The organism is Veillonella sp. DNF00869, assembly GCF_001553345.1.
In the GTDB taxonomy this organism is placed as follows: Bacteria; Bacillota; Negativicutes; order Veillonellales; family Veillonellaceae; genus F0422.
In genome coordinates this window covers 1-57,671 of record NZ_KQ960749.1, presented here as the reverse complement: position 1 = coordinate 57,671, position 57,671 = coordinate 1, and the positions used below count along the sequence as shown (strand labels likewise).

At 40.1% G+C, this 57,671-nt stretch carries 47 protein-coding genes, 1 other RNA gene, 3 pseudogenes and 1 riboswitch (1 of these 52 running past the window's edge); of the genes and pseudogenes, 44 read left to right on the top strand and 7 right to left on the bottom strand.

Annotation, left to right across the window (positions count from 1 at the left end; all coding sequences use genetic code 11):
* Both HMPREF3032_RS00405 and HMPREF3032_RS00400 read left to right on the top strand, forming a co-directional pair.
* On the top strand, positions 1–906 hold the 3' portion of the coding sequence (locus HMPREF3032_RS00405; protein ID WP_062401007.1) for a 2-methylaconitate cis-trans isomerase PrpF family protein. It extends 261 nt beyond the left edge of the window; only the last 906 of its 1,167 coding nucleotides appear in the window; its start codon lies beyond the left edge, outside the window; it ends in the stop codon at positions 904–906.
* Positions 907–1,120: 214 nt separating this feature from the next.
* Positions 1,121–1,837 (top strand): gamma-glutamyl-gamma-aminobutyrate hydrolase family protein, encoded by a 717-nt coding sequence (locus HMPREF3032_RS00400; protein WP_062401004.1) that lies wholly within the window; start codon positions 1,121–1,123, stop codon positions 1,835–1,837.
* A 298-nt stretch (positions 1,838–2,135) separates the two neighbouring features.
* Here HMPREF3032_RS00400 and HMPREF3032_RS00395 read toward each other — a convergent pair whose 3' ends face one another.
* Positions 2,136–3,032: a LysR family transcriptional regulator gene (locus tag HMPREF3032_RS00395; protein WP_009352925.1), complete on the bottom strand. Its 897-nt coding sequence runs from the start codon at positions 3,030–3,032 to the stop codon at positions 2,136–2,138.
* A gap of 331 nt (positions 3,033–3,363) precedes the next feature.
* Between HMPREF3032_RS00395 and HMPREF3032_RS00390 the strand changes: the two genes are divergently transcribed.
* Positions 3,364–4,752: a cation:dicarboxylate symporter family transporter gene (locus tag HMPREF3032_RS00390; protein ID WP_062401002.1), complete on the top strand. Its 1,389-nt coding sequence runs from the start codon at positions 3,364–3,366 to the stop codon at positions 4,750–4,752.
* A gap of 297 nt (positions 4,753–5,049) precedes the next feature.
* On the opposite strand, the gene HMPREF3032_RS00385 is transcribed toward HMPREF3032_RS00390, so the two are convergent.
* Together HMPREF3032_RS00385 and rbr are read right to left on the bottom strand one after the other, a co-directional pair.
* Positions 5,050–5,541 carry a hypothetical protein gene (locus tag HMPREF3032_RS00385; protein WP_062401000.1) on the bottom strand — a complete coding sequence of 164 codons (492 nt, stop codon included), beginning with the start codon at positions 5,539–5,541 and terminating at the stop codon, positions 5,050–5,052.
* Positions 5,542–6,017: 476 nt separating this feature from the next.
* Positions 6,018–6,566: a rubrerythrin gene (gene rbr, locus HMPREF3032_RS00380; protein WP_009352954.1), complete on the bottom strand. Its 549-nt coding sequence runs from the start codon at positions 6,564–6,566 to the stop codon at positions 6,018–6,020.
* 519 nt (positions 6,567–7,085) lie between these two features.
* Here rbr and HMPREF3032_RS00375 point away from each other — a divergent pair.
* From HMPREF3032_RS00375 to HMPREF3032_RS00360, 5 genes and pseudogenes are all read left to right on the top strand, one after another.
* Positions 7,086–7,292 carry a DUF951 domain-containing protein gene (locus HMPREF3032_RS00375; RefSeq protein WP_009352829.1) on the top strand — a complete coding sequence of 69 codons (207 nt, stop codon included), beginning with the start codon at positions 7,086–7,088 and terminating at the stop codon, positions 7,290–7,292.
* A gap of 45 nt (positions 7,293–7,337) precedes the next feature.
* Positions 7,338–8,366 (top strand): selenide, water dikinase SelD, encoded by a 1,029-nt coding sequence (gene selD / locus HMPREF3032_RS00370; protein WP_062400998.1) that lies wholly within the window; start codon positions 7,338–7,340, stop codon positions 8,364–8,366.
* Positions 8,356–8,511 (top strand): annotated as a pseudogene (locus HMPREF3032_RS07735) (sulfurtransferase TusA family protein); the annotation flags it as partial. The gene selD and the pseudogene HMPREF3032_RS07735, both read left to right, overlap by 11 nt.
* 381 nt (positions 8,512–8,892) lie before the next feature.
* Positions 8,893–9,228, top strand: a pseudogene (gene yedF / locus HMPREF3032_RS07730) (sulfurtransferase-like selenium metabolism protein YedF); the annotation flags it as partial.
* Positions 9,229–9,286: 58 nt separating this feature from the next.
* Entirely contained in the window at positions 9,287–9,601 is a 315-nt protein-coding gene (locus HMPREF3032_RS00360; RefSeq protein WP_062400994.1) for a putative Se/S carrier protein, read from the top strand.
* A gap of 70 nt (positions 9,602–9,671) precedes the next feature.
* Here the strand turns inward: HMPREF3032_RS00360 and ychF are convergent, their stop codons facing one another.
* The 4 genes from ychF to HMPREF3032_RS00340 form a co-directional block, all read right to left on the bottom strand.
* Entirely contained in the window at positions 9,672–10,778 is a 1,107-nt protein-coding gene (gene ychF, locus HMPREF3032_RS00355; protein ID WP_062400993.1) for a redox-regulated ATPase YchF, read from the bottom strand.
* Between the two features lie 324 nt (positions 10,779–11,102).
* Positions 11,103–12,077, bottom strand: coding sequence for a diaminopimelate dehydrogenase (locus tag HMPREF3032_RS00350; protein ID WP_009352856.1), 975 nt, complete (start codon positions 12,075–12,077; stop codon positions 11,103–11,105).
* A 164-nt stretch (positions 12,078–12,241) separates the two neighbouring features.
* Positions 12,242–13,471 carry an LL-diaminopimelate aminotransferase gene (locus tag HMPREF3032_RS00345; protein WP_062400991.1) on the bottom strand — a complete coding sequence of 410 codons (1,230 nt, stop codon included), beginning with the start codon at positions 13,469–13,471 and terminating at the stop codon, positions 12,242–12,244.
* Positions 13,472–13,610: 139 nt separating this feature from the next.
* Positions 13,611–14,948, bottom strand: coding sequence for an MATE family efflux transporter (locus tag HMPREF3032_RS00340; RefSeq protein WP_062400989.1), 1,338 nt, complete (start codon positions 14,946–14,948; stop codon positions 13,611–13,613).
* A 258-nt stretch (positions 14,949–15,206) separates the two neighbouring features.
* Here HMPREF3032_RS00340 and HMPREF3032_RS00335 point away from each other — a divergent pair, with 258 nt between their 5' ends.
* From HMPREF3032_RS00335 to HMPREF3032_RS00165, 36 genes and pseudogenes are all read left to right on the top strand, one after another.
* The gene (locus HMPREF3032_RS00335; protein ID WP_062400987.1) at positions 15,207–16,013 is read left to right on the top strand and encodes an ADP-ribosylglycohydrolase family protein; all 807 of its coding nucleotides are present in this window, start codon (positions 15,207–15,209) and stop codon (positions 16,011–16,013) included.
* Positions 16,014–16,437: 424 nt separating this feature from the next.
* A riboswitch (cobalamin riboswitch) is annotated at positions 16,438–16,607 on the bottom strand.
* A 211-nt stretch (positions 16,608–16,818) separates the two neighbouring features.
* On the top strand, positions 16,819–18,318 hold the full coding sequence (gene thrC / locus HMPREF3032_RS00330; protein ID WP_062400986.1) for a threonine synthase: 1,500 nt from the start codon (positions 16,819–16,821) through the stop codon (positions 18,316–18,318).
* Between the two features lie 7 nt (positions 18,319–18,325).
* Positions 18,326–19,183 (top strand): DMT family transporter, encoded by an 858-nt coding sequence (locus HMPREF3032_RS00325; protein WP_009352991.1) that lies wholly within the window; start codon positions 18,326–18,328, stop codon positions 19,181–19,183.
* Positions 19,184–19,206: 23 nt separating this feature from the next.
* Complete coding sequence (gnd, locus tag HMPREF3032_RS00320) at positions 19,207–20,622, top strand: decarboxylating NADP(+)-dependent phosphogluconate dehydrogenase (RefSeq protein ID WP_062400984.1); 1,416 nt, start codon at positions 19,207–19,209, stop codon at positions 20,620–20,622.
* Positions 20,623–20,797: 175 nt separating this feature from the next.
* Entirely contained in the window at positions 20,798–21,472 is a 675-nt protein-coding gene (locus HMPREF3032_RS00315) for a metal-dependent hydrolase (RefSeq protein ID WP_062400982.1), read from the top strand.
* A gap of 218 nt (positions 21,473–21,690) precedes the next feature.
* Positions 21,691–22,161: a cyclic pyranopterin monophosphate synthase MoaC gene (moaC, locus tag HMPREF3032_RS00310; protein WP_062400980.1), complete on the top strand. Its 471-nt coding sequence runs from the start codon at positions 21,691–21,693 to the stop codon at positions 22,159–22,161.
* Positions 22,162–22,176: 15 nt separating this feature from the next.
* Positions 22,177–22,665 (top strand): tRNA (uridine(34)/cytosine(34)/5-carboxymethylaminomethyluridine(34)-2'-O)-methyltransferase TrmL, encoded by a 489-nt coding sequence (trmL, locus tag HMPREF3032_RS00305; protein WP_062400978.1) that lies wholly within the window; start codon positions 22,177–22,179, stop codon positions 22,663–22,665.
* A gap of 192 nt (positions 22,666–22,857) precedes the next feature.
* Positions 22,858–23,208, top strand: a complete 351-nt coding sequence (locus HMPREF3032_RS00300; RefSeq protein ID WP_009352993.1) for a YlbF/YmcA family competence regulator — start codon at positions 22,858–22,860, stop codon at positions 23,206–23,208.
* 1 nt (position 23,209) lies between these two features.
* Positions 23,210–24,112: pseudogene (gene murB / locus HMPREF3032_RS07665) on the top strand (UDP-N-acetylmuramate dehydrogenase); the annotation flags it as partial.
* Between the two features lie 12 nt (positions 24,113–24,124).
* A complete protein-coding gene (locus HMPREF3032_RS07660; protein ID WP_231723389.1) occupies positions 24,125–24,652 on the top strand; it encodes a GNAT family N-acetyltransferase in 528 nt (175 codons plus the stop codon).
* A gap of 125 nt (positions 24,653–24,777) precedes the next feature.
* A complete protein-coding gene (rplM, locus tag HMPREF3032_RS00290; protein WP_009352918.1) occupies positions 24,778–25,218 on the top strand; it encodes a 50S ribosomal protein L13 in 441 nt (146 codons plus the stop codon).
* Positions 25,219–25,239: 21 nt separating this feature from the next.
* Positions 25,240–25,632: a 30S ribosomal protein S9 gene (gene rpsI, locus HMPREF3032_RS00285; RefSeq protein WP_062400976.1), complete on the top strand. Its 393-nt coding sequence runs from the start codon at positions 25,240–25,242 to the stop codon at positions 25,630–25,632.
* A gap of 91 nt (positions 25,633–25,723) precedes the next feature.
* Positions 25,724–27,124: a DASS family sodium-coupled anion symporter gene (locus HMPREF3032_RS00280; RefSeq protein WP_062400973.1), complete on the top strand. Its 1,401-nt coding sequence runs from the start codon at positions 25,724–25,726 to the stop codon at positions 27,122–27,124.
* 439 nt (positions 27,125–27,563) lie between these two features.
* The gene (gene recJ / locus HMPREF3032_RS00275; RefSeq protein ID WP_062400971.1) at positions 27,564–29,570 is read left to right on the top strand and encodes a single-stranded-DNA-specific exonuclease RecJ; all 2,007 of its coding nucleotides are present in this window, start codon (positions 27,564–27,566) and stop codon (positions 29,568–29,570) included.
* Positions 29,571–29,635: 65 nt separating this feature from the next.
* The gene (locus HMPREF3032_RS00270; RefSeq protein WP_369813337.1) at positions 29,636–31,795 is read left to right on the top strand and encodes a RelA/SpoT family protein; all 2,160 of its coding nucleotides are present in this window, start codon (positions 29,636–29,638) and stop codon (positions 31,793–31,795) included.
* Complete coding sequence (gene dtd, locus HMPREF3032_RS00265) at positions 31,792–32,241, top strand: D-aminoacyl-tRNA deacylase (protein ID WP_009352832.1); 450 nt, start codon at positions 31,792–31,794, stop codon at positions 32,239–32,241. The genes HMPREF3032_RS00270 and dtd overlap by 4 nt, the downstream gene beginning before the upstream one ends.
* 12 nt (positions 32,242–32,253) lie before the next feature.
* Positions 32,254–32,877, top strand: a complete 624-nt coding sequence (locus tag HMPREF3032_RS00260) for an MBL fold metallo-hydrolase (protein ID WP_009353002.1) — start codon at positions 32,254–32,256, stop codon at positions 32,875–32,877.
* A gap of 8 nt (positions 32,878–32,885) precedes the next feature.
* Entirely contained in the window at positions 32,886–33,956 is a 1,071-nt protein-coding gene (locus HMPREF3032_RS00255; RefSeq protein ID WP_062400967.1) for an AI-2E family transporter, read from the top strand.
* Positions 33,949–34,440 carry a Fur family transcriptional regulator gene (locus tag HMPREF3032_RS00250; RefSeq protein WP_009352981.1) on the top strand — a complete coding sequence of 164 codons (492 nt, stop codon included), beginning with the start codon at positions 33,949–33,951 and terminating at the stop codon, positions 34,438–34,440. Before HMPREF3032_RS00255 ends, HMPREF3032_RS00250 begins: the two co-directional genes overlap by 8 nt.
* A 22-nt stretch (positions 34,441–34,462) precedes the next feature.
* A complete protein-coding gene (hemZ, locus tag HMPREF3032_RS00245) occupies positions 34,463–36,055 on the top strand; it encodes a coproporphyrinogen dehydrogenase HemZ (RefSeq protein ID WP_062401172.1) in 1,593 nt (530 codons plus the stop codon).
* Positions 36,055–37,329, top strand: coding sequence for a histidine--tRNA ligase (hisS, locus tag HMPREF3032_RS00240; RefSeq protein ID WP_009352959.1), 1,275 nt, complete (start codon positions 36,055–36,057; stop codon positions 37,327–37,329). Before hemZ ends, hisS begins: the two co-directional genes overlap by 1 nt.
* 1 nt (position 37,330) lies before the next feature.
* Positions 37,331–39,127, top strand: a complete 1,797-nt coding sequence (aspS, locus tag HMPREF3032_RS00235; RefSeq protein ID WP_062400964.1) for an aspartate--tRNA ligase — start codon at positions 37,331–37,333, stop codon at positions 39,125–39,127.
* Positions 39,128–39,225: 98 nt separating this feature from the next.
* Positions 39,226–39,398, top strand: a non-coding RNA gene (gene ssrS, locus HMPREF3032_RS00230) — 6S RNA.
* Between the two features lie 279 nt (positions 39,399–39,677).
* Positions 39,678–40,976: a replication-associated recombination protein A gene (locus HMPREF3032_RS00225; protein ID WP_062400962.1), complete on the top strand. Its 1,299-nt coding sequence runs from the start codon at positions 39,678–39,680 to the stop codon at positions 40,974–40,976.
* 115 nt (positions 40,977–41,091) lie between these two features.
* The gene (locus HMPREF3032_RS00220; RefSeq protein ID WP_062400960.1) at positions 41,092–43,818 is read left to right on the top strand and encodes a DNA translocase FtsK; all 2,727 of its coding nucleotides are present in this window, start codon (positions 41,092–41,094) and stop codon (positions 43,816–43,818) included.
* Between the two features lie 53 nt (positions 43,819–43,871).
* Entirely contained in the window at positions 43,872–44,318 is a 447-nt protein-coding gene (locus HMPREF3032_RS00215) for a helix-turn-helix domain-containing protein (RefSeq protein WP_062400958.1), read from the top strand.
* An 18-nt stretch (positions 44,319–44,336) separates the two neighbouring features.
* Positions 44,337–46,298 carry a YgiQ family radical SAM protein gene (locus HMPREF3032_RS00210; protein ID WP_062400956.1) on the top strand — a complete coding sequence of 654 codons (1,962 nt, stop codon included), beginning with the start codon at positions 44,337–44,339 and terminating at the stop codon, positions 46,296–46,298.
* Positions 46,299–46,328: 30 nt separating this feature from the next.
* The gene (locus HMPREF3032_RS00205) at positions 46,329–47,372 is read left to right on the top strand and encodes an ABC transporter substrate-binding protein (protein WP_062400954.1); all 1,044 of its coding nucleotides are present in this window, start codon (positions 46,329–46,331) and stop codon (positions 47,370–47,372) included.
* Positions 47,369–48,709 carry a 30S ribosomal protein S12 methylthiotransferase RimO gene (rimO, locus tag HMPREF3032_RS00200; RefSeq protein WP_009352872.1) on the top strand — a complete coding sequence of 447 codons (1,341 nt, stop codon included), beginning with the start codon at positions 47,369–47,371 and terminating at the stop codon, positions 48,707–48,709. The genes HMPREF3032_RS00205 and rimO overlap by 4 nt, the downstream gene beginning before the upstream one ends.
* A 12-nt stretch (positions 48,710–48,721) precedes the next feature.
* Entirely contained in the window at positions 48,722–49,957 is a 1,236-nt protein-coding gene (locus tag HMPREF3032_RS00195) for a competence/damage-inducible protein A (protein ID WP_062400952.1), read from the top strand.
* Between the two features lie 4 nt (positions 49,958–49,961).
* Positions 49,962–51,071: a recombinase RecA gene (gene recA, locus HMPREF3032_RS00190; RefSeq protein WP_369813334.1), complete on the top strand. Its 1,110-nt coding sequence runs from the start codon at positions 49,962–49,964 to the stop codon at positions 51,069–51,071.
* Entirely contained in the window at positions 51,071–51,574 is a 504-nt protein-coding gene (locus tag HMPREF3032_RS00185; protein WP_062400949.1) for a regulatory protein RecX, read from the top strand. Before recA ends, HMPREF3032_RS00185 begins: the two co-directional genes overlap by 1 nt.
* A 106-nt stretch (positions 51,575–51,680) precedes the next feature.
* Positions 51,681–53,264 carry a ribonuclease Y gene (gene rny / locus HMPREF3032_RS00180; protein ID WP_369813333.1) on the top strand — a complete coding sequence of 528 codons (1,584 nt, stop codon included), beginning with the start codon at positions 51,681–51,683 and terminating at the stop codon, positions 53,262–53,264.
* 205 nt (positions 53,265–53,469) lie between these two features.
* On the top strand, positions 53,470–55,233 hold the full coding sequence (dnaG, locus tag HMPREF3032_RS00175) for a DNA primase (RefSeq protein WP_062400948.1): 1,764 nt from the start codon (positions 53,470–53,472) through the stop codon (positions 55,231–55,233).
* 21 nt (positions 55,234–55,254) lie between these two features.
* A complete protein-coding gene (rpoD, locus tag HMPREF3032_RS00170) occupies positions 55,255–56,493 on the top strand; it encodes an RNA polymerase sigma factor RpoD (protein ID WP_062400946.1) in 1,239 nt (412 codons plus the stop codon).
* Positions 56,494–56,797: 304 nt separating this feature from the next.
* Positions 56,798–57,580 (top strand): basic amino acid ABC transporter substrate-binding protein, encoded by a 783-nt coding sequence (locus HMPREF3032_RS00165; RefSeq protein ID WP_009352866.1) that lies wholly within the window; start codon positions 56,798–56,800, stop codon positions 57,578–57,580.
* Positions 57,581–57,671: the final 91 nt, after the last annotated feature.

Genomic DNA, 57,671 nt, shown 5'->3' with positions numbered 1-57,671 from the left:
GCAGTTGTCGATTATGAAGGTAATTGTGGTAATATTTCATCTGGAGTTGGTATTTTTGCTATGTTACGTGGTTTGGTAGAACCAGCAGAGCCAATAACTGTAGTTCGTATACATAATACGAATACCCATAAAATCATAGAAGCTCATATACCTGTACAAGGTGGATTACCAGTGGTAACAGGAGACTTTGCCATCGATGGAGTTCCTGGTACAGGGGCACAAATTATGCTTTATTTTCAATCCCCTAGTGGGTCTAAAACTGGGAAATTACTGCCTACAGGCAATGTGCGAGATACCATCACTTTGGAAGTGGGCAATGCGCATACAGCGAAGAACAATCATAGGATAGACGTAAGTTTTGTGGACTCTGCCACACCGAGTGTATTTGTGAAAGCAGAAGATTTAGGATATACAGGAACAGAACTGCCAAGTGACATTGAAGCAGATGAAGAGGGGCTATTGGCTATATTAGAAGATATTCGTAGGACTGCCGCTGTCAGAATGGGATTAGCTACATCAAAAGATAGTGCTAGTCCAGCCATTCCAAAAGTATGTATGGTGGGAACGGCTTGTACGTATACAGATATACAGGGCCGTGTTATTGAAGGTACATCGATAGATATAGTAGCACGAACAAAAGCATTACAAGTGATTCATAAGGCCTATGCAGTGACGGGAGGTATTGCTACTGCAACAGCAGCGCTCATTCCAGGGACAATCGTCAATGATGTAGTCAGTGAAGAAGCTAAGCGTACAAAAACCGTTACTTTGGGTCATCCAAGTGGGACTTTTACATTTACTATTGATATAGATACAGAGAGTCTATATGTTACCAAAGCTGGTGTAGCAAGAACGGCTAGACCTATTATGGATGGCATTGCCTATGTTAAGGTAGGTAAATACTAGTAGAAACAAGTTATTGTAACAGATATACCATGATATACGGAGAAAAGCCCATCTATAGTATGGACTTTCCTCTATATCTATTTTTATAGTATGGTGGGAATCAAAAAATACATCTATTTTTGTGAATAGATATATGTACACCTTGTAATGAAGGATAAATTCCTTTATTATATAGCTATATATTATAGTATATAAGTAAGGAGAGGTAATATACATGAAACAACCATTAATCGGCATTTCAGGTTCTCATATGATTGACCAAGGAGGTCCATTCCCAGGGTATAAACGATCCTATGTAAATGATGATTATGTGCAATCCGTATTAGAAGCAGGTGGTATTCCTGTGATTATTCCATTCCAAGAAGATGAAGCTGTGTTGAAAGCTTTGGTGGAGCGCATTGATGGGTTACTTTTATCGGGCGGTCACGACATTGCCCCACAATTCTATGGCGAAGAACCAGAACGTGGATTAGGTGAAATTTGGCCAGAACGCGATATTTTTGATATGCGTTTATTAGCCTTTGCGAAAGAACGGAACATTCCTATTATGGGTATTTGCCGTGGTCATCAAATCATCAATGTAGCTCACAAAGGTTCTTTGTATCAAGATTTACCTGCCTTTGCTACGATTAAGCATGCCCAAAGCCAAACAGCAGGATTACCAACTCATTCCATGGTGATTGAAAAGGACTCCCAATTATTTGCTATGGTAGGTGCAGAAGAAGTGATGGTTAATTCCCATCATCACCAAGTCGTGAAAGAAGTTGGGGAAGGCTTGCGTGTGGTAGGACGTGCGAAAGATACTGTAGTAGAAGCAATGGAAGGTACTGACTATCCATACCTTCGTACTTATCAATTCCACCCAGAAATGATGCGTCATACAGAGTTAAATAAAGTAATTTTTGAAGATTTTGTAAACGCTGCTAAATAGTATGTAAAGAGTTAATTTTGCTCGCAAATGGTGTAGCTTGCGTAAGGAAATTGATACACCATGTAATTTACATATGGAAAGGGTCCTTAGGGACCCTTTTTTGTATAGTACATTAGTCGGCTTGCTATAGATATCCTGTACTATAAAATGCTTAGATAAAGGCATCAATAGTGCGGAATATATCAATATAAAATAAATAGAGGAACATTGATACGCAATGATCAATGTTCCTCTATGTACTGTAAAGTGTTGTAGTGTTTTTGTTCACATGGATATAAAATGCATAGCCTCGTAGCCACTATTCTCCTGAATGCGCTTTGTAGAATTCTAAAAACTGTTGTGCCACCATAGACAAAGGTTGTCCTTTGATAGTGATAAATGCTTTATAGAATGTGTTGGTCAGTTCTGTTAACTTAATGCGAGTCATATCTGGATGAGATACAGTTTCCTGTCCATCCATAGGAATAATGGCTATGGTACGTCCAGATTGAGCCCATTCAATGGCAGAACTCTTCGTGGTAGTTACAGAAATAACATTGAGAGAAGAGAAGTCATTGTGATGAGCTTGCATTAACATACGTACAGAACCACCAGATAGGCTAAGAGGACATTTGGCAATATCATTCCAAGAAATGCTTTCTAAGTCACGGTCTGTCCAAAATAAATCTTTTCGGAACAGAGCGTATAAGTCCTCTGTTTGCGTATAGAGAACATCAAATTTGTTAGTATCTACCATTTGCTCATTGCATAAACCAATTTCAGCGCTACCATTTAATAAGGATTCCGTTACATCTGTCATTAATCCTTCATAAATTTCATAACGCACTACAGGGTATTGGCGGGAAAAGAAATGCAAATATTGCTGAATTAAGGCGGTAGACCTAGAGGCAGAGGAGGCGATACGAAGTGTGCCTTCTACCTCAGAACTAAGACGCTTTACATCAGCGTAGGTAGACTCCTCAATGGAACACAATTGTTGTGCTTTTTCATAGAAAATGCGACCGGCTTCGGTGAGGTGAAAGCTAGCTCCACGCTGGCCACGCTTGATAACTAATAGGGGGGTACCAAATTCTGCTTCTAAGTACTTGAGTTGCTTACTTAAAGCTGGTTGCGTAATGTGCAGTATCTCTGCTGCTTGCGTCATATTCCCCGTTTGTACTAAGATGATAAAATTATAATAGTAAGATGTATCCATGGTATCCTCCTAAACATACGTAGTCAGATGTCATGTTAGTTCGTTTCTATTCATGGGCGCACATCATCGTACAATAGATCTCTTATTGTTAACCTTTACTATTCTATTGTACTATAAATTTTATAATTCGTCTCCTATATTTGTTAACTAATGCTGTTAATTATGGTTTAGTTTATGATTATAACTCATGGATATAAACCTATATAAAAAGTAGGAATATTGACGTGCTATATTGAGAATGATATAATTGGGTCATAGTGTTGCCTGTACAGTGCAGGGAATCAAGAAGTAATTGGACTATAGTTAGGTCTGGAAAGGAAGGGGAATTTGTATGGATATGCCATTTTTTACACAATTTCTCATGATTAGCGATCCCATGACAGTAGGAATACTTGTGTTATTCCTTATTGCGTTGGGATACGTGTATTTTCTTCAAAAAAGAAATATTCAATTCGGCGCATTGGTGATGATTGCCACTGTAGTAGGTGCTGTGTTAGGGGTTGCGGTGCAATTGATTGCAGGATTCCCTAAAAACCCAATGGACGTGGTATTTATTAAGGAAAGCACGAAGTGGTTCTCTCTTATTGGGGGAGGATTCATTGATTTAATCCGAATGCTCGTCATTCCTGTGGTATTTATTTCCATTGTTCATGTTATCTTACATATGGATACGAATGCGAACTTAAAACGCCTTGTATCCTCCACAGGTGTAGTAGCTTTAATCATGGTAGGTATTGCTGCTATTGTAGGCTTAGTGCTAGGTACTGTAACAGGATTAGGGGAAGGTACTTTAGCAGTGGCTGGTGATTCTAAAATGCGAGAGGTAAAACCTGTTGTAGATACATTGCGTGCCTTGATACCAGCAAATCCTATTAATGCAATGGCGCAAACTAATGTTATTGCTGTTGTTGTATTTGGCGTTATTATTGGTGGTGTTGCTAGACTTGTGAAACAACATGGTGCCAGTGATTTAGAAGTAGTCACAAAATTATTTGATGAAGTGCACACAGTTATCTTCTGGGTAGCAGATTTTGTGATCGGCTTAATGCCATATGGTGTTGTGGCGTTGTTGGCCACAACATTGGCGCAAAAAGGGTTTGGCGCTATTGCTGACATGGGCTTGTTTATTATCTTAATCTATGTAGGTGTTGCAATCATGTTAGTAGTACAAGCTGTATTATTAACTATGTTTGGCGTTAGTCCAATCATGTATTTCCGTAAAGCAAAAGAAGCCTTAATCTTGGCTTTCACATCTCGTTCTAGTATGGGTGTATTACCATTGACGGTAGAAACATTAACTAAAAAATTAGGTGTTAATCCTGCCACTGCGAATACAGTAGCAAGTTTTGGTACGACAGCAGGCATGCAAGGCTGTGCAGGTATCTTCCCAGCCTTATGTATCGTTTATATCGCTCGCGTATCTGGAGTGCCATTAGACTTTACAATGTATGTGATGAGCGTTATCGTAATTGCATTAGGCTCCTTAGGGATTGCAGGAGTTCCAGGTACAGCAACTATGGCAGCATCCGTATCCTTATCTGGTACTGGTATGGGAGCATTCTTCGGCTCCATTTCTCCAATTTTAGCAGTAGACCCTATTGTAGATATGGGACGTACAATGTTAAATGTAAGTGGTTCTATGACAAATGCTATTGTAGTAGATCGTTTGCAAGGAACTTTTGACCAAGAAGCCTTTAACGACACAAAAACAATTCGATAAGGTATAAGTAATGTATTAGATGCATCATGTATCTATGATGAAAGTACTAAAAGATATACAGCTGCAACCTATTGATATCGCGTAGGTTGCAGCTTTTTTCTATCATGGAGTTGAAGAAAATAGGATATTCTATTCCTTGAATGTGCCATGAAAGATGTAAAATAAGGACCTCTATCGTGCGACAGAGGCCCTTATTTGTATGGGGTATATATGTGATATAGGGAAGGGAATATAAAAGAATATAGGTAAGGCTATTTAAGGGTATTTAAGGGTATTTAAGGGTATATATAGGAAACCTTACCAACGATCAATGCCTAGGTGGCGTTCCATACGACGCATCATGCGTGCGAAGGCGTCATCCTCTTCCTTTTTTTGTGATTTTGTTTCTTCAACTACAGGAATAGAGTTAGGTGATGTGATAATCACAGTATCACCAAAGGTATGGTATGTATGACCACCTACACGTTTAGTTTGGGAGTAACTTTCATCATAGGAGTAAGGTTCTACACGATCTTTATGAAAAAAATCATCCTTGTTATATTCACGTACACCTGCATTGTAAGCATCGATAGCAGCACGTTTTTTAGTAATCAACATTTGAATCACTGCATCTGTATCTGCTAAGTAATTTTCTAAATCTTTCGTGTATGCTTTCATATCCTCAGTAGATGCCATTTTAAAAGACATAGGTGTATGGTCGCTTTGAAAACTAGGGTAGTTGATGGATGAAGCAAAAGCGGAAGAACCAATAGTCATAGCTAGTGTTGTCAAGAGTAGTGCACGTTTCATAAGTGTCTCCTTTTCATCATTACATTTGTAAAATATAGTTCAGTACCTAGTAGTGTTTATCACCGCAGGTATATTTTGAAAACAACTGCGTGTAAGGGTTTGTTACATACTAGTATCCATCTTGAGAAGTGGACCTTGTAGTTAAAGTATATCCTAGTAATATGAAGATACGATGATACATGGTGAAAGATATGTATAGCTACTATATGGAGGATACCTATGAACCTATATACTTATGAGTTAGGGTACAAAAAAGCGACTGTTTTCACAGTCGCTTTAGTATACCTATACTAGTTCTAACCCACTTGGGATAAGGTATATGTAATTTGACCCACTTGGGTATATATCATTACTACTTAGTATATAATTTGTATGGGGTACTTACCCTTAGAACTACTTAGTTCTCTATGTAGGTTGTTTTGTATCACTTGATACAATCTTATAGTACTTATCTAAGAAACCACTCGGCTTACTGATTAGATAAGAGTTTCTCCGTGTTGAGAGAAGAATGCTTGTGGATGAGCACATACTGGGCAAAGTTTTGGAGCTTCTTCACCGATGTGGATATAACCACAGTTAGCACAGATCCAAGCAACTGGTTGTTCACGTTTGAACACTTTACCGCCTTCAACAGCAGTTACAAGGTCAAGGTAACGTTCTTCGTGACGAGCTTCGATAACACCAACTTGTTCGAATAAGTAAGCGATTTTAGCGAAACCTTCTTCTTTTGCAACTTTAGCAAATTCTGGGTACATTACAGTGTGTTCGTAGTGTTCGCCAGCAGCAGCATCTTTTAAGTTGATTGCTACGTCAGCGTTTACATCGCCACCGTGTAACAATTTGAACCATACTTTAGCATGAGCGGATTCGTTGATTGCTGTTTCTTCGAAGTAATCAGCGATTTTGTTCATACCAGCTTTACGAGCTGCACTTGCATAGTATGTGTATTTACGGTTAGCTTGAGATTCACCAGCGAATGCTGCTTGAAGATTTTTTTCTGTTTGAGTACCTTTTAATTCTGGCATTTTTGTTCCTCCATGTACTTTACATAGTTGTAATAAAATAAATACTTATTTGTGTAATGGGCTTGTTCACTTGAACAAGTCCCTATCGATTTCGTTACTTAACGAATAATCATTGTTGATTACATTATAGACTATGAAAATGAGAAATGCAAGTCTTTTTTTAGAAAAATTTAAATTTTTTTGTAAATGATAAAGTCTCTCAATCGGCTATAGTATCGCATTTATAGCTATTTAATTCCCTATAAAAACAAGGGGATTACGCAGAAAAGAAATTGAGAATCGAACTCAAGAGATAAAGCTGTAATGATAATACATAGAAATCCCTCTATTTATAGGGTTTCTTAGTTATGAAACAGAAAAGGGGAGTTGTCAGTTGCTAACAAGTGATAGCAGTCATCAGTACTGATGAGAGGGTTGACAGACTTAGTGCAAACTTTTAGTAATACCCATACAGCCCTATAGAGAAATATAAAGTTAGATGATATACTATAAACATAATCATGGAAATAGGAGGTGCCTATGGGATTTATAAAATACCAAGTAGGTGATGTGGTACAAATGAAGAAACCCCATCCTTGTGGTAGTCAGAATTGGGAGATTAAACGAACTGGCGTTGATTTCGTAACAGTCTGTGAAGGCTGTGGGCATCAAGTGATGATACCACGACCTAAGTTTGAAAAGAATGTAAAAAAGATAGTATCCAGAAAAGAAGCAACAGAAGAATAAAATATGATTCGTAAATCATAATAATTTTCTAGGAAAGGGATACCTATGGTTGATTTAACGAAATATGCAGCTAAGGGCGGTTGTGCTTGCAAGATTGGGCCGCACATTTTAGAGGATGTGTTGCAACATATGAAGATGCCTACACATCCAGCTGTATTGACCGATGCATCTGGTATGGAAGATGCTGGAGTGTATCAAATTAATGAAAGTCAAGCTATTGTACAGACGGTGGATTTTTTTACACCTCCAGTGGCAGATCCGAGACTCTTTGGTAGAGTAGCGGCTTGCAATAGTTTAAGTGATATATATGCCATGGGGGGCACGCCTATATCGGCATTGAATATTGTAGGATTTCCTGTGTCTTTAGTGAAAGAAGGTGTCCTTCGTGAGGTCTTAGAAGGTGCCAATGAGGTCTTACTGGAGACGGGAGTAGCTCTTCTTGGTGGTCACAGTATCGAAAATGAAGTGCCTATTTTTGGAATGGCTGTGACCGGTCTCATTGATCCACGTCATATTTGGACCAATGGAGATGCTCAAGTGGGTGATGTCTTAATTCTATCTAAACCGATTGGAACGGGCATTATGAACACAGCTGCAAAAGGTGGCGTATTCCCTGAAGGTGTGCAAGAAGCTGTGCACAGTATGGGAACGATTAATAAAGGAGCTCGAGATGTGGCGGCGCAGTTTATCATTCACGGTTGTACGGATATTACGGGATTCAGCTTGATTGGTCATGTATCTGAAATGGCAAAAGCTAGTGGAACATCTGTGGAACTCTATGCGGAGCAAATTCCTCTCTTTACCGATGTATTAGAGGCTGCTAGTATGGGCTTAGTCCCAGCATCTACGTATGGGAATCGTAAAGCATTAGGTGATCAAGCTGAGTTTGCTGACCATTTAGATCCAGTATGGAGTGATATTTGTTTTGATCCGCAAACATCAGGTGGTTTATTATTTGCTTGTTCTGAAAGTGAAGGAAAGCAGTTACTTTCAGAGTTACAAGCAAAAGGTTTACAGGCCGCACAGATCGGTCGTGTCATTCAGGAAGGAAGGAAACAAGTCTATGTCAAATAAAGAAGTAACGATAGATATGCGAGGCCAAGTATGTCCAGCACCAGTGATTGAAGCGAAAAAGGCGATGGATGCCGATGCGAATACGTATGTGAAAGTCATCGTCGACAATGACGTGAGCCGTGACAATGTGGTGAAATTAGGAGAATACCGAGGCTATGAAAACCATGTATTAGAACAAGAGGGAAATTACATCGTTGTATTGATTCCCCCTACAGCTGTGAAAGCGGAAGTGACTGCGGTTAGTGCTGTAAATATTCAAACTTCGAATGATTTAGAGGACCTAGATTTGGAAGATATTTTTGAAAATGAATTTGCTGCACCCCTAGGAAAGGTTGTAACGAATACAACGATTGCCGGTGGAGAGGCCCCATTTTATATGACAAATGGTACAGGTAGCTTGGAACGCAGTATTGCAGCTTATGAAAAAACAAAAGCAGAAAAAGCAGCAATGGGTGCGCCGATTAGTCAAGATACAGTTCCCCCTGAATTGATGGGAACCGCGGTACCATCTGTGCCAACCCCTTCTATGGGTGGTAAAGTCTTATTGCTGACAAAAGACTATTTAGGTGAAGGTAGTGAAGAGTTAGGTCGTAATTTGATGAAAACATTCATCTATGTATTGACAGAAACAGATGTGAAACCCAAAGCCATCTATTGCATTAATAGCGCTGTAAAAATGCTCGTAGAAGGGTCTGAACATATTGAAAACTTCAAAGCCTTAGAAGCAGCAGGGGTGACTGTTAGTGGCTGTGGCATTTGTTTAGACTTTTACGAGGTGAAAGACAAAGTGCAAGTAGGCACTATTACGAATCTGTATGCTATTACTGAAAGTATGATGCAAGAACCCTTTGTTACATTGTAATTAGATGCGTGGTAACATTGGTAGATAGACCTGGAAAGATTGAATGAGGTAGACGCACATGAACGTTTTTGCAGTAGATAGTAAGAAACCTGATACAGCTACAGATAAGGTACCACAAAAAGTACTCGTTCTATTTAGCTCTTACTATTTTGCAGATAAAGCAGATAAAATGTTAGGGCAATATAAAGTGCCTCATCAGTTAATGCCAGTTCCACCAGAGCTATCTAGCGCTTGTGGGCTCTCTATTGGTGTGCAAGAAGAATACATAGAAGAAGTGTTACGTATCTTTGAAGTAGAAAAAATAACCCCTTCTCATATGTATTATTATGAAAAGGGAAAAGAACCAACTGAATATGTACGCAGATCTTGCTAACTAAAAAAGGCATATACAGTGATATTTTAAGTAAAAGTACACTGTATATGCCTGTATTGTTAGTAGGTTATTATACGTTGAAGCGGAAATGTGTTACATCGCCGTCTTTCATAATATAGTCTTTGCCTTCTAGGCGAACAAGACCTTTTTCTTTAGCCGCATTTTGGCTGCCGCAAGCTTCTAAATCGTCAAAGGATACGATCTCTGCACGGATGAAGCCTTTTTCGATGTCAGAGTGGATTTTACCAGCTGCTTGAGGGGCTTTTGTGCCTTCCACGATAGTCCACGCACGAGCTTCCATTTCGCCAGCTGTGAAGTAGTTAATTAAGCCCAATAAGGAGTAACTAGCTTTGATTAATTTTGTTAAGCCACTTTCTTCTAAACCGAGGTCAGCTAGGAAAGCTGTTGCTTCTTCGTCGGATAATTCAGCAATTTCCGACTCAATGCGAGCAGATACGACAACTACGCCAGAACCTTCTTTAGCAGCATAGTCTTCTACTTGTTTGACAAATTCGTTGCCAGAGTAGTCGGACACTTCATCTTCCCCCACATTGGCTACGTATAAAGATTTTTTAGCTGTTAATAGTGTTAGGTCTTTTAAGATTTCTAGCTCATCGTCTGTTAAGCCTTGGGCACGAACAGGGATGGCATCGCCTAAAGCAGCAGATACTTTTTCTAAAATAGGCGCTTCAATGCGAGCATCTTTGTCACCAGATTTTGCTAATTTAGCAATACGTTGTAAGCGCTTATCTACGCTTTCAAGATCAGCTAAGCAAAGTTCAGTGTTGATGATTTCAATATCGCGAACAGGATCTACAGAACCAGCCACATGTGTGATGTTAGGGTCATCGAAACAACGAATCACTTGTGCAATGGCATCGACTTGGCGAATGTGGCTTAAGAATTTGTTGCCTAAACCTTCCCCTTTGGATGCACCAGCCACAAGGCCTGCGATGTCTACAAAACGCATGGCAGCAGGTAAGATGCGTTTAGAACCGAACATCTCAGCCAACACCGCTAAACGAGCGTCAGGTACGTCTACCACGCCTACATTTGGTTCGATGGTACAGAATGGGTAGTTTGCCGCTTCTGCGCCAGCCTTTGTAATAGCATTAAACAATGTACTTTTTCCGACATTTGGAAGGCCTACAATGCCTACTTCTAAATTTGTGCTCATGTGTGGGTAACTCCTTTGTTGGTTGCGATAAATTATTAAAGTAATATAAATGCCTAACGATATAAGGTTTAGTGGACCTTAACACGTTAGGCATTTCGTGTTCCATCATTCGAGATGAGCCTAACGCCTAGTGCACGTTGAGGGCTCTCTTTTTACAGTCATAGTATACCATAATTGCATATAGACTGCCAATAGATTTATATAAAATATAAAAATAGAGGAATGTTGATACTTCTTGATCAACGTTCCTCTATTTTATTGGGTGCTATTTTGTTACAGCCTCGTGTATCTCATGAACGAAGATACTATTATCAAACGTATATCTTATAGATAATGGGCACGTAATTCTTCAGCGGATTTTGGAGATAACCAAGCTGGTGCGATATCGAATACTGTGAAAGCACCGCGACCACCATGTGCTGCTAAGCGATGCACACCACGAGCGAAGGCTACTAATACAGCGCCAGTGAACTCAGGGTTAGAGTCTAGTTGTAAACCGAATTCGTAGATGTGTTTTGTACCTGTTGTAGTTTCGCCGCTGCGGATCACAAGACCGCCATGTGGGATGCCTTTGTGGTTAGCATCCAATTCTTCTTGGGATATGAATGTTACAGTTGTCTCATAGCCAACGAAGTAGTTAGGCATTGTTTTAATTTCATTTTCAATGCGAGCTGCGTCAGCGCCTTCTTCCAATACTACATAGCATTCACGAAGGTGAGAAGAAGTAGCTGTCACTTCTGGTGTTTCACCATTGCGGATAGCAGAGATGATTTCTTGTTTAGGCACTGTGTATTGGCGAGCATCTGCTACGCCTTCGATACGACGGATCGCGTCGGAATGACCTTGAGATACACCACGGCCCCAGAATGTGTAGGAATCGCCTTGTGGTAAGATACTTTCAGCGTACACACGTTGCAAGGAAAACATGCCAGGGTCCCAACCGCAAGAGATTAATGCTGCTGTGCCAGCTTCTTGGGCTACTTTGCGCACATTTTCGAAATGTTCAGGGATGCGAGCATGTGTGTCAAAGCTGTCGATGACATTGAAATGCGCTGCTAAAGCAGGCGTTTGGTCGATTAGGTCTGTAGCACTACCGCCGCATAATACCATTACATCGATTTTGCCTTTGAAAGATTCCACTTCTTCCATTGTGTAGCTAGGAACGCCACTAACAGTTTGTAAACCAGAACGGCGAGAGAATACGCCTACTAATTCCATATCTGGTTGTAATGCTACAGCCGCTTCTACACCGCGACCAAGATTGCCGTATCCAACGATACCAATACGAATGTTGCTCATTGTTACTTCCTTTCGTGAAAGTTGATACTTTCATTAATATTAATGCTATACGAACTGTAATGTAAGATTACAGTATATGATGAAATAAAATAGGGAGGATTATGTCCGCTATTTTTCGCATGTACCATTATAGCGAAAAATTCTCATAGAGAAAAGGGGGGATATTAAAATTGTAATGTTTTAATGCGATCGACTGCACGAATGGTGTTTTCTCGGCTTCCGAATGCAGTGAGACGTAAATAGCCTTCGCCTTCTGGACCAAAGCCAGAACCAGGAGTGCTTACAATGTGTACCTTTTCTAATAGGGTATCGAATAAGTCCCAGCTAGTCATGCCTTTTGGTGCTTGAATCCAAATGTATGGAGCATCAACACCACCAAATACAGTTAGACCAATGGCTTCTAAGCCTTCACGGATAATGCGAGCATTTTCCATGTAGTAAGCGATGTGTTCTTTAATTTGTGCACGACCTTCTGGTGTGTAAACAGCAGCAGCACCACGTTGAATGATGTAAGGAACACCATTGAATTTTGTGGTCTGGCGACGATTCCACATTGGGTTCAGAGGAACACGTTTGCCTTCTGTGTTCTTTGCAGTTACTTCGTGAGGAACTACAGTGTAGGCACAACGAGTACCAGTGAAACCTGCTGTTTTAGAGAAAGAACGGAATTCGATGGCCACTTCACGAGCGCCTTCGATTTCATAAATAGAACGAACTGTATCTGTAGATGTGATGAAAGCTTCATAAGCGGAGTCGAACATTAAGATCGCTTCGTTATCTTTACACCACTGTACCCATTCCGCCAAACGAGCACGGCTTAATACAGTGCCAGTTGGGTTGTTAGGGCAGCAAAGATAGACGATATCTACTCGTTCTTTTGGGAATGCCGGAGAGAAATGATTCTCTGCATTGGTTGGTAAATATACCACTTTTTCGTAGATGCCGTCGATAGCTTTACCAGTGCGACCACTCATCACATTAGAATCTAAATATACAGGGTATACAGGGTCAGTAATAGCGATGATGTTATTTTCAGAGAAAATTTCCTGAATATTGCCCACATCAGATTTAGCACCGTCAGATACGAAGATTTCATCAGCTTGAATAGTAATGCCTAGGGGAGCATAATCGCCTTCAACGATGGCATTGCGCAAGAAATCGTAGCCTTGCTCAGGACCATAACCTCGGAATGTATCGGCAGAACCCATTTCTTCTACTGCGGCGTGCATAGCTTCAATGACAGCTGGCACAAGAGGGCGTGTCACATCGCCAATGCCAAGGCGAATGATGTCTGCCTCCAGATGGCTTTCTTTGAAAGCTTCTACTTTGCGTGCAATATTTGCGAATAAATAGGAACCTTGTAGGTTTTCGTAATTTGGATTGATAGTAGCCATAGGAGCTCCTTCTGTTATACATCAATAATGATACATTTATATATAGTTTAAATTGCATTTCTATATTCTATAGTATTTAAAAAGATATGTCAAAGCAAAAAATGGAGCCGCTCTAAGAACAGCTCCGTAAGAAGTATAGTTATATTTCTAATAGTTTTCTTTGTACTCTCCGTAGTCGATACATATAGCATAGTGCAGCAGTGGAGGTACTAGTTAATAATCCAATCCAAACGGAATAAGGACCGAAGTCTGTAAATGCGTAACAAAGGTAAGCTACAGGCACGGTAACACCCCAATAGGTACCGATAGCAATGATCGATACACTTGTCACATCCCGGTACGCACGGAGCACTCCTTGTAATGGAGTGCCTAGAGCATCGATGATGGTGAAGAACACCGCATAGGAGATGAAACTTTCAATTAAAGGAATCATGTGCTCCTCATTGGTGAAAAGTTCTGCTAAGTAATCGATGTGGGTAAAGGAATAGGTGCCAATGCAAAGTGCGATAAAGATTGCTACACCACGGGTGATCCATGTATAGGTGACGGCTTGTTCGTATCGTTTGGCGCCTAATTCATAGGCGATAACAATGGTAGAAGCCATGCTTAAACTAAGTGGAAAAGAGAAGGTAACTCCTAGAAAACTAGCTGCAGCTTGGTGGGCCGCAATGATGTCAGTGCCGAAGTTGGACATAGAAATGCCGGCGGCACTGAAAATACTGATTTCCGCAAAGATAGACAATCCAATAGGGATACCCAAAGATAATTGGTCGCGAATGAGTACCCAACTAGGCCCTGTGAAAGAGGACCAAAACTGATAGTGTTTAAACTTTTTGTGATACGTAATCATTCCAAGGTAGCAGAACATCATATACCAATAGGCGATGACTGTTGCGATGCCAGCACCAAATCCGCCAAGGGCGGGAATAGGGCCAAGACCTGGAATGAAGATAGCATTACCGATGGACTGAATTAATACACTACTACTAATGATATATAAAGAATATTGTGTATTGCCATGAGCGTCGACGATGTACCGAAAGGCGGACATGATCATCATCGCAGGAAAGGCGACGCACATAGCGTACATATATTGTAGGCATACCGTTTTGGCAGCGGGTTCGATACCGAGTATATCTAGCAAGGGGGAAAGACCCATCAGGGTGGCTACAATAAGACCTGTGGCAAAAATAAGCCCTAAATAGACATTTTGCCACATAATAGAAGCGATAGATTCTGTTTTTTTAGCGCCTAAAGCGTGAGATACGATAGGAGTGACTCCTAAAAGAATTCCAGTGAGACCAAAAAAGGCTGCTACCCATAAATTATAGCCCATAGCCATGCCGGCCAGATCCACTGTACTATACTGCCCCGTTAAGGTGACAGCTACGAAGCTGCCGAGAATTAATGAAACTTGTGTTGCTGTGACGGGGGCAGCCACTAAACAAAAGTGTTTTATCATCGAAAATAAAGACATAGTGCCTCCCAAAAACAAACTTACTTATGATATTAATAATGTTAATAACATTTAATTTTATCACTTGCTAAACTATATGTCTATAGCTGTTGAGGGGGTATTGTCTCTTAAAAAGACATGGTGTATAATGTTAACAATTCGGTTATATCAATAGATATAACGAGGTATATTGTGGGAAAATCACAGATGTATATAATTTTTGCATACATCTATGTAATTATCGCAATGAGTTTGGTGGAAACACCGGAAAGGAGTTCTATGTTAGGAGCAATCATTGGAGATATAGCGGGCTCAATCTATGAGTTCAATAATATCAAAAGCAGAGACTTCGAGTTTTTGTCAGAGGCTTGTGAGCCTACAGATGATTCGATTTTAACATGTGCTATTGCACGAGCTTTAATCGATGTAAAAGGAAGGGGGACACATTTACAACGAGCTACTATCTATCGTATGAAAGAATATTTTCTTTCCAATCCATTACCGATGGGTGGATTTGGTGCAAAATTTTTCCAATGGGGGTTATCTGATGCGACTGATCCCTATGGTAGTTGGGGTAATGGAGCAGCGATGCGTATTAGTCCTGTGGCTTACGTAGGGAATAGTGAAATGGAAGTCAAACTGTTGAGCCAAATTATAACAGGTACCACCCACGATGATCCGGAAGGATTAAAAGGTGGAGAAGTGACGGCTTTAGCCGTCTTCAAAGCACTTCATGGAGCAACGAAAGAAGAAATTCAAGAAATGGTACGATCCTATTATCCTGGGGAGTACAGCGTGGAAGAACTGCACAAGACATATAAGTTTGAGCCAAGTTGTCAAAAAACAGTGCCAGAAGGGATGCAATGTTTCTTTGAAAGTGAAGATTATGAATCGGCTATCCGCAACGTGATGTACATCGGTGGTGACTGTGATACATTGGGTGCCATTGTTGGTGCTGTGGCAGGAGCCTATTATGGAATCCCAGAATGGATCCAAGAAAAAGCCTTATCCATAATGCCAGAATATATGGTGGAAGACTATAATGACTTCAAAGCAATGTATATGGACAAAGAAAAAACCCTCTAAAGCTAGCGCTGGACACGCATATTGCCTTTGAGGGTATGATACAAGGGGCCGGAATCCCCTATGCAATTGTATTGTACCATGTCAAGGGCAATGACGATAGAGAGAAAATAGAATTATGATAAAAATATGGGAGGCTACTCGTATGTGAGTGGTCTCCCTATTTAGTATTGAAGCAAAAAAAGAACCTGCCCACCGGCAGGTTCTTTTTAGGATGATGATGTACGCCCATACAAAATCATGACAACTATATCAACACTTTGAGTGCTAATACCATAATGGTAAATTCACTTGGCCATGATAAGGCAATCATCAATATGTGACGTATCCCATACAACGCATATTGTAGTAATAAAAAATCCTTTTTCTTGTATTTTGGAGTATCAGAAAAAGGCCTTTGATTCTCCTCCCTATCTCTCGTAGGTCAAGTGGTGAATGATGAATAGGCAGTTCTCCTGACTCAGCTTCAACGCGCCTCCAGCCTTCCCAGTTTCCCAGTGACATAATTGGATTTGCTCTGCTTTACAGTGGCGGGACCGTGCCAGACTTTAACTGGCTTCTCTATTATGCTTTCGCACCTATTCCCGAATGTTTGATTGTATGTGTGTATTGTACTCTTTTAGTTTTTCAATGTCAAGAACAAGATGAATAAGTATGACTATTTTATAATTAGAGTGGTATAATTGTGACTTTTATTACTAATTGTCATGATTGAGATTGAAGTGCGCCTTTTCTTGCTAAATGGATAGCATTAATTTATAATGAATGAAGATAATACAATATATTGTGAAACATAAAGGATGAAAGAATGAAATATACAAGTACGCGCAGTCATGAAACGGTAAGCGAAACTTTTGCGTTGCTCCATGGATTAGCAAGTGATGGCGGGTTATATGTGCCGGCGGAGTTTCCGGAACAATGTTTGTCCTACCGCGATGTGGCAGATAAAAGCTATGAAGAAATTGCACTGGTTGTGTTGAGTAAGTTATTTACGACTTTCACAGAAGCGGAATTAGAAACGATGATTCGTAGTGCCTATAATACGGTGAACTTCGATACACCAGATATGGCGCCTATGCATTCCTTGTTAGAGCGAGTATCCGTGTTGGAGTTGTTTCACGGTCGCACCCAAGCTTTTAAAGATATGGCCTTATCTTTGTTCCCATACTTATTGGTGGCAGCAAAGGAAGCGGAAAAAGAAACAAAAGAAGTGTTGATATTGACAGCTACCTCTGGTGATACAGGAAAAGCAGCCTTAGAAGGGTTCAAAGACGTGCCGGGAACGCATATTCAAGTGTTTTTTCCAACGGATGGCGTTAGCCCTATGCAACAAGAGCAAATGCAAAAGCAAGAAGGTGCAAATGTCAATGTAACAGCCATCGAAGGTAACTTTGATGATGCGCAACAATTTTTGAAGCGTCTCTTTGTGGATGCTGATGTGGCGAAGGAAGTGGCAGACAAAGGCGTGAAGTTCTCTTCTGCTAACTCTATTAATATCGGCCGCCTAGCGCCACAAGTGGTGTACTATGTAGCAGCCTATGCTGAATTGGTAAATACCGGGGCTATCCACGAAGATGAAGCGTTTAATGTTGTAGTGCCAACAGGCAACTTCGGCAATATTTTGGCCGCTTACTATGCAAAACGCATGGGTATTCCGGTTGGTAAATTAATTTGTGCATCCAATCAAAACAATGTGCTCGCAGATTTCTTTAGCACTGGTACCTATGATATGAATCGTCCGTTCTATACCACCATCTCTCCATCTATGGATATTTTGGAAAGTTCTAACTTTGAACGGTTTATTTATTATGTGAGCGGTGAAAATGCGGAATTGACAGCTGAGCGCATGAAAGCACTGAAAGCAGAGGGCAAATTCTCTGTCACTCCAGAAGAATTACAAGCGGTGCAAAAAGAGTTTGCTGGAGCCTATGTAGACGATGACATGACAAAGGCTGTCATCGAGCAAGTGTACAACTCCTATGGCTATGTGATGGATCCGCACACAGCGGTGGCGATGGGAGCTTATATGAAAGAGCTAGAGGCTCATCCTGAAGATGGTCACCGTCATACGGTGATTGCTTCCACGGCGCATCCATTCAAATTCCCAACACCGATTTGCGAAGCTTTAGATATCAAAGTAGGATCAGCTCCTTATGAAAGCTTAGACAATATTTCGGCAGTCACAGGCGTAGGTTGTCCAAAACAATTGGCAGAGTTACAACATAAGCCATTACGTTTTACGAAGGTAATTCCAAAAGAATCTATGAAAGAAGAAATTCTATCCTTTGTGGATACTTTCAAACAATAGGTGACCTATGGTACAAGCATTTTTCTTTTCTCTCATGTCATCCTTTGCCTTCAGTATCATGAATTTATTCGTGAAACTCTTAGGAGATGGTATGCCAGCGGCGGAGGTGACATTTTTCAGAGGGCTCATAGGAACAATTGCCGTACTCATAGTGATGCGACAAAAAGGAATTTCCTTTTCCACGGAACATCGAGGATTATTAACCTTGCGTGGTATCTTCGGTGGATTAGGAAATTTAAGTAATTTCATTGCATTAGTCTATATGACGATGGCAGATGCATCCATACTATTTCAATTATCAGGTATATTCGTCCTGATTTTTAGCAACTTTGTGTTGAAAGAAAAATTGCCTGATGGATCTGCTAAATGGTTAGGATTGATCTTCTTAGCCGTTGTGTATATGATTCAACCTTGGAATTTATCGGGATTACATTGGTATTCTTTTATTGCCATTGCAGGAGCAGCCTTATCGGCGGCGGCCTATACAACGATTCGTACCATTAGCTTAAAGGGTGGTCACAGTTCCTATGAAATCATGTTTTATTTCTTAGTCACCACCATGCTAGTAGGCGGTATCGTGATGATACCAGATTTTGTGTGGCCTAATGCAACACAAGCACTGTATTTAGGGATTATCGGAGCCATTTCTGTAGTGGCGCAATTCTTCCTAACTGGTGCGTTTGTGGCAACCAATGCAGTAGTAGCACAATTTATGCAATATGTAGGGGTGTTCTTTAACTCCTTCTGGGGATTTATCGTCTTCGGAGAAAACCTAGCTTTGGCGACCGTCATAGCAGGTATTATTATGTTTAGTTCATCAGTGATGTTGGCTCGTTTGAAAGAAGAACAAGCTCACACACGGTAGTCAATCAAGAAAGAGGTATGACGATGAGTGAAAAATTATATCAATTTGGTCTAGTTGGTTTGGCTGTTATGGGACAAAACTTGGCCCGCAACATTGCCCGTCATGGATTCAGCATTGCAGTGTACAACCGTACACCACAAAAAACAGACGATTTTGTAGCCAACTATAACCACGAAGGAACAATCGGCGGAGCACATACTCCAGAAGAGTTTGTAGCAATGTTAGAAAAACCTCGTAAAATCATGTTCTTAGTGAAAGCAGGTCAACCTGTAGACGATATGATTGAAGCCTTTTTACCATATTTAGATCAAGGCGATACATTAATCGATGGCGGTAACTCCCATTACCCAGATACGATTCGTCGTACAAAATACTTAGAATCCAAAGGTTTCCGTTTCTTAGGAGTTGGCGTATCTGGTGGTGAAGAAGGGGCTTTAAATGGTCCAAGCTTGATGCCAGGTGGCAACGAAGCTTCCTACAATGAATTGGCGCCTATCTTTACATCCATTGCAGCCCAAGTGGCAGACGGTCCTTGCTGCACATATGTAGGTGATGACGGTGCAGGTCACTATGTAAAAATGGTGCACAATGGTATCGAATACGGCGATATGCAATTAATTTCCGAAGCCTACTTCATGATGAAAGAATTACTTCGCATGAGTGATGATGAAATCGGCGATGTATTTGCGAAATGGAACACGGGATTATTAGATTCTTACCTCATCGAAATTACTGCTAAAATTATGAAAGTCAAAGATACTGATGGAACTCCATTAGTAGAAAAAATCTTGGACAAAGCTGGTCAAAAAGGTACTGGTAAATGGACTAGCCAAGAAGGTTTAGACCTTGGTGTGCCAATTCCAACCATCGCGGAAGCCGTATTTGCGCGTGCTATGTCTGCCTACAAATCGGAGCGTGTGTTGGCAGAACCAGTGTTAGCAGGTCCTACAGAAGTTTTTGAAGGTGATAAAGAAGCCTTAGTAGATGCTATCCATTCTGCCTTATATGCGTCTAAAATTTGCTCCTATGCACAAGGCTTTGCATTGATTAAAGCAGCAGCAAAAGAATATAATTGGAATATCAACTTCGGTGACATGGCATTGTTATGGCGTGGCGGTTGCATTATCCGTGCTGCTTTCTTAGAAGATATTAAAAAAGCATTCACAAATAACCCAGATTTGAATAACTTGATGTTGGATCCATTCTTCGCAGAAGCATTGCAAACACATCAAGCAAAATGGCGTGAAGCGATCATTGCTGCGAAACGTTATGGTATCCCAACACCTGCTTTCAGTGCATCCTTAGATTACTTCGATTCCTATCGTCGTGGTGTATTGCCAGCAAATCTAATCCAAGGACAACGTGACTTCTTCGGTGCTCATACATACGAACGTACAGACAAAGAAGGCACATTCCATACAGAGTGGGCGGAAGCGTAACTACTATATAGCTAGATTTTGTAACATGAATATATAGCAAACATCCCTAGGTGGCGGCCTAGGGATGTTGACTTTTATGTATACATGCTCTTTATCTTGCGACCAGCTTTCTATGAATGATATAATTTACTTAACAAATATTGTTGGACTAAGATAATCTGAGGGAGGTATTCTTATGAGCAATGTAACGTTAACGTATTATGGTCATGCTACGTTTGCTTTGAGCAATGGTGATGTAACGTTGGTATGTGATCCGTTTTTTACGGGTAATACATGGGATGTGGCAAAGGCAGAGGATATAGAGTGCCAATATATTTTTGTGTCCCATGGTCATGATGATCATTATGGTGATACCGATATGATTGCCAAGAAGAATGATGCCCTTGTAATCTCTACTGCAGAGGTAGCTCGAAAAGCCGCTGAAGCAGGGGCTCGTAGCCATGCGATGCATTTAGGTGGAAAGTTTAATTTCCCATTTGGTTCTATCCGTTTAACACCAGCTTTTCATGGGTCTGGTGTTCCAGGTGGTCATGCGGCAGGTGTGATCATTGAGTTTTTTGGTAAACGTGTGTATTTTGCTGGGGATACGGCGTTGTTTAGTGATATGAAATTAATCAGTCGCCATGGTGAAATTGACTATGCTTTACTACCAATCGGTGATAACTTTACGATGGGTGTGGAAGATGCGGTGACAGCAGCATCTTGGATTCAAGCAAATACAACCATCCCAATTCATTACAAAACATGGCCTGTGATTGATAAAGAGCCAGCAACCTTTGTGGCTTTGTTAGAAGCAAAGCATAAACAAGCTGGACTTGTGGTTGATCCAGGGCAAACTATCGAGCTGTAATATAAGGAATATGAAAAATAAACAGTTCCTTGAACAAATAAAAATTACAGAAGCGATGAAATTGCTCAATTAATGTAAAAATAATCTTTCTACATGAAAGGATTGTCACTAGCATATGCTAATGTGGCAATCCTTTTTGCGTAGACTCTTTTCTCTAACATAGATTACTGACGTCAATCCCTTCTCTATGGTATAATGAAATTCACATGGAGGTATCTATGAAATTAACACATTTTGATGAAGGCGGTAATGCGCATATGGTGGATGTGTCCCAAAAGGATCATACAGAGCGCGTAGCTGTAGCAGAAGGGTTTATTACGCTCAGTGAGGAAGCTTTTAGTATTGTGGCTAGTGGGAATGTCAAAAAAGGTGATGTGTTAGCAGTGGCACAATTGGCAGCCATCATGGGAGCGAAACAAACGTCTAACCTTATTCCGTTATGCCATCCATTGGCGTTGACGAAGGTGAGTGTAGACTGTTCCTTGGTAGAAGAGAAACAAGCTGTGTGCATTCGTAGCACAGTGAAAACTACGGGTCCTACAGGGGTGGAAATGGAAGCGTTAACAGCGGTTCAAGTTGGTCTATTGACGGTCTATGATATGGTGAAAGCCGTTGATAAAAGTATGACCATTGGTCCTGTGTATCTTGTGGAAAAACAAGGTGGTAAAAGCGGACATTTTAAGCGATAAGATAGTAGGTGAATCATGGAAATTGTATTAGTAGAACCGGAAATTCCTGGTAATACAGGCAATATTGCACGTCTTTGTGCAGCAAATCATATGACACTACATTTGGTGGAACCTTTGGGGTTTTCCATTGAAGATAAATATTTAAAACGAGCAGGTCTTGATTATTGGCATCTAGTAGATGTAAAAATACATAAGTCCTTGGATGAAGTGTATGAACAATATAAAAATCGGCGTTTTTGGTATGCTACGACAAAGGCTGCCCATACCCACGCAGAAGTGCAATATGAAATTGGAGATATGCTCGTGTTTGGTAAAGAAACAAAAGGTTTGCCAGAAGAAATTGTGGCAGCCAATCCAGACACATGCATTCGTATTCCGATGATTGATGAAGCGCGGTCTTTGAATTTATCGAATGCGGTGGCAATCATTGCCTATGAAGCTATGCGCCAACTGGATTTCCCAGATTTGCAGGCCGTTGGACCAGGTGTATCTATCGAGGTGTAACCTCTTGATAGTAGGTATTGGTCTATAGAAAATGCTAAATATAGTAAGTCTAATCATATGGTATAGCCTATATATAGTGAAATATCGTAGACTTTCACAGAATGACAAAAGATTAGATACTATAGACTGTATAGCATACACAGTATATGAAAGAATATAAGAATGAAATCCTAATAGGATGGAGGAGGAATTATGAATTACGATTTAGCCTATGAATTACAAAAAGCAATGCGTGACAGCGAAGAACATAAAGAGATGATGGCAGCCCAAGAGGCAATTAAAGACGACCAAGCAGCAAAAGGCATGGTAGAAGAATTTATGTCTTTACAAATGCAACTGGAATATGCAAAAATTGCAGATGCTCCTGAAGCGGAAGAATTATTGAAAAAATTAGAAGGCTTATTGCCAATGGTACAAGCTAATTCTGGTGCAAATGCGTACTTAACAGCCCATGCACGTTGGACACAAGTGGCGAATGATATTTATCGAATCATTAGCGAACCAATCACTGAAGGTATGAAAATTTTAGAAAAGGCAAACTAATATGAGTGCTGTATGGGAAGCATTGCAACAGGTGATTCCGTTGGATCGTATTCAAAGGGATGCGATGTTAGCACCTTTCACGACTTTTCAAATAGGAGGACCTGCGGATCTACTTGTACTACCTCGTTCTATACAAGAGTTGCAAGATTGCATGCATGTATTGAGCGAACATGGCATTGAACCTTTTGTACTAGGTTTAGGATCTAATGTGCTCATCCAAGATGGTGGCATGCGTGGTGTCGTTCTTTGCTTGAAAGAATTGCAAGAGGAGCAACACCGCAACGGTACAACCATTACTATGAGCGCTGGGTATACTTTGAAAGAAGTGTCCGAATACGCCCAACGTGAAAGTTTAAGTGGCTTGGAATTTGCCATCGGCATTCCTGGTAGTTTGGGCGGTGCTGTATTCATGAATGCTGGTGCCTATGATGGAGAAATGGATCAAGTAGTAACCGGTGTAGATGCGGTAGATATGCAAGGACACCTACATCACTATAGCCGAGAAGAGTTAGAGTTTGCCTATCGTCATAGCCGCTTTCACGAGAACCATGAAATCATCGTTCGTGTGACTATGGAATTACAGGAAGGAAATCCTGAGGATATCCAAGGACGGATGGATGATCTTACTGAAAAACGAGAGTCTAAACAACCATTGGAACATGCTAGCGCAGGATCTACCTTCAAGCGCCCACCGGGATATTATGCAGGAACTTTGATTGACCAAACAGGTTTGAAAGGGTTGTCCGTAGGACCTGCAGAGGTATCTACGAAGCATGCTGGATTTGTGGTCAATCGTGGAGGCGCTACAGCCAATGATGTGCTAGGTGTAATTCATGAGGTCCAAAAGCGGATTCATGCAGCTCATGGGGTGCAGTTGGAACCAGAGGTGCGCATTCTAGGGGAATCTCGTGAACCAATGGGTTCTGTTGTCGCCATTGTGAGAGCTCAAGAGACAGATATTCCAGCATTGTCTAACTTGTGTGCAGACACATTTAGAGAAACTTTCAGTCATGACAATACGGAAGAGGAGTTACAGGCTTTCTTTGATGAGGCTTATAACCATGATGTATTGAAACGTGAGTTGGACCATGACGAGAGCGAAACATATCTAGCTTACGTAGATGATGTGTTGGCAGGGTATTTGAAAATAAACTGGGGCGACGCACAAACAGAGCGTAAATTAGAGAATGCCTTTGAAGTACAGCGCCTATATGTGCTCAAAGAGTACCATGGACAAGGCGTGGGTAAAGCCTTGTTTGAAAAAGCTTTGCGCATCGCTGAATCTGGTAATTTTTCTTGGGCATGGTTAGGCGTTTGGGAGAAAAATTATAAAGCCCAACATTTTTATAAACGCTATGGATTTGAAAAATTTGGAGAACACCAATTTGTTGTGACTCCAGAGAAGACAGATATCGATTGGTTGTTGAAGAAATCTTTGCGATAATCCTTGACATATCCATTGTATTTTGAGTATAATATTTCGGTAAGCAATTTGTACGGACTTCCACTAGCCCCGGAAGGTGGCAATTGCTTCTGTTAATACATTCTTGTTATTAGGAGGAAAGCAGCATGAAAACTACATTTATGGCCAATGCGAACAATATTGAACGCAAATGGTATGTTGTTGACGCTGAAGGTAAAACTTTAGGACGTCTTGCTGCCGAAGTTGCTAAAGTTCTTCGGGGCAAACATAAACCAACTTTTACACCACATGCAGACACTGGTGACCACGTTATCGTTGTGAACGCAGAAAAAGTTCGTGTAACAGGTAAAAAATTATTACAAAAAGAATATTTCCGTCATTCTGGTTATCCAGGCGGATCCCGTTTCACTACACTTGCTATGATGTTGGAAAAACATCCTGAACGTGTAATCGAAATGGCAGTTAAAGGTATGCTTCCAAAAAATAAATTGGGTGCACAACAATACCGTAAATTGAATGTTTACGCTGGCGCAGAGCATCCACATGCTGCTCAAAAACCAGAAGTTTTGGAATTAGATATCCGTTAATACCGGGAGGAGGAACATATAATGGCAGTAGCACAATACTACGGCACTGGTCGTAGAAAATCTTCCGTTGCTAGAGTTCGTCTGGTACCGGGTACAGGTAAAATCACTGTAAACAAACGCGAATTAAATGAATATTTCGGTCGTCAAACTCTTGAGTTGATTGTTAAACAACCATTGGTATTAACAAACACTTTAGAACAATACGACGTTGTGGCAACTGTAGCTGGTGGTGGCCCATCCGGTCAAGCTGGTGCAATTCGTCACGGTTTGTCTCGTGCATTATTAGAAGTTGATGGCGAACTTCGTCAAGGTCTTAAAAAGGCTGGCTTCTTAACTCGTGACCCACGTATGAAAGAACGTAAAAAATACGGTCTTAAAAAAGCTCGTAAAGCATCTCAATTCTCCAAACGTTAATTTGGCGATTACAGAACCCAGTACCCTTATGGTGCTGGGTTTTTTGTTACCTCTGGAGGAGCTGTGTTAATAGAGAAAGGAATGATACTACATGGATAAACTACTAAGACTATTGGGAGTTGTAGCTGTGGCACTGATCATATGGTATTTGCCGCATACGCCAGAAATTTCAGATCAAGGGTGGCATTTATTAGCTATCTTTACAGCCACTATTGTGGGCTTTATACTACGACCATATCCCACTGGGGTAATGGCATTTATGGGATCTGCGGCGGCAGTAGCTACTAGTTCGATTAAGATGAATGAAGCTTTATTAGGCTATGCAGAGCCTAATGTATGGCTTATCGTGTCGGCTATCTTCTTTTCTAGAGGGATCATTAACTCTGGATTAGGTCGACGCATTGCGTATACCTTAATTCATTGGTTCGGTACGAGTACCTTGCGTTTAGCTTATGCCTTGGCGATGACAGATTTAATTATTTCTCCCGCTACTCCATCCAATACAGCTCGTGGAGGTGGTATTATCTATCCTATCGTGCAAAATATTTCTATGGCCTTTGATTCGAGACCAGGAGAAACGGCACGTCGCATGGGAGCCTACCTAATGACTACGGCTCACACAGTAAATGCCTGTACAGTGACTGTATTCTTGACCGCTTGTAGTGGTAACTTGTTGATTACATCTTTAGGAGCAAAATTATTTGGCTACACTGTGACATGGTGGGAGTGGTTTTTAGCAGGAGCCTTGCCTGGTTTGCTCAGTATGGTTATCATGCCATGGTTTATTTATAAGATTTACCCACCTGAAATCAAAGAAACACCAGAAGCTCCAGCTATGGCTCGTGAAGAGTTAGATAAACTAGGCCCGATCACGACGATGGAAAAAAAGGTAGCAGCTATCTTTGTAGGGGCCATACTATTGTGGTCTACTACGACAATTACGGGTTTACATGCGACGGTCATTGCGGTTATGGCAGTATTGGCCTGTGTCATTAGCGAATGTCTTACATGGGATGACATTTTGAAAGAAACCACAGGTTGGGATATTTTAATCTGGATGGGTACTTTAGTAGGTATGGCCGGATTGCTTGGTAAATTAGGCATTGTAGCTGTCTTTGCAAAATTCGTCAGCACTATGTTAGGTGGTATGTCTTGGGAGTGGGCGGCATTGATTATTTCGTTAGTCTTTGTATACTCGCAGTATTTCTTCGCCAGTGGTACCGCTCGTATTACAGCCTTATTTTCTGCCTTTGCGTCTATCTTAATTGCCTTGGGAGCACCAATTCCTTATGCGATTTTAATGTTTGGCTTGATGAATAGCCCTGGCTGTACGTTGACACATTATAGCTCTGGGGTAACGCCAATCTTCTTTGGCAGTCACTACGTGCCACAAGTGACCTGGTGGAAAGTAGGATTTTATATTTCCGTATTGAATTATATCTTCCATTTCTTCTTTGGTAACCTAAGCATGAAGTTATTTGGAATCATCTGAGATGATGTAGATAGAGAAATACTTCCTCTGTAGTCATCGTAGTACATGAGTAGATGATTTCTCTGTAATGATGGTAGTATATGGCTTCATAGAAGTAATGGATGTAATATCCTTTATAATTAGAACTAGGATAGGTTTTACATTAGGTTGTACTGAAATGCTGTACGTGCATTTGGGTACAACCTTTTTTGGTTTTATGCTAAATGTGTAGGGTGCTCATATACGAGGAGTCCTCATATTTGTTATGGTGGGCTTTTAGAGCTTGAAATTGATAATTGAAGAGTGAAGAAATTTAATTATAAACACTACTTTTGTCATAAGGTGTGATAATAAAAGTAAATTATTATATTTTTAATAATGATACTTATTGAAAATGCTTGGACTTTCATGTATAATAATGATAATGATAATGAAAGAAATATCCCTCCAAGAGGTACGTATGAAACTAGATAAACGAAAAGGCAAACGTTGGAAAATTGCCGAACATCAAAAAGAAATAGAATCTCAATTGACCTCTGGATTAGCAGTGCATCCTATTGTTTCTCATTTATTGGCAAACCGTGGGATTACCACTGTAGAAGAAGGTCGAACATTCTTATATAGCACAATGGATGATTTATTAGATCCTTTTATGTTAAAAGGAATGGCACAGGCTGTGGAAGAAATTGAAAGAGTCTTAGCCATGAATGGTTCTATTGTCATTTACGGAGATTATGATGTGGATGGTATTACTGCTACATCACTAATGTACCGATTTTTTTCGCGCTTAGGAGCGAATGTAACCTATTATATTCCAGAGCGACAAAGTGAAGGTTATGGTCTTAATTTAGAAGCCTTAGAATATTTAATTTCCCAAAAGACAGATTTAATTATTTCTGTAGATTGCGGTATTAGCTCCTATGATATTGTAGAAGCTGTGAGAGATCGTGTGTCTATGATTATTACAGACCATCATACATCACCACCACAAATACCAAGGGCTACAGCGGTGGTTAACCATAAGCAGCCAGAGTGTCCCTATACAGATAAAAATTTATCTGGTGTAGGTGTGGCTTTTAAAGTATGTCAGGCTTTATGGAAACGTCGTACTGGTGAAGAATATCGAGAAGACTTAGATATTGTAGCTTTGGGCACGGTAGCTGATGTAGTTCCCTTAGTGGGAGAAAATCGGATTATCGTTCGTGAAGGTTTGAAAAAAATGACAGAGGCTCCCAATGTAGGGATTCAAGCCTTAGTGCAAGTGGCCGGTTTAGAAGGAAAAGTACTATCTGCAGGCCATATTGGGTTTACCTTAGCGCCAAGATTAAATGCAGCAGGACGGGTGACGCATGCGACACGAGCTGTAGAATTGCTGATTACCACAGATCCAGCTGAGGCCATGGAAATTGCAGAAGAGTTGCAAGAAACAAATACGGAGCGACAACAGATTGAACGAGCTATTTTTGAAGAAGCGTATCAATCGGTATTAGCACAAGGAAGTTTGGCGGATCAATGTATTGTAGTGGCAGGCGAAGGCTGGCATCCTGGAGTTATCGGTATCGTTGCGTCCCGTTTGGTAGAAGCCTTTTATAAACCGACTATGGTGATTAGTATTCATGATGGAATTGGTAAAGGCTCCTGTCGTAGTATTGATCATTGTAATATGTATGATATGTTAACCTTTGCGGGAGATACATTAATACAGTTTGGTGGACATGCACAGGCGGCAGGATTTAGTGTACAAGCAGAGCATATTGATGCCTTACGTGAAAAAGCTAGTGAGTTTTGCCGTAAACAATTAACAGAAGAAGATTATATTCCTATTGTCACCGTTGATGGTGCTATGCATAGCGATGATATTAGCATTGAGTTAATTGATCAAATAGCTACTTTAGAGCCTTATGGTATGGGGAATAGTACGCCTGTTTTTGCACTTCCTAAGATTCGTGTGCAGAATCTGTACCCTATGGGATTTCAAAAAAATCATTGTAAAATTATCTTGCAAGGTCAACAGGGCCCCATTGATGCGGTGGCTTGGCAAGGAGCGCATTATATGCAGGAAATCTTTGCAGATGACCCTGTAAAAGTAGCATTTTCTTTGCAGAAAAATGAATGGCAAGGCGTGGTGACGCCACAACTCATTGTGCAAGACTTGGAACCACTTTCACAACAAAGAGAACGACTAGAAGTAGATAGCTTACGCAAGATGTATACTGTGGTAAAACATATTTTCCGGTCTCCTACAGCACCAAAGTATATAGTGGAGCGAGAAGCATTAGAGTGTAAGCCACAAGAAATGACTTCGCGAGAAGCAATCCTTGCTTTAGATGTATTTAAAGATTTAGGCATTCTAAAAGAGGAAGCATTGGATGATGGACGTCATGTATATCGCTGGGTGAATGTGCAACAAAAGTTGGAACTTCACACATCGTTGACGTTTATGACTTATAGTCAGGAGGGATCATAATGGTAAGTACTATAAGTACCCCTCAGGAGCATACATTTAATAAAGAACGAGAATATGGACAATTTATGGACCGTGTTCGGTCCTATTTACCAGAAGAAGACTGGCCAGTCATAGAGCGTGCGTTTGCACTGGCAGATAAAGCACATGCATCGCAAAAACGGGCTTCTGGAGAACCGTATATCTTGCACCCTTTAGGGGTTGCCACCATATTGAGCGAACTACAAATTGATCGATCTACCTTGGTATCTGCTTTATTACATGATGTAGTGGAAGATACAGAGATAAGCTTAGAGGAAATAGAAGAACAATTTGGACCAGAAGTGGCATTCTTGGTAGATGGGGTTACAAAACTAAATCAATTTCAGTATCAAACAAAAGAAGAACAGCAAATTGAAAATTATCGAAAGATGATTTTGGCCATGGCAAAAGATGTGCGTGTAGTGGTCATCAAGCTAGGGGACCGATTACACAATATGCGTACCTTAAAGCATATGCGTCCCGATAAACAACAACGTATAGCCCAAGAAACGTTAGAAATTTTTGCGCCATTGGCACATCGCTTAGGTATTTTTAATATTAAATGGGAACTAGAGGACTTATCGTTCCGTTATTTAGAACCAGAAAAATATTATGACCTAGTACAACAGATGAGTGAAAAACGACAAGCTCGTGAGGATATTGTAAATGATACTATGAATACTTTGAAAGATGCTTTGGAACATGCTCATATTAAAGCAGATGTAAAAGGTCGTCCCAAACACTTTTATAGTATTTATAAGAAAATGAAAAAGGACAATCGAGATTTATCTCAAATTTATGATTTGTATGCCGTTCGAGTCATCGTAGATACGATTCCAGATTGTTATGCCGTGCTAGGTACAGTACATAGTTTATGGAAACCTTTGCCGTATCGCTTTAAAGATTACATTGCGATGCCGAAGTCGAATATGTATCAATCCTTGCATACCACAGTTATCGGTACAAAAGGTCAGCCTGTAGAAATTCAAATTCGTACTTGGGATATGCATCGTGTGTCTGAATATGGTGTAGCCGCCCATTGGCGATATAAGGAAGGTAATAAAGGGAAAGCAGAAGCTGATTTTGATGCCAAGGTAGGCTGGATTCGTCATGTTCTTGAGTGGCAAGATGCAAGCGATCCGAAAGAATTGCTTAACGCTTTGAAACTGGATGTCTTTACAGGGGAAGTATTCGTCTTTACTCCTAAAGGTGACGTTATGAAGTTGCCAAAAGGCACTGTACCACTGGATTTTGCGTATCGTGTTCATACCGATGTGGGAAATAAATGCGTAGGAGCTAAAATTAATGGCAAGATTGTTCCTCTAGATTATGAACTGCAAAATGGGGACATCGTTGAAATCGTCACTTCTAAAAATGGGAAACCACGGTTAGACTGGTTAAATATTGTCGGCTCTACAGAAAGTAAGACAAAGATTCGAAACTGGTTTAAGCGTGAAAATAAAGAAGAAAATATCGTCAAAGGTAGAGAACTATTAGAAAAAGAAGCGAAACGCTTAGGCTATGATTGGAAGGACTTAACAAAAAATGGTCGCCTAGAAAAGATTGGAAAATCTTTGAATGCTGGCGGCGAAGCTGAGCTGTACTCTGCCGTCGGATTTGGTGGACTTTCAGTGAATACAGTATTACTCAGATTAGTGGACATTCATAAGCAGGAAGTCGCTAAGGAAGAGCAACGAAAAGATACGATGGCTGTCATCGACCGTCTTAAAGTACATCAAGGAAAATCTAAGAAAAGTAGCAGTGGTGTTCTTGTAAAAGGTGAAGCTGGTGTGATGGTTCGTATGGCTCGTTGCTGTAATCCTGTACCAGGAGACGATATTATTGGCTATATTACGAGAGGCCGAGGCGTTTCTGTACATCGTGCAGATTGTACCAATATTGGTCATACCCCAGATGATTTGAATCGTATGATAGAAGTCGATTGGGAAGGAGCTACACAGGATCAATTCCAAGTAAGTGTGTCCGTGCATGCCTATGATCGCAGTGGTTTGTTAATGGAAGTGATGGCAGTCTTGTCAGAAATGAAAATTAACATTTCCAATATTAATGCGAAAACTGACGATGCAAAAGATGTAACCATTCATTTAATGTTAGATATTAAAGATTTGTCACAACTCGATTATGTGATGACGAAGTTACGTCGAGTGAAAGATGTATATTCAGTCCATCGAGGAGGGAAAGCATGAGAGCCGTTGTACAACGTGTGAGTTCTTCTTCGGTTACCGTAGATGAGTCTGTTATTGGTAGTACGAAGCAAGGTCTTTTAGTACTAGTAGGCGTAACAGATACGGATACAATAGAGGATGTACAATATATTTGTGAAAAGGTAAGCCACTTACGCATTTTTGAAGATGAACAGGATAAGATGAACCTATCCGTATTAGATGTAGGTGGTGAGGTGTGCGTAGTTTCGCAATTCACTCTCTACGGAGATGCGCGTAAGGGGCGTCGACCGAATTTTATGAAAGCAGCTCCACCAGAGATGGCAGAGCGCTTATATTTGGAGCTAGTAGAGGCTTTCAAAGGAAAAGGCTTAATCGTGAGTACAGGTCAATTTCAAGCTCATATGCAAGTAGCATTGGTCAATGATGGACCTGTGACGATTCTATTAGAGAGTAGTAAAGAGTTTTAATGGAGTTAAGAAATGAAGTTATATTATATGCCCTTAGGGGCGTATGGAACGAATTGTTACATTGCGCATAATGAAGCAGATAATACGTGCCTTGTAACTGATCCAGGCGACGAAGGAGAAAAGTTAAAAGAAATTCTAGATAGTCACGAATTTAAGGTGCAAGGTATTTTATTAACTCATGGGCACAGTGATCATATTGGAGCTGTAAAAACGTTGGTGGATGCGTACCATGTGCCAGTATATATTCACGAAGGCGATGCGGAATGTTTGACGAATCCAACGGTGAATTTGAGTGCTCATTCTGGTCGCTATATTACAGCAGAAGTAGATGATGTACGCTATGTAAAAGAGGGCGATACGATTTCCTTAGGTGACACTACCTTTACTGTGATTGAAACACCAGGTCATACACCAGGTGGAGTATGTTATTACACAGAGGGAACTTTACTGGCAGGGGATACCTTGTTCCAAGGGTCAATAGGCAGGACGGATTTTCCTAATGGAGATTTTGACGTATTAAGTAAGGGGATTAAAGAAAAGCTATATACATTGCCAGAAGATACAAAGGTCTATCCTGGACATGGACCAGAAACAACAATTGGCGATGAAAAGCAATTTAATCCATTTGTACGGTAGGTGATAGGATGGGACATAAATCTATACAATATTGGCTACGCTGTATTTTACTGATTTTAGCGAGTATAGGTCTAACGATTGCATTACCGGTAGTGATTCCCTTAGTGATTGCTATTATTTTAACCTTGCTCTTATGGCCTTGGGTAAATATGACGCAACAATATATTCGAAAGTATTGGAAGCAATGCCCACGATGGTTAGCTATTATTCCATCTTTCGTGGTAGTGGCACTCATATCTACCGTGTTGGTTCGATATGTGATGGTACCAGTAATTAGTGAATTAACAAAATTATTAATTAACTTACCATATGTATTAGACCAATTTGTAGAAGTGGTAAAAGGATTACAAGGTATCGATGGTGAAAGTATCATACCACATCAATTTGAAGGTGTGATTAATTCAACTCTAGTTACGATTGGTAATTATGGAGTGGATTTAGCACAACGTGGTGTGCTTGCTATTGTGTCCTTTGCTAGTACCTTATTACAATTGTTATTAGTACCGATTTTAACATTTTATTTACTGAAAGATGGACGTAGTATTAAACGGGCTATATTAAATATTTTTTCCAGCCCTACTTCAGCTCATTTGGAAGAAGTAGTGAATGATATTATTCGTACTTTAGGAGGATATTTACGGGGGCAATTACTATTAGCAAGTAATATGTTTTGCCTTACATTTATCGTATGCTATTGCTACGATTTGCCGTATCCTCTTGTATTAGCAGTATTAGCGGGTATCGCGGAGTGGATTCCTATTATTGGACCATTTATTAGTGCAGCGCCAGCCATTATTTTAGCCGCTGTTATTAGTGGTCCTCTAGCCGTAAAAGTTGCCATTACATATGGGATCTTGCAAGTGCTAGATGGACAAATTATTATGCCTAAGATTATGGGGCATGTTATTAATCTTCCCCCATTAGTTATTATTACAGCCATTTTTGTGGGAGGCTATTTCTTTGGGATGATCGGTATGATGACTGCCGTACCATTGACAGCTGTAGCACAAATTATAGCAAAACGGTTGTGGTATTTTAATAAATATTATAGTTTACAGAAAGAGGAACATCATGGATAAAGCAATGGAAGTACAAGCAACAATGGAAAAATTAAAAGAGCGTATTAAAGATAAAAAATATAAATTAACAACACAACGTCAAATTATCTTACAAACGTTTATTGAAGCAGAAGAAAAACACTTAAGTGCAGAAGATGTGTATATTTTAGTGAAAAAGAACAATCCAGATATTGGTTTAGCTACGATTTACCGTACATTGGACTTATTCACTGAGTTAGACTTAGTGAAACGTTTGGATTTTGGTGATGGTCGTAATCGCTATGAATTAAATAGCGATGAATTATCTCATTTCCATCATCATTTGATTTGTGTTAAGTGTGGCTGCGTGAAAGAATTTGAAGATGATATGTTGGAAACATTAGAATCCATTATCGCTAAAAAATTGAACTTCCATACCACAGACCATCAATTAAAAGTATACGGTTTCTGTGGCGAATGTCATGAAAAGGCAAAACAAGCAGAATCTGAAAAAGAACATGCATAATACATATAGCTATGAAGGACCTATGGAGTTAGGTTCTGTCATAGCTCATCAATGTGGTGCAGTGGGATTGTTTTCATCGAAAGACAACCCTGACTTTATTATATATGTATCGGATATTAGGGAATCTGGCTCTAGTCCTTATGTACAAGGTCTATTTCCCATAGAGTATAGGCAAAATGAGTCTACTCCGAGTGTGTTAGTACAATTTGGGGATATTATCAGTGAACTAGAGGCAGATACTGATGGTACACAGTTGATAGTACAGTTGTTCTGCCATACTAGAGTACAAGAAGAGCTATTGGAGACTGGTATACAGAGACCATCAGAGTTATACGCAGACTATCTTCATATATGGTCTATTTCTGGAAAAGACACTGTGGAAGGTCGGAAACTGATAGGCAGAGAAGTCTTATCAAAGCTTAGACGTATATTGGGTGTGAGGACTAGTTTATGGGGCACTTTAGTAGGCGTACGGCCTACTAAGTTGACCCATAAACTATGGGACTCCTTAGGTGATTTAGAGAAGGTTCGGCAAGAACTGGAAAGTATCCATAGTATTAGCCATGTGAAGTGGAAATTATTAGAGCAAGTGGCAGTACTGGAACGCCCGTATGTAGCACATGTACAACAATCTCCTAAGGAGATTAGTTTGTATAGTGGCATTCCTTTCTGTGAAACTCATTGCACCTATTGTTCCTTTCCCTATGGACTCATTCAAAACTATGGAAAGATACAGGACTTTGTGGATGTCTATCATCGTGATATAGAACACTTGAAAAGACTTGTTAAAACATATGGTTTAGAGGTACAATCGTTATACATGGGTGGAGGAACTCCAACCAGTTTAGGAGATGGAGACTTTCACCATATTGTGCATGCATTGGGAGATGTGATTCCAAAGGGCCGTGAGTTTACTGTAGAAGCCGGGCGTCCTGACTCATTGAATGCTAACAAGGTTCAATCTATTGTAGATGCGGGTGTTACTAGGATTAGCTTGAATCCCCAAACGATGCAGGATGATTTGTTGCGTATCATTGGCCGTGGTCATAGCGTTGCAGAATTTTTATCTATCTATGAGTATGTGGAGAGCCACACAAATTGTTCTATCAATATGGATTTTATTGCAGGATTACCACGTCAAACAGTAAAAAGTATGGAAGAGAATGTGCAATACATTGAGCAGTTACGTCCTCACAATGTAACTGTCCATACCTTAGCGTTGAAAAAAGGTAGTCCTTTATATGGGAGTAGCTTTGCCAAAGAGATTCCTTCTGAGGATATGGTCCAAACTATGTTAGATGAAACCCATGAAGCATTATTGCAATTAGGATATATACCATACTATATGTATCGTCAACAATACATGGTGGGGCAAATGGAGAACATTGGCTACACCTTGCCAAACTATGAAAGCATTTATAATATACAAATGATAGAAGAACGTCAGTCCATACTTTCCATAGGACCAGGTAGTGTCTCTAAATGGATAGATGGTGCTGATTTTAGGCAACAAAAACAATACATGCCGAAAGATGTAGATACGTATATTCAAGATATACAACGACTATTAGAGAAACGTACTTTACTAAGTAATAAACATTGGAGGGACAGCTAGTGGCTATTCAAAAACCAAGAGGGACACAAGATTTATTGCCGAGTGTTCTTGGAAATTGGTACTATATTGAAAATACCATTCGTCGATTATGTAAGACCTATGGATTTGAAGAAGTTCGTACGCCTATGTTTGAAGAAACAGGCTTATTTTTACGCGGTATTGGGGAAACTACAGATATCGTACAAAAAGAAATGTATTCCTTTCCTACAGGAGATAAAAAAGATCAATCCTATACATTGCGTCCAGAAGGAACTGCTTCTGCGGTGCGTGCGTATTTAGAAAATAAAATTTATGGACAAGAATCGATTACAAAGTGGTTCTATATTGGCCCTATGTTCCGTCACGATAAGCCGCAAGCTGGTCGCTATCGTCAATTCCATCAATTTGGGGTAGAATTATTGGGTACACAAGCTCCAAGTGCTGATGCGGAATGTATCTCTTTGGTGTTACAATTATTGCGTGACCTAGGTTTAAAAGATTTGAATGTAGAAGTAAACTCTGTAGGTTGTCCAACGTGTCGTCCTGCGTATAGAGAGAAATTAATTGCTTTCTTTGAACCAAAAAAAGAAGAACTATGTGAACTGTGTCAAAGCCGCTTATACAAGAATCCATTGCGTATCCTTGATTGTAAAGAAGAAAAGTGCCAACAATTGGCAGTAGGGGTTCCGGAGTTAAGTGATAATTTATGTGAAGAGTGTCAAGATCATTTCCATCATGTGAAAGAATACTTAACAGCAGCTGGCGAGAAATTCAGTTTAAATCCACGCTTGGTTCGTGGGTTAGACTATTACACGAAAACTGCTTTTGAAGTACAGTATACTCCATTGGGGTCTCAAAGTGCTGTTGCTGGTGGTGGTCGTTATGATGGTCTAGTAGAAGAACTAGATGGACCACATACACCTGCGGTAGGCTTTGCGATGGGTATGGAACGGTTATTGTTGGCTCTAGAAAAACAAGGCTTATTACCAGAACCAACACAAGAAGATTCCGTCTTCGTAGTGGCATTAGGAGAAATGGCACAAAAAGAGGCTTTCAGAATTACAAATACCTTGCGTAATGCCTATGTAAAAGCAGAAATGGAAGGTTCTGGTAAATCTATGAAGAGCCAAATGAAGTATGCTAACAAAATTAACGCAAAATATGTTATTATAATTGGTGATAATGAATTAGCTGAAGGTAAGGTCATCTTAAAATATATGGATACATCTGAACAAGAAACAGTATCCTTAGCTGAGATTACAAACCGTATAACTGAGTTAGTGAAAGGAAATTAGAATGGAAACTATGAAAGGTTTACACCGTACACATCATTGTGGAACTATCGGTGCAGAACAAGTAGGAACAGAAGTGGTTCTTTGCGGTTGGGTAGAGCGCCGTCGTGATCATGGTGGATTGATTTTTATTGATTTACGTGACCGATCTGGGGTTGTGCAAATCGTGGCATCTCCTGATCATAATATGGAGTCCTTCCATAAAGCAGAAGATGTACGTAATGAATATGTATTGTGCGTACGCGGTACAATTACAGAACGTGATGCAGCGGCTGTGAATCCTAATTTACCAACTGGTAAATATGAAATGTATTGTGAAGAGTTACGTGTATTGAATGCAGCGAAAACACCTCCATTCTATATTCAAGACAATATCGATGTAGATGAAAATATTCGTTTAAAATATCGCTATTTAGATCTTCGTCGTCCAGAAATGCAAGCAAACTTGATCTTGCGTCATAAAGTGACAAAAGCGATGCGCGATTTCTTTGACAACAATGGTTTCTTAGAAATTGAAACACCAATGTTGACAAAAAGTACACCAGAAGGAGCTCGTGACTACTTAGTTCCATCTCGTGTAAATCCTGGTACATTCTATGCATTGCCACAATCTCCACAAATTTTCAAACAAATTTTGATGGTTGCTGGCTATGAAAGATATTTCCAAATTGCTCGTTGTTTCCGTGATGAAGATTTACGTGCAGACCGTCAACCTGAATTTACACAATTGGACATCGAAATGAGCTTCATGAACCAAGAGCAAATCTTGAACATGCAAGAGGAAATGATTGCCCATGTATTTAAAGCGGCACAAGATGTGGAAATTCCATTACCAATGCCTCGCATGACTTGGGATGATGCGATGAATCAATATGGTTCTGATAAACCGGATATCCGTTTTGATATGAAGTTTACAGATGTAACTGACTGTGTGCAAGATACAGAGTTCAAAGTATTCCGCTCCGTTATCGACAATGGCGGTCAAGTAAAAGGTATCGTTGTAAAAGGTTATGCAGGTATTCCACGTCGTGAATTAGATGATTTGACAAACTTCGTAGGTATCTATGGTGCCAAAGGTTTGGCTTGGGCTTGTTTCAATGAAGATGGCACAATCAAATCTCAAATCATGAAATTCTTAGGTGAAGATACTATTCGTAACATCGGTGCAAAAATGAACGCAGAGCCAGGTGACTTGGTATTGATGATTGCGGACAAACCAGCTGTGGTTGCGAAAGCTCTTGGCGAATTACGTCTTGAAATGGGTAAACGCCGCGGATTAATTGATGAAAACAAATTGGCCTTCTTGTGGGTAACTGATTTCCCTATGTTTGAATACGACGAAGAAGATAAGCGCTTTGTGGCAATGCATCATCCGTTCACATCTCCACGTGAAGAGGATATGGACTTGTTAGCCACAGATCCAGGTGCTGTAAAAGCCATCGCTTACGACATGGTATTGAATGGTGTGGAAATCGGTGGTGGTTCCATCCGTATTTATCAATCTGATGTACAAGAAAAAGTATTCAATGCGATCGGCTTAAGCACAGAAGAAAGTCGTTCTAAATTTGGCTTTATGTTAGATGCCTTTGAATACGGTGCTCCTCCACATGGTGGTTGTGCTTTCGGTTTAGACCGTTTGGTAATGTTGATGGCGAAACGTCAATCCATCCGTGATGTGATTGCATTCCCTAAAACACAAAGTGCAGCTGATTTGATGAGCCAAGCTCCATCTGAGGTAGCACCAAAACAATTGCGTGAATTACATATCAAAACAGATGTGGCAAAAGAAAAATTAGTATAATCGAATTTGTCCAATAGAAAATTGATATACTTTTAAGGAAAGGGACGGTGTATTTCTTCTTGAAATGACCGTTCCTTTCTGCTATACTATGAGTAAAGAAATTCCTGCTATGTGCGTGTTATATCGCAGTTTTGAGCCAACATTTTAACTTAGGGATTCTCACTCTTGTAAGGGCGCTCTGCCTCTACGAGGACTGTAATCTTACAAGGAGGAAACCCACCTGCCCTTGCAGGATCAAAACACGGTATGGATACGGCATAGTGGGGCTTTTATAACCGCCTTATGGTGGTTTATTTTTTTTGCATTAATAAGAACATATAGACTATATAACTGGATGCATGTATAATAATGTACAGATAATATTTGTTGTAACATCAGGTTTCTACAAGTTTGTTGCTTAACTTGATTTTGTAAACTATACAGGAATTGTTCTATACGGCTACTAAGAAGGAAGCTCGGGCATCAACTATGTATAAGTATATATGTATGTACTACTGCATGCACGGTAGTAGGTATCAATATAAGATGGTAAATATAGGGAGGTGTAAGGATGAATTTGTTTGAGAATATGGAACCAGTAGATCCATTTGAACCCTTGGCGGTCCGCATGCGACCACGTTCATTGGACCATTTCTTTGGACAAGAACAAGTAGTAGGGCCTGGAACATTTCTTCGCTCTATGATTGAAGAAGATAAGGTACCCTCCTTATTGCTATATGGGCCATCTGGGACAGGTAAGACTACGTTAGCCAAAATTATTTCGGAGCTAACTAGTAGTCGTTTTGTTATGCTTAATGCGACCAATGTGGGGATTGGTGAACTTCGAAGTACTATTGAAGAAGCGATGCGTATTCGTACATCTTTGCACCAGAGGACAATTTTATTCTTAGATGAAATTCATCGCTTCAATAAAAGTCAGCAAGATGTATTGTTGCCTTCAGTGGAAAGTGGTCAAATCATTTTAATTGGTGCCACCACAGAGAACCCTTTCTTTGAAGTGAATCGCCCTCTTTTATCTCGATTGCGCTTGCTTACTCTAGAGCGATTAGATGCTGCGGCATTAGTGGCAATCTTACGTCGTGCTTTAACAGATGAAGAGTATGGTCTAGGTAAGAAAGCGCTGATTGTGACAGACGATCTATTAGAGGATATAGGCCGATTTGTAGATGGAGATGCCCGTATGGCTTTAAATATTCTGGAGCAAGTGGGGGCTATGGTTCGATCTGGTGGAGAAATTACCATAGAAATTATAGAAAAAGTACTAGGTCGACGAGTGTATCGGTATGATAAGAAGGGGAATAATCACTATGATGTAATTTCTGCTTTCATTAAAAGTATGCGTGGCTCTGATCCAGATGCGGTGTTATATTATTTAGCTCGTATGATTGAGGCAGGAGAGGATCCTGTATTTATTGCTAGACGCATCGTTATTTGTGCAGCAGAAGATGTAGGACTAGCAGATCCACAAGCCTTGGTAGTGGCAAATGCAGCGGCCCAAGCATCTCATATGGTGGGTCTACCAGAGGCGCGCATTATATTATCAGAGGCTGCTGTATATGTAGCTTTAGCACCTAAGAGCAATAGTACCTACCTAGGAATTGATGCAGCTATCCATGTGGTGCGCCATAAGGAGCAAGGTGAGGTGCCGAAACATTTACGAGATGCTCATTATGGAGGTGCTAAACAATTAGGACATGGAGTTGGCTATCGCTATGCACAGGATTATCCTAATGGTTATGTGGAGCAACAGTATTTACCAGATACCTTAGTAGGTGAGACATTCTATACCCCTTTAGAACGGGGTTGTGAAGGGGAAATTGTGAAAGCTTGGAAAACACGTAAAGGATAAGGTTATTTTCTTGTGAGAAGGCTCAGCTTTGAGAATATTCGATATACTTTCATAGGTGAAAATGGTATAATAAAGTGCTAAGGTATATGATAGAAACAGAGTTTTGGAGTGGAAGATGGCAGAGGAAAAGAAAGGTAAGGCCCCAAGAAGGGGACAAAAGATACAATCGAAACGTTCTACGCCTCTTAAAGAAGATAAACGAGGTAGCACTAGGGGAACTAAAGCAGAGCCTAAGGGAATTCGCACTGAGGTGAAAGGCTTACTTCTCATGTGTTTTGCTATATTAGCACTTGTAGGTATGGCCGGCATTGAACTGGGAGCCTTAGGAAGTATTATCAGTGGTATTTTCTCTTATGGTTTTGGCCTAGGTGGTTGGGTTGTAGCTATATGGGTTCTATACAATGGCTGGTGCTGGCTTTATAAAGGGGCATTGGCATCAATTACAAGAAAAGGATTGCTATATACAGCGTTATTACTAGTTGTATTAGTGCAACTGGTACTGTGGAATGTCGATAATGGAGATGAATTAGGAACTACAACATTAGCAAATAATGGCGGTGTACTAGGTGGTTTATTAGGAGTCTTTTTAAGAAATTTATTAGGGAATATTGGCGGCATTTTAGTGACATCCATTCTTGGTCTTGCTTGTGTATTGGGGATTACAAAATTATCCCTCCGTGAAGGCTTGCATAAAGCGAAGGATAAGGCTAGTGTGGGGCTCGAAATAGCGCAAGAAAAAGCAACAGAAACAGCTAGTGCCATTCGTGAACAAGTACATGAATGGCGTGAAGAACGTCGTAAGGCCTATGATCGTGAAAAAGACACTAGGTATCCTAAAATAGAAGAGGATATGTTTGATATAGAATTGGAATCTGATGTTGATGTAATTACCGAAAAAACTGGTGCTGAATCTACTGAAAAAGCGATTGAGGAAGTTCAGAGAACACAGGTATCAAACCTAGAAGAAACGGTAAACCCCACACCAGAGGAAGAAGTAATCGCTTCCAATGCACAGATGGAAGCAGATTTTACTGAAATGGAAGAATATAATACTACACATAACCATATTCCAGAGCCAGAACTATTTGAAGATGAGATAGTGACTAGTACTTCTATGGTGGAGGCACTAGAGAATTCTCCAGTGGTAGATCGAGCAGAGGAATCTATCACAGACGATGCTTCTTTACAGGATATAGGGCAAGATAGGGAGACCACAGATGTGGACGAAGACTCTTATGTACCAGAAGAGTCTATAAATTTAGAACCTATAAAACCTCCATCATTTTTGCAAACTACTAATTATGTAGGATCCTTGGTAGAAGTACCAACCATTGAAACTACGAAAGAAGATACTGCAGCAGTAGCTGTGAACACGGATGGTGTGGCGCGTCCTAGGACGATAGAAAAGCCTTATCAATATCCTCCGTTGACGATGCTTTCACAGGGGAAATCCAATCCTGTGACCAGTGAAGAAGTGGCTCATAATGCAGTCTTACTAGAAGAAACATTAGATAATTTTGGTATTACCGCAAAAGTGGTGAATGCCACACAAGGCCCAACGGTAACACGGTATGAATTAGAACCTGCGAAAGGGACAAAAGTAAGCCGAATTATGGGTTTACAAGATGATTTAAAAATGAGCTTGGCAGCCGTTGATATTCGTATGGAAGCACCTATACCAGGAAAGTCTGCAGTAGGCATTGAAATTCCTAATAAAAATGTGTCTGCTGTTCATTTACGAGATGTATTGGACTGTGAAGAGTTCCAACAAGCGAGTGGTGGTATTCCGGTAGGACTTGGTAAAGATATTGCAGACATGCCGGTTATTACGGACTTGGCTAAAATGCCACATCTATTGGTGGCTGGATCCACGGGGTCTGGTAAATCTGTTTGTGTCAATACATTGATCTCTAGCATCTTGTTTAGTCGTAAGCCAGATGAAGTGAAACTGATTTTGGTGGACCCTAAAATGGTAGAGTTATCCGTGTATAACGGTATTCCACACTTGATGTTGCCAGTGGTAACAGATATGAATAAAGCAGCTGCTGTATTACGATGGGCAGTTCGTGAAATGGATGCCCGCTATATGACATTAGCCACAGCAGGCGTGCGTAATGTGGCTAGCTATAATAAGCAAAATCCAACCAAATCGATGCCTCTCATTTTAATTATTATCGATGAGTTAGCTGATTTGATGATGACCAATCCAGATGTGGAAGAATCCATTGACCGATTAGCCGCAAAAGCACGTGCCGCAGGGATTCATATGGTATTGGCAACGCAACGTCCATCGGTGGATGTGATTACAGGCAAAATTAAAGCTAATGTGCCAAGTCGTATTGCTTTCACAGTGGCTACTCAAATTGATTCTCGCACCATTCTGGACCAAGCAGGAGCAGAACGTCTATTAGGTCGTGGCGATATGTTATTTAATCCTATAGGAGCGAATAAACCAATTCGTATTCAAGGGGCCTTCATTTCTGATGAAGAAGTGGAAGAATTGATTGCTTTTGTCAAAGGACAAGGTCAGCCAGAATATGATGAAGTGATGATGGCAGAAACAGATAAAGGTGCTGAAAGTTCTGATGCCGTTGGCAGTGATGAGGAACAAGATGAATTGTTGGAACGAGCTGTACAAATTGTACTAGAACAACGTAGTGCGTCAGCCTCTATTTTGCAACGTAGATTGCGAGTTGGTTTTTCTAGAGCCGGTCGTTTAATTGATACCATGCAAGATATGAAAATTATTGGTCCTCCTACGAATAGTAGTAAAGGTCGCGATATTTTAATGGGAGAAGATCAAATTAGAGAACTATATTTCCCAAATTTTACAGTAGATTAGAGTAGTGTGCCATTTGCGTTATGTAGATGGCACCTATATGTATAGGAGGTTCTATGGCATCGATTGGCGAGGAACTTAGACGTGAGCGTCAACGACGCGGATTAACATTAGAACAAATTGAAGATGTATTACATATAAAAGTAGCTTACCTACATGCCTTGGAGCATGATGAGTTTAGTCGTATTCCAGGTAGTGTGTACACCAAAGGGTTCATTAAAAACTATAGTGAACTACTGGGCTTAGATAGTCGTCGATTGGTGGATACTTTTAAAAATAGAATGGGTGAATCCTTGACGATTCCCAAACGCAGAATGGTATCAAAAGAACAAGAGAAGGCTGATGCCTTTCGAGAACAGGAATTGATTGAGGCGCCGAAACAAAGGTTAACCTATGAAAGTCGTAAGGCAAAACGACAAAAAACGATGATGATAGAACGATTTGTAGTAGGTGGTATTTTGCTGTTGATTATTCTGTTTTTAGGTTGGCTATTTTTCGTGTAACACAGTATAAGGAATACAATGAAAGAACAATATTTAATTACTACAAAAGCAGAAATGGACGAACGAGGGTGGGCTGAACTTGATTTTGTCATTATCAGCGGAGATGCCTATGTGGATCATCCTTCCTTCGCACCTACTGTAATTGGTAGATTATTAGAGTCCTATGGATATCGAGTCGGTATCATAGCTCAGCCAGACTGGAACGATGTGAATGCCTTTAAGGTTTTGGGAAAGCCTCGATTGGCATCCTTAGTGACAGCAGGTAATTTAGACAGTATGCTCAATAAATTTACAGCAGCCAAGAAACATCGCCGTGATGATGGGTACTCTCCAGGTGGTGAATCTGGGCGACGCCCAGACCGAGCTACGGTGGTGTATGCGAATCGTATGCGAGAGGCTTTTAAAGGGGTTCCTGTTGTTATTGGTGGCATTGAAGCTAGTTTGCGACGATTTGCCCATTATGATTATTGGTCCGATACGGTGCGACGCTCTATTTTGATGGATAGTAAGGCAGATGTTCTTATCTATGGTATGGGAGAAAAGCAAATCCGTGAAATCGCCGAAGCCTTAGATAAAGACCAATTACAAAAACGATTACCTGCCATCAAAGGGATTTGTTATGTTGCCAACACCGTGCCAGAGAATGCTATTGAATCCCCATCTTACGAAGCTATATCAGCAGACAAAGAAATCTTTGCTAAAGCCTTTAAAATGCAATTTGATGAGCAAGATCCACACTATGGGAAAACAGTGGCACAAGGGCATGGTAATCGGTATATAGTACAGAATAGTCCAGCCTTGCCATTAACACAGGAAGAGATGGACCATGTCTATAGTTTACCTTATACGAGAAAATGGCATCCTATGTATGATGCGGCTGGTGGAGTACCTGCCTTAGCAGAAGTACAGTTCAGTATTACTAGCCATCGTGGTTGTTTTGGTAGTTGTTCTTTCTGTGCTATTACAAGCCATCAAGGACGAATTATTCAAAATCGTAGTCATCAGTCGATTTTGGATGAGGCTCACCGCATGACTACCATGGATGGGTTTAAAGGGTATATTCACGATGTAGGAGGACCTACGGCAAACTTCCGTCATGTTGCTTGCGATAAACAGTTAAAAGTAGGTGCCTGTAAGGGGAAAACATGTGCTGCGCCCAAAGCATGCCCTCAGTTAAATACAAATCATGATGACTATGTGAGCATTTTGCGAAAAGTACGTAATGTAAAAGGCGTAAAAAAAGTGTTTGTTCGCTCTGGGTTACGGTACGACTATGTATTGGACAATAATAACAAAGACTTCGTTCGAGAATTGTGCGAACATCACGTGAGTGGTCAATTAAAAGTTGCTCCTGAACATGTATCCGAGCATGTAACGACCATCATGGGGAAAGCCAATAAAAGTTACTTCTTAAAATTTAAATCTTGGTTTGATGAGGCGAATCGTAAATTAGGTAAACAACAATTTTTGGTGCCTTATTTTATGAGTTCGCATCCAGGCTGTACATTAGAAGATGCTATTGAATTGGCAGAATTTTTGCGAGATCAAAATATGACGCCAGAACAAGTGCAAGATTTTATTCCTACCCCAGGTAGCTTATCGACTGCCATGTATTACACAGGAATCAATCCCCTTACAGGTGAGCCTGTGTATGTGGCTAAAAAAGGCAGAGATAAAGCTATGCAACGAGCCTTGATGCAATATAAACGAGAAGATAATTACGAATTAGTAAAAGAAGCCTTAATCAAAGCAAATCGCAGAGATTTAATCGGTTTTGGACCATTATGCTTAATTCCTCCGCGATGTATAAAACGGAATGCACCAAAATCTGATAATACTAGAACTTCAGTTAAGGGTGGAGTGAAACCAACAGGTAGAGGAAAAGGATCTATGCAAGGGGAAGGACGTACAAATAGTGGTTCTAAAACTGGTATAGGAAATCGAAAAAATAAAGGCATGAAAAAAAGGAATTTTGGTTAGGTATCTCTAATAGGTAAAGGAGGTGAATCTATGAAACGGTTACGATTGCTTATGGTGTATGTACTGGTAGTAGTAGGTATGTTTAGTGTAGGCTTGTGGCTTAATGATATGAAACAAGATCAAGTGGATCAACGTGTGATTTCTACAAGAGCAGAAATTACTATCTATACAGATGGGGACCTTGAAGTCATGACGGCTATAGGACAGGCCTATGAAAGAGAGGCACAAGTAAGAGTACATGTTATTCCCATACCGCAGAATCAAATGGGTACACGGTTAGCTTTGCCAGAAGCAGAGCAACAAGGGGATCTTGTGATTTCTACAAAATCCAATCTCAGTGAAGGGGTTGAGCATGGAGCCTTTCGTAGATTGCCAATTACTTTAACGTATTCGGTAGATACAGTATTCCACGGTCCGGATGAGCAATGGGTAGGGATATGGTATGATCCTTATGTCTTAGCCTTACACGATACCTTCTATAGTAGTCAGGGAAAATATGTAAACACTTGGTTTTCCTTAGCTTATACGGGCCCATGGCGCATAGCGGTCACTGATTTTGTAGCCGATGCATCGGCCACTACTTTATTGAATAGTTTTGGTGCTATCTATGGACTAGATGGTGCCATCTCCTATTTTGATAGTTTGCGACCGCGTATTGTACAGTATGCAAAAGCTTTGCCATCTTCAGTGCGCATGGCTGCTATTGGAGATGTACAGGTCAGTGTAGGACATTATTCGGATGCCAAATTATATGAGGTTCATAAATATCCTTTGACGATTTTATATCCTAGGGAAGGTACTCCTTATGATTTGATGGGTGTAGGGATTCTAAAAGGATCCAGTAATGTTGGTGAAAGTGAAGCGTTTGTGAGTTGGTTACTTTCAGAACGGGTACAAGCTGTATTGAAAGAGGGGGATAGGTATTATTTGCCAACCAGAGAAACGGTGGAATCTCATAAAGACCGACAGGGCAATCATCTTGTGTTATGGAATGCAGGGATTGTGAAAGAAGAGCAAGATAAGATATTACAAGAATGGATACGACAAGTGCGTTTTAGAAAGGATACACCATGAGTAAGTTGTTAGGTTATATTAGTTTAGGTTGCGCCAAGAATTTGGTGGATACAGAGGTGATGTTAGGAGCTTTACAAGATAATGGCTATGAAATTACAGAAGAGTTAGAAAAAGCAGAAATTATTATTATCAACACATGCACATTTATCGAGAAAGCAAAAGAAGAATCGATCAATACTATATTAGAGGCTGGTCAATATAAACAATATGGAGACTGTAAAGGTCTTATCGTAGCGGGCTGTTTAAGTCAGCAATACCAAGAAGAATTGTTTACTGAAATTCCAGAAATTGATGCCCTCATTGGAACAGGATCTTGGAATCGTATCATGGAAGCTGTGGAGGCCATTCAACAAGGTCAACGTATTTGTATCATGGATAGTATGACAAATATGTATGATGAAGGCATGCCACGGATGATGACGACACCAGACTATAGTGCATATGTAAAAATTTCTGAAGGATGTAATAATGGATGTACATTCTGTATCATTCCAAAAGTACGTGGGGCCTATCGCAGTCGATCTATGGAGTCTATTGAACGAGAAGTACAACAGCTTGCAGAAGCAGGTGTGAAAGAAGTAGTATTAATTGCCCAAGATACTACCTACTATGGCGCAGATTTGAACAATGGTACACCGTTACTTTCAGAGTTATTGAAACGATTGGCGAAGATTGAAGGTATCGAATGGATTCGCATGTTGTACTTGTATCCAAAACACTTCTCTGATGAATTGCTAGAAACAATCATGACAGAACCAAAGGTGTGCAAGTATATCGATATGCCGCTACAACATATTAATAATACTGTGTTACAACGTATGAACCGTAAGGATACGCGAGAAAATATTGTAGCCTTGTTGCATAAAATCCGCAATCGCAGCGAGCATATTACATTGCGCACATCCCTTATTGTAGGCTTCCCTGGAGAAACAGAAGAACAATTCCAAGAATTGGCAGATTTTGTCAAAGATATTCGATTTGATCACATGGGTGTATTTACGTACTCTCAAGAGGATGGTACACCAGCAGGTCTGATGGATGACCAAATTCCTGAAGAAGTGAAAGAAGAACGATACCATACATTAATGGCTATTCAAGCACAAGTTTCAGAGGAACATAATCGTGATCTAGAGGGAACGATCCATCAAGGCCTAATTGAAGCTATCGATGAAGTAGAGCCGGGAAAATTTTTGGCTCGTGGACGTTTGCAAATGCAGGCTCCAGATGTAGATGGTAACATGTATGTAGAAGATGTAACAGGACTTTCTGAAGGCGATATTGTGACTGTAAAAGTATCACAAGGTTTCGCTTATGACGTGGTAGTAGAAACTATATAGGATGGTGATAGCATGATCGTAGAATTAATCTCTACAGGATCAGAATTATTACTAGGACATATTGTCAATACAAATGTGAAATGGCTCAGCGAAGAACTGAACAATCGAGGCTATTCTGTGACATATCAAACGACGGTGGGGGATAATCCTGAGCGTATGAAAGAGGTATTTCAACGAGCAGGGAAGCGAGCAGATATTGTGATCAGTTCTGGAGGCTTAGGTGCTACCCAAGGAGACATAACTAGAAAATCCTTGGCAGATGCGCTAGGATTACCTTTGGTATTTCACGAAGAAGCAGGTCGTGAGGTAGATTCTTTTTATGAGAAACAAGGACGGGTGAAACCTTACGCATCTGACCGAGATCGGTATTTGCCAGAAGGGGCAAAGGTACTACATAATCCAGTAGGTGTGGCACCGGCAGTGGTAGTGGAACAGGATGATACGGTATATGTATTGTTACCAGGTCCTCCATCAGAATTACAAGGAACTTTTATAGAAAGTGTGACCCCCTTTTTAGAGCAACGTTTTGGACAGCAAGGGATGATTTATTCTGAACGGTATGCTGTGTATGGATATCGTGAAATGCAACTAGAGACTCTATTGCAAGACTTGATTCAGAATCAGCAGAACCCAACTATAGCATTATTGATCAAACCAGGATACATTGAAATTCGCTTAACTGCAAAAGGCGAATCAAAAGTAGACTGTCAGGAGAAATTAGGTCCATGGAGGTCTATCCTATTAGAACGCTTGGAAGATATCCGTAGTTTAGATGCATCGGTGTTGGAAGACTTTCACAAGGTGGCTCTAACAACAGGTGTTACCATAGGGACGGCTGAATCTTGTACAGGTGGCCTAGTAGGAAAAATGTTGACTGACTTAGGTGGTAGCAGTGGATATTATCAGGGTGGTATTATTTCCTATGCAAATGCGGTGAAAGAACAAGTATTAGGTGTATCACCAGAGACATTGGCAACATATGGTGCTGTCAGTGAAGAAACAGCTAAGGAAATGGTAGAAGGTGTATTTCGTGTATTACGTACAGACTATGCCATTGCGACCACAGGGATAGCAGGTCCAGGTGGTGGCAGTCAAGAAAAACCAGTAGGTCTTGTATATATTGGTATAGGTACACCACGAAGAATAACTGTATATAAAGAGATATTTATAGGGGATCGTACTAGTATCCGTAAGAGTGTAGCGGAACGAGCGATTCAATATGTATATAAAGAATTAATAGAAAGGTAGAACAATGGCAAAGGATAAAGCAAAAGAAGCAGCAATTGATATGAAAAGCGGATCTCAAGAAGATCGTATGAGAGCTTTAGAAGGGGCTTTAAAACAAATTGAAAAAGACTTTGGTCAAGGCGCGATCATGCGCATGGGTGAAGCGGCGGATAAAATGAACATTGAAGTCATTTCTACAGGCGTATTGGCCTTGGATTTGGCAGTTGGTGTAGGTGGGTTTCCACGGGGCCGTATTATTGAAATTTATGGACCAGAATCTTCTGGTAAAACTACGGTGGCTTTACATGCAGCAGCAGAAGCACAACGTAATGGTGGCGTTGTTGCCTTCATCGATGCGGAACATGCCTTAGACCCTGTATATGCGAAAAAATTAGGCGTAGACATCAATAGCTTGTTGATTTCCCAACCAGATAATGGTGAACAAGGCTTAGAAATTACAGAGGCTTTGGTTCGCTCTGGGGCAGTAGACTTAATCGTTGTGGACTCCGTAGCGGCCTTAACACCTAAAGTAGAGATTGATGGTGAAATGACAGATGCTCACGTTGGGGTACATGCGCGTTTGATGAGTAAAGCATTACGTAAATTAACAAGCTCCATCAGTAAAACTAGAACAGTTATTATCTTTATTAACCAATTGCGTGAAAAAGTGGGCGTTATGTTTGGTAACCCAGAAACAACTACAGGTGGCCGTGCTTTAAAATTCTACTCTACGATTCGTTTAGATGTACGCAAAGGGGAAGCGTTGACTTCTGCTAAAGAACATGTCGGTAACCGTACAAAAGTAAAAGTTGTGAAAAATAAAGTAGCCCCTCCATTCAAAGTAGCAGAATTTGATTTGATGTTTGGGGAAGGTGTTTCTTATGAAGGTACCTTAATTGACATCGGTGCGAATATTGAAGTGATCAAAAAGTCTGGTGCTTGGTATTCCTATAATGGAGAGCGTATGGGTCAAGGTAAAGAGGCTGCCAAAGTATTCTTGAAGGAAAACCCTCAAATTGCTCAAGAAATTGATGCTATCATTCGTGATACATTAGCAGCAGAACCATTGAATGTACTTGGTCATGATGAAGAAGTGGATGAAGTAGCAACTACTGAAACTGTGGATATGGAATAATGGTATTTCGTACATCGAAAGAAGAGGAGTGGACATTTGCATCAGCTATGGAGCAAGCTTTGCGCTTATTAGGACCACGGTCCTTAAGTACCTTAGAGCTACGGCGTAAATTGTCTCAACGGTCTGTGCCTAGTGAGTTAATACACGATGTAGAAGAAAAACTTCTATCCTTATCGTACTTAGACGATGAAGAATTGTCGGAAGAAGCGTTGCGTGCCTATATGGAGGCAGAAAAGCATAGTACCTATTACATTCGTGAAAAAATGCGCGAACGAGGTCTTACTGTATCTTATGTATTAGATGACTATGATGAATGGTCGGTAGCGGTAAAACTATTAGAGCAACGATTTCACATATCCGATGAGGAGCGGTTAGCAGCTATCGAAGAGGGTGAAGAAGATAAGTTTAGCAAGAAAAAAATAATTTATTTTTTGAAGAATCGTGGATTCGCTGTGAGCACAATTCAATCTATCTGTTATGAATGGGGCCCCTACTTAGAGTAGGGGCTTTGTCTTGACATTCCACGGTGTATGAACTAAAATTAAAATAGCCTTAATAATAAGCAAAATAAAATTTAAAAGCAAAATGGGCGAGAAACCGGGGAAGCGGATGTATCGACTTCTCCTTTTTTTATGCAAGTGGGAGGTGAACACGATTTTAGAATACAGCATTATTGCCGTAGTCATGGTATTAATTGGTCTTGGAGTAGGCTATTTATTGCGTCGCAATATTGCAGAAGGTAAGCTAAACAAAGCGGAAACAGAAGCTGCACGTATTGTTGCTGATGGCGAGCGCTTAGCGGAGTCTAAGAAAAAAGAAGCGTTACTGGAAGCAAAAGAAGAAATTCATAAATTGCGTGCTGATGTTGATAAAGAAAATCGGGATAGACGTAATGAATTACAACGTCTTGAACGACGGATTTTACAAAAAGAAGAGCAATTAGACAAAAAACTAGACAGTATTGAACGCAAAGAGGAGTCCTTGCACCACAAGGAACGCAATCTAGAAAAAGCGGAAGAAAAAATTGAGGTATTGCATCAACAACAAATGGAAGAGTTAGAACGAATTTCTAGCTTAACCTTTGATGAAGCAAAACAAATTTTATTGACAAAAGTAGAACAAGAGATTCGTCACGACACTGCTGTGATGCTTAAAGATCTTGAGCAACAAGCAAAAGAAGAGGCGGAAAAGAATGCCAGAGAAATTATTTCTATGGCCATTCAACGATGTGCAGCTGACCATGTAGCAGAATCTACAGTGTCTGTGGTGACATTGCCAAATGATGAGATGAAAGGCCGTATTATCGGTCGTGAAGGCCGTAATATTCGCGCTTTAGAAACGCTAACGGGTATCGACTTAATTATTGATGATACACCAGAAGCAGTTATTTTATCCGGATTTGATCCAATTCGTCGCGAAGTAGCACGAATTGCCTTAGAAAAACTCATTGTAGATGGACGTATCCATCCAGCTCGTATCGAGGAAATGGTTGAAAAAGCACGCCGTGAGGTGGAAACAACTATAAAAGAAGCGGGCGAGCAAGCTACTTTTGAAGCAGATGTACATGGCTTACATCCAGAAGTGATTCGTATTTTAGGTAGACTAAAATATCGTACTAGTTATGGACAGAATGTACTAAAACATTCTGTAGAAGTATCTCATTTAGCAGGTATGATGGCAGCGGAATTAGGCTGCGATGTAGTACTGGCTAAACGAGGCGGTTTATTACATGATTTAGGCAAAGCCTTAACACATGAAATTGAAGGATCTCACGTGGAAATTGGCGTAGATCTTGCTAAAAAATATCATGAAAGCGCATTGGTACAAAATTGTATTGGCGCTCATCATGGTGATGAAGAGTTTAAATCTGTAGAGGCTGTATTGGTAGCGGCAGCAGATGCTATTTCTGCAGCACGACCAGGAGCTAGACGCGAAACATTAGAAAATTATTTAAAACGATTATCTAAGTTGGAAGAAATCGCTGAATCTTTTGAAGGCGTTGAAAAATGCTTTGCTATCCAAGCAGGTCGAGAGATTCGCGTTATGGTAAAACCAGATAAAGTGGATGATGTGGAAGCGAACTTGTTGGTACGTGACATCATTAAACGAATCGAAAATGAATTAGAATATCCAGGACAAATTAAAGTTGTGGTTATTCGTGAAACACGAGTCGTAGATTACGCGAAAAAATAGTCTACATAAGTGGTTGGAGCAGCCTTTGGCTGCTCTAACTTCTTTTTTTTCACACTATATATGAATTGCATATATAGTGTGAAGAAAAAGAAAGTATCTGTAAGTAGGAGTTTTTTTATTTGTGTAGAATAGTATAGATAGAGAACGTATATATAATTTATACTTTTTAGTAAATACACTGTAGTGCATAGCTTAGGAGAATGACATGAGCAAGTTTTTTGATGATGATATAATTGAACAAGTCAAAGATGCCAATGACATTGTGTCTGTCATTTCTGAGCATATTCCATTAAAGAAGAAAGGGAAAAACTATTGGGGTTGTTGTCCATTTCATAATGAAAAGACACCTTCTTTTAGCGTGACCCCTGAAAAGGGCTTTTTTTATTGTTTTGGTTGCCGAGAATCGGGGAATGTTATCAGTTTTTTAATGAAATATGATAATTTAACGTTTCCAGAAGCGATAGAAAGATTAGCTAATCGTGCTAACATTGCTTTGCCAGAGCGGACCGTATCATCAGCAGAACGAAAACGTATGGCCCGTATGGAATCTATGTATGAAGTGAATGAACTAGCTACAAATTTCTTTCATAATTGTTTAGTAAAAACAGAGTTAGGAAAACAGGGTTTAGACTATTTGCTAAAACGAGGTCTATCCATGGAGACTATAACAAAGTTTCGCTTAGGTTTTGCTCCAGATGGATGGGATAAGTTATACAGTGCCTTTATTGGACGTGGAGTGGACCCTAATTTGTTATTAGAGTTAGGGCTATGCCGTAAAAATGAGCAAGGTAAAATATACGATTATTTTAGAAAACGTGTGATGTTTCCTATCATGGATGGAAAGGGGCGTGTGTTAGGCTTCGGTGGTCGTGTTCTTGACGACAGTAATCCGAAATATTTGAACTCCCCAGAAACGGAAATATTTAATAAAGGACATTTATTATTTGCCTTTTATCAATCCTACCGTAGCATTCGTGAAAAGAAACAAGCAGTCCTTGTAGAGGGGTATATGGATGTACTGAGTTGTCATAATGCAGGCATTACGAATGTAGTGGCATCGTTGGGTACGGCCTATACGAAAGACCATGGTAGGCTATTAATGCGTCAAGCAGAGGAAGTTGTTCTTGCCTATGATATGGACGGAGCTGGTCGTACAGCGGCTAAGCGTGCTATCGAATTATTGCAAAATACAGAATTTTCTGTTAAGGTAGTATCTATGCCTGATGGAAAGGATCCAGATGATTTTATCAAAAATCACGGTTCTGAAGCATGGCAAGAATTGGTGGATACATCGCCAAGAGATTTTGAGTTTTTACTAAATGAAAGCTTACGTCGTCACGATACTAATTCGGTAGAAGGAAAGCGATCTGTTTTGGGAGATATGTTCCCCTTTATTGCGGGCCATGAAAGTCAAGTGCGACGTGATGAATATTTAAAAGCTATGGCATTACCTTTATGGTTAGATGTGAGTACCATTATTACTTACTTTAGACAGTTTCTTCGACAAGGAAATATAGAATTAAAACAGCAGGATCTTAATGTGCCTAAGGAACATTTCACAGATGAAGAAGAATTGCTGTACTGGGTAGGTAAGGATAATACTATTTATACCTTAGTGAGCCAATATATAGGAGTAGAAGATATATCGCATCCTATGTATCGCGTCTATTATGAAAAGATTGGTGACTTGGTAACTAGAGGTGAAACATTGTCGGACATCCTTTTAGAAGGAGCTTTAGATGCAGAATCTTGGCATATGTTTGGCAAATGGTCGGTCTTAATTGACCGTGAAATGAATGAGGAATTATTGCACAATTTAATTCGAAGTGTGCGATTAAAATCCCTTCGCAATCAATATAAGGAACATAGTCGATTGGCAGACCAATTAAGTAGAGCTAATGATCCTAGATTTATAGAAGAGTTACGAATGTGTCAGGATTTACAAGAATTGATTAAACAGTGGTCTTGATGTAGTGAAAGGAAGAGCACAGTGGCAAAGAAGAAAAAAGAATCGCAAGTGCAAGAAATTATCGCGGTTTTATTAGAAGATGCGAAACGAGAAGGCGTCATTACAGCTAAGAAAATTTCTGATGCACTTTCAGAACAAATGGGAGTAACAGCAGAGCAGCTTGATAGTATGTATGCAACATTTAATAATTTAAATATTGAAGTTATTCCTGACGATGAACATGCTTCTGAAAGTGACTTGCATCTACATGATGAATTAGTAGATAAGGATATAGAAGTCGATGTCGATGTAGATGTAGATGTAGATGTGGAACATTTAACTAGTGACATCGATATTGCTACGGAAGAAGATGATGAAGAAAAAGAGATTAATCTTGATTTATCTATTCCTGAGGGGATGAATATTGATGATCCAGTGCGTATGTATTTAAAAGAAATTGGACGTGTTCCATTGCTATCTGGTGACGAAGAAATCATTTTGGCACAACAAATTGAGGCAGGTAATCAAGAAGGAGCTACCTATAAAGAAGTTCGTTTAGGTAGTAGCGCGAAACAGAAATTAATTGATGCTAACTTGCGTCTTGTAGTAAGTATTGCAAAACGCTATGTAGGCCGTGGTATGTTGTTCTTGGATTTAATTCAAGAAGGCAATTTGGGGCTTATTAAAGCAGTAGATAAATTTGACTATACAAAGGGATATAAATTTTCTACCTATGCCACATGGTGGATTCGCCAAGCCATTACAAGGGCGATTGCTGACCAAGCTAGAACCATTCGAATTCCAGTACATATGGTAGAAACGATTAATAAATTAGTACGTATTCAGCGTCAATTATTACAAGACTTAGGCCGTGAACCAAGTCCAGAAGAAATTGCTGAAGGTATGGGTATTACAGTGGAGCGTGTTCGAGAAATTCAAAAAATTTCTCAAGAGCCAGTCTCTTTAGAAACGCCAATTGGGGAAGAAGAAGACTCCCATTTAGGAGATTTCTTAGAAGATAAAGATGCGATAGCTCCAGATGATGCGGCTAGCTTTATTTTGTTGCGAGAACAAATTGTTGAAGTATTTAGTTGCTTAACAGATCGAGAACAACAAGTGTTAGAATTACGCTTTGGTTTAAAAGATGGCAAGCCACGTACATTGGAAGAAGTTGGTCAATTCTTTAATGTGACACGGGAACGGATTCGTCAAATTGAAGGAAAAGCTTTGACAAAACTGCGAAATCGTGGGAAACGAGATAAAATTAAAGACTTTTTATAATGCCTAATATTAAGTAATAGTAGTTAGTATTGTAGGTAGGGATTGAAGCTAATTGTGAAATAATTATGCTGTTATAGTCTTACGTATTAAAATAATGAACCTAGGGGGAAGTTGATATGTTTTGTTCAACTTCCCTTTGATGTATTTGATGGTATTAATAGTAAATATCTTTTTTTAGAGTAAAATAAAATGGTGATATACTTATAAAGAGAAACTTTATAAAAAATACTTGCTATTTAATAATTGTGTGGTATAATTTATGTATAAATAATCATAAGTAGTGAATATATTTTGGGAGGTAATTATGATTAGCATGAAAAAACTAGGTCTTATCCTATGTACAGCTGTTCTTAGTGTAGGTTTGCTAGCTGGTTGTGGTAGTGATAAAAAAGAAGCACAGTTAACACAAACAGCAGGGGTGTTGAAAGTTGGTTCTGAAACCACATTCCCTCCATTTGAATTTGCAGAAGAAAATACTAATAAATATATTGGTTTTGATGTAGATTTAAGTGAAGAAGTAGCCAAACGGTTAGGCTTAAAATTAGAGTTTGTCAGCATGGGATTCGATGCGTTGATTCCTGCTACACAATCTGGCAATATCGATATGATTGCAGCTGGTATTAATGCAACTCCAGAACGTGAAAAAGCATTAGCATTCTCTGAGCCATACTTCAAAGAAGGCGGTTTCATCACTATCGTTCGTAAAGATAATACGGATATCAAAAAAATGGACGACCTTACTAATAAACGTGTAGGGGTTCAAATTGGTACAGTACCTGTGGAAATGGCAAAAGCAATCCCTGGTACAGATGTAAAAGAAATGGATTCTAATAGCAATATCTTCATGGCATTACAAGCAGGTACGATTGATGGTGCTATCATTGACCAAGCAGTGGCTATGTATTACTTGAAACAAGGTGCAGATAAAGATCTTAAATTGGTAGGAGAAGGCACAGATGCTCCTCCATTCGTATTAGGATTCAATAAATCTAACACAGCATTACGTGACAAAGTTAATGAAGCTTTGAAAGCAATGCGTGAAGATGGAACATATCAAAAAATTTACTCCAAATGGTTCGCAAAATAGTTCTGCTATGTAGCCTTGTGGTATTCCTAGACGGGTAGGCAAAGGGAAGAGCACGACACACTCCTCCGCAAACTGATACAGTGGTTAGGTT

Coding starts and splice junctions, on each gene's coding strand:
- HMPREF3032_RS00400 (WP_062401004.1), top strand. CDS start 1,121: ATGAAACAACCATTAATCGGCATTTCAGGTTCTCATATGATTGACCAA.
- HMPREF3032_RS00395 (WP_009352925.1), bottom strand. CDS start 3,032: ATGGATACATCTTACTATTATAATTTTATCATCTTAGTACAAACGGGG.
- HMPREF3032_RS00390 (WP_062401002.1), top strand. CDS start 3,364: ATGGATATGCCATTTTTTACACAATTTCTCATGATTAGCGATCCCATG.
- HMPREF3032_RS00385 (WP_062401000.1), bottom strand. CDS start 5,541: ATGAAACGTGCACTACTCTTGACAACACTAGCTATGACTATTGGTTCT.
- rbr (WP_009352954.1), bottom strand. CDS start 6,566: ATGCCAGAATTAAAAGGTACTCAAACAGAAAAAAATCTTCAAGCAGCA.
- HMPREF3032_RS00375 (WP_009352829.1), top strand. CDS start 7,086: ATGGGATTTATAAAATACCAAGTAGGTGATGTGGTACAAATGAAGAAA.
- selD (WP_062400998.1), top strand. CDS start 7,338: ATGGTTGATTTAACGAAATATGCAGCTAAGGGCGGTTGTGCTTGCAAG.
- HMPREF3032_RS00360 (WP_062400994.1), top strand. CDS start 9,287: ATGAACGTTTTTGCAGTAGATAGTAAGAAACCTGATACAGCTACAGAT.
- ychF (WP_062400993.1), bottom strand. CDS start 10,778: ATGAGCACAAATTTAGAAGTAGGCATTGTAGGCCTTCCAAATGTCGGA.
- HMPREF3032_RS00350 (WP_009352856.1), bottom strand. CDS start 12,077: ATGAGCAACATTCGTATTGGTATCGTTGGATACGGCAATCTTGGTCGC.
- HMPREF3032_RS00345 (WP_062400991.1), bottom strand. CDS start 13,471: ATGGCTACTATCAATCCAAATTACGAAAACCTACAAGGTTCCTATTTA.
- HMPREF3032_RS00340 (WP_062400989.1), bottom strand. CDS start 14,948: ATGTCTTTATTTTCGATGATAAAACACTTTTGTTTAGTGGCTGCCCCC.
- HMPREF3032_RS00335 (WP_062400987.1), top strand. CDS start 15,207: ATGTTAGGAGCAATCATTGGAGATATAGCGGGCTCAATCTATGAGTTC.
- thrC (WP_062400986.1), top strand. CDS start 16,819: ATGAAATATACAAGTACGCGCAGTCATGAAACGGTAAGCGAAACTTTT.
- HMPREF3032_RS00325 (WP_009352991.1), top strand. CDS start 18,326: ATGGTACAAGCATTTTTCTTTTCTCTCATGTCATCCTTTGCCTTCAGT.
- gnd (WP_062400984.1), top strand. CDS start 19,207: ATGAGTGAAAAATTATATCAATTTGGTCTAGTTGGTTTGGCTGTTATG.
- HMPREF3032_RS00315 (WP_062400982.1), top strand. CDS start 20,798: ATGAGCAATGTAACGTTAACGTATTATGGTCATGCTACGTTTGCTTTG.
- moaC (WP_062400980.1), top strand. CDS start 21,691: ATGAAATTAACACATTTTGATGAAGGCGGTAATGCGCATATGGTGGAT.
- trmL (WP_062400978.1), top strand. CDS start 22,177: ATGGAAATTGTATTAGTAGAACCGGAAATTCCTGGTAATACAGGCAAT.
- HMPREF3032_RS00300 (WP_009352993.1), top strand. CDS start 22,858: ATGAATTACGATTTAGCCTATGAATTACAAAAAGCAATGCGTGACAGC.
- HMPREF3032_RS07660 (WP_231723389.1), top strand. CDS start 24,125: ATGGGTTCTGTTGTCGCCATTGTGAGAGCTCAAGAGACAGATATTCCA.
- rplM (WP_009352918.1), top strand. CDS start 24,778: ATGAAAACTACATTTATGGCCAATGCGAACAATATTGAACGCAAATGG.
- rpsI (WP_062400976.1), top strand. CDS start 25,240: ATGGCAGTAGCACAATACTACGGCACTGGTCGTAGAAAATCTTCCGTT.
- HMPREF3032_RS00280 (WP_062400973.1), top strand. CDS start 25,724: ATGGATAAACTACTAAGACTATTGGGAGTTGTAGCTGTGGCACTGATC.
- recJ (WP_062400971.1), top strand. CDS start 27,564: ATGAAACTAGATAAACGAAAAGGCAAACGTTGGAAAATTGCCGAACAT.
- HMPREF3032_RS00270 (WP_369813337.1), top strand. CDS start 29,636: ATGGACCGTGTTCGGTCCTATTTACCAGAAGAAGACTGGCCAGTCATA.
- dtd (WP_009352832.1), top strand. CDS start 31,792: ATGAGAGCCGTTGTACAACGTGTGAGTTCTTCTTCGGTTACCGTAGAT.
- HMPREF3032_RS00260 (WP_009353002.1), top strand. CDS start 32,254: ATGAAGTTATATTATATGCCCTTAGGGGCGTATGGAACGAATTGTTAC.
- HMPREF3032_RS00255 (WP_062400967.1), top strand. CDS start 32,886: ATGGGACATAAATCTATACAATATTGGCTACGCTGTATTTTACTGATT.
- HMPREF3032_RS00250 (WP_009352981.1), top strand. CDS start 33,949: ATGGATAAAGCAATGGAAGTACAAGCAACAATGGAAAAATTAAAAGAG.
- hemZ (WP_062401172.1), top strand. CDS start 34,463: ATGGAGTTAGGTTCTGTCATAGCTCATCAATGTGGTGCAGTGGGATTG.
- aspS (WP_062400964.1), top strand. CDS start 37,331: ATGGAAACTATGAAAGGTTTACACCGTACACATCATTGTGGAACTATC.
- HMPREF3032_RS00225 (WP_062400962.1), top strand. CDS start 39,678: ATGAATTTGTTTGAGAATATGGAACCAGTAGATCCATTTGAACCCTTG.
- HMPREF3032_RS00220 (WP_062400960.1), top strand. CDS start 41,092: ATGGCAGAGGAAAAGAAAGGTAAGGCCCCAAGAAGGGGACAAAAGATA.
- HMPREF3032_RS00215 (WP_062400958.1), top strand. CDS start 43,872: ATGGCATCGATTGGCGAGGAACTTAGACGTGAGCGTCAACGACGCGGA.
- HMPREF3032_RS00210 (WP_062400956.1), top strand. CDS start 44,337: ATGAAAGAACAATATTTAATTACTACAAAAGCAGAAATGGACGAACGA.
- HMPREF3032_RS00205 (WP_062400954.1), top strand. CDS start 46,329: ATGAAACGGTTACGATTGCTTATGGTGTATGTACTGGTAGTAGTAGGT.
- rimO (WP_009352872.1), top strand. CDS start 47,369: ATGAGTAAGTTGTTAGGTTATATTAGTTTAGGTTGCGCCAAGAATTTG.
- HMPREF3032_RS00195 (WP_062400952.1), top strand. CDS start 48,722: ATGATCGTAGAATTAATCTCTACAGGATCAGAATTATTACTAGGACAT.
- recA (WP_369813334.1), top strand. CDS start 49,962: ATGGCAAAGGATAAAGCAAAAGAAGCAGCAATTGATATGAAAAGCGGA.
- HMPREF3032_RS00185 (WP_062400949.1), top strand. CDS start 51,071: ATGGTATTTCGTACATCGAAAGAAGAGGAGTGGACATTTGCATCAGCT.
- rny (WP_369813333.1), top strand. CDS start 51,681: ATGTATCGACTTCTCCTTTTTTTATGCAAGTGGGAGGTGAACACGATT.
- dnaG (WP_062400948.1), top strand. CDS start 53,470: ATGAGCAAGTTTTTTGATGATGATATAATTGAACAAGTCAAAGATGCC.
- HMPREF3032_RS00165 (WP_009352866.1), top strand. CDS start 56,798: ATGATTAGCATGAAAAAACTAGGTCTTATCCTATGTACAGCTGTTCTT.